This window comes from Nocardiopsis nanhaiensis (assembly GCF_054778635.1).
Map to the genome: position 1 here is coordinate 56,660 of NZ_BAAGZJ010000019.1, position 42,719 is coordinate 99,378.

General features: G+C 68.3%; 37 protein-coding genes and 1 pseudogene (1 of these 38 cut by a window edge). 21 read left to right on the plus strand and 17 right to left on the minus strand.

Going from position 1 to position 42,719, the window contains the following annotated elements:
* Both ACYVD1_RS11750 and ACYVD1_RS11755 read right to left on the minus strand, forming a co-directional pair.
* Positions 1-2,696 carry the 5' portion of a family 16 glycoside hydrolase gene (locus tag ACYVD1_RS11750; protein WP_460771317.1) on the minus strand. 298 nt of this gene lie to the left of the window's left edge, so the window shows 2,696 of its 2,994 coding nt (coding positions 1-2,696); its start codon is at positions 2,694-2,696; the stop codon falls past the left edge of the window.
* A gap of 201 nt (positions 2,697-2,897) precedes the next feature.
* A complete protein-coding gene (locus ACYVD1_RS11755) occupies positions 2,898-3,653 on the minus strand; it encodes a cupin domain-containing protein (RefSeq protein ID WP_460771319.1) in 756 nt (251 codons plus the stop codon).
* A 276-nt stretch (positions 3,654-3,929) separates the two neighbouring features.
* Here ACYVD1_RS11755 and ACYVD1_RS11760 point away from each other — a divergent pair, with 276 nt between their 5' ends.
* Complete coding sequence (locus ACYVD1_RS11760) at positions 3,930-5,042, plus strand: LacI family DNA-binding transcriptional regulator (RefSeq protein ID WP_460771321.1); 1,113 nt, start codon at positions 3,930-3,932, stop codon at positions 5,040-5,042.
* A gap of 57 nt (positions 5,043-5,099) precedes the next feature.
* On the opposite strand, the gene ACYVD1_RS11765 is transcribed toward ACYVD1_RS11760, so the two are convergent.
* Positions 5,100-6,131, minus strand: coding sequence for a LacI family DNA-binding transcriptional regulator (locus tag ACYVD1_RS11765; protein WP_460771323.1), 1,032 nt, complete (start codon positions 6,129-6,131; stop codon positions 5,100-5,102).
* A 251-nt stretch (positions 6,132-6,382) separates the two neighbouring features.
* Here ACYVD1_RS11765 and ACYVD1_RS11770 point away from each other — a divergent pair, with 251 nt between their 5' ends.
* From ACYVD1_RS11770 to ACYVD1_RS11795, 6 genes are all read left to right on the plus strand, one after another.
* Positions 6,383-7,111 carry an ABC transporter permease gene (locus ACYVD1_RS11770; RefSeq protein WP_460771325.1) on the plus strand — a complete coding sequence of 243 codons (729 nt, stop codon included), beginning with the start codon at positions 6,383-6,385 and terminating at the stop codon, positions 7,109-7,111.
* A gap of 101 nt (positions 7,112-7,212) precedes the next feature.
* Positions 7,213-8,247, plus strand: coding sequence for an ABC transporter substrate-binding protein (locus ACYVD1_RS11775; RefSeq protein ID WP_460771327.1), 1,035 nt, complete (start codon positions 7,213-7,215; stop codon positions 8,245-8,247).
* Positions 8,248-8,249: 2 nt separating this feature from the next.
* Complete coding sequence (locus tag ACYVD1_RS11780) at positions 8,250-9,086, plus strand: ABC transporter ATP-binding protein (protein WP_460771329.1); 837 nt, start codon at positions 8,250-8,252, stop codon at positions 9,084-9,086.
* A gap of 26 nt (positions 9,087-9,112) precedes the next feature.
* A complete protein-coding gene (locus ACYVD1_RS11785) occupies positions 9,113-10,273 on the plus strand; it encodes a Gfo/Idh/MocA family protein (protein ID WP_460771331.1) in 1,161 nt (386 codons plus the stop codon).
* Complete coding sequence (locus tag ACYVD1_RS11790) at positions 10,270-11,490, plus strand: dihydrodipicolinate synthase family protein (protein ID WP_460771333.1); 1,221 nt, start codon at positions 10,270-10,272, stop codon at positions 11,488-11,490. The genes ACYVD1_RS11785 and ACYVD1_RS11790 overlap by 4 nt, the downstream gene beginning before the upstream one ends.
* The gene (locus tag ACYVD1_RS11795; protein WP_460771335.1) at positions 11,487-12,344 is read left to right on the plus strand and encodes a sugar phosphate isomerase/epimerase family protein; all 858 of its coding nucleotides are present in this window, start codon (positions 11,487-11,489) and stop codon (positions 12,342-12,344) included. Before ACYVD1_RS11790 ends, ACYVD1_RS11795 begins: the two co-directional genes overlap by 4 nt.
* Positions 12,345-12,368: 24 nt before the next feature.
* Here the strand turns inward: ACYVD1_RS11795 and ACYVD1_RS11800 are convergent, their stop codons facing one another.
* Positions 12,369-12,572, minus strand: coding sequence for a hypothetical protein (locus ACYVD1_RS11800; RefSeq protein WP_460771337.1), 204 nt, complete (start codon positions 12,570-12,572; stop codon positions 12,369-12,371).
* A 23-nt stretch (positions 12,573-12,595) separates the two neighbouring features.
* On the minus strand, positions 12,596-13,432 hold the full coding sequence (locus ACYVD1_RS11805; RefSeq protein ID WP_460771340.1) for an aromatic acid exporter family protein: 837 nt from the start codon (positions 13,430-13,432) through the stop codon (positions 12,596-12,598).
* A gap of 436 nt (positions 13,433-13,868) precedes the next feature.
* On the opposite strand from ACYVD1_RS11805, the gene ACYVD1_RS11810 reads away from it, so the two are divergent.
* From ACYVD1_RS11810 to ACYVD1_RS11825, 4 genes are read left to right on the plus strand one after another with little or no spacing between them, the layout of a single operon-like run.
* A complete protein-coding gene (locus tag ACYVD1_RS11810) occupies positions 13,869-14,897 on the plus strand; it encodes an acyl-CoA dehydrogenase (RefSeq protein ID WP_460771342.1) in 1,029 nt (342 codons plus the stop codon).
* Positions 14,887-15,663 (plus strand): PIG-L deacetylase family protein, encoded by a 777-nt coding sequence (locus tag ACYVD1_RS11815; RefSeq protein WP_460771344.1) that lies wholly within the window; start codon positions 14,887-14,889, stop codon positions 15,661-15,663. The genes ACYVD1_RS11810 and ACYVD1_RS11815 overlap by 11 nt, the downstream gene beginning before the upstream one ends.
* Complete coding sequence (locus ACYVD1_RS11820) at positions 15,660-16,271, plus strand: class I SAM-dependent methyltransferase (RefSeq protein WP_460771347.1); 612 nt, start codon at positions 15,660-15,662, stop codon at positions 16,269-16,271. Before ACYVD1_RS11815 ends, ACYVD1_RS11820 begins: the two co-directional genes overlap by 4 nt.
* Positions 16,268-16,987 carry a glycosyltransferase family 2 protein gene (locus ACYVD1_RS11825; protein WP_460771349.1) on the plus strand — a complete coding sequence of 240 codons (720 nt, stop codon included), beginning with the start codon at positions 16,268-16,270 and terminating at the stop codon, positions 16,985-16,987. The genes ACYVD1_RS11820 and ACYVD1_RS11825 overlap by 4 nt, the downstream gene beginning before the upstream one ends.
* A 16-nt stretch (positions 16,988-17,003) precedes the next feature.
* Here the strand turns inward: ACYVD1_RS11825 and ACYVD1_RS11830 are convergent, their stop codons facing one another.
* Complete coding sequence (locus ACYVD1_RS11830; RefSeq protein WP_460771353.1) at positions 17,004-19,031, minus strand: CocE/NonD family hydrolase; 2,028 nt, start codon at positions 19,029-19,031, stop codon at positions 17,004-17,006.
* 18 nt (positions 19,032-19,049) lie between these two features.
* The gene (locus ACYVD1_RS11835) at positions 19,050-20,330 is read right to left on the minus strand and encodes an ATP-grasp domain-containing protein (RefSeq protein ID WP_460771356.1); all 1,281 of its coding nucleotides are present in this window, start codon (positions 20,328-20,330) and stop codon (positions 19,050-19,052) included.
* A gap of 176 nt (positions 20,331-20,506) precedes the next feature.
* Here ACYVD1_RS11835 and ACYVD1_RS11840 point away from each other — a divergent pair, with 176 nt between their 5' ends.
* Positions 20,507-21,400: an SDR family oxidoreductase gene (locus tag ACYVD1_RS11840; RefSeq protein ID WP_460771359.1), complete on the plus strand. Its 894-nt coding sequence runs from the start codon at positions 20,507-20,509 to the stop codon at positions 21,398-21,400.
* Positions 21,401-21,439: 39 nt separating this feature from the next.
* On the opposite strand, the gene ACYVD1_RS11845 is transcribed toward ACYVD1_RS11840, so the two are convergent.
* On the minus strand, positions 21,440-22,321 hold the full coding sequence (locus ACYVD1_RS11845) for an IclR family transcriptional regulator (protein ID WP_460771362.1): 882 nt from the start codon (positions 22,319-22,321) through the stop codon (positions 21,440-21,442).
* A gap of 222 nt (positions 22,322-22,543) precedes the next feature.
* Between ACYVD1_RS11845 and hsaA the strand changes: the two genes are divergently transcribed.
* The 5 genes and pseudogenes from hsaA to ACYVD1_RS11870 all read left to right on the plus strand — a co-directional run bounded on the left by hsaA (position 22,544) and on the right by ACYVD1_RS11870 (position 26,118).
* The gene (gene hsaA / locus ACYVD1_RS11850) at positions 22,544-23,710 is read left to right on the plus strand and encodes a 3-hydroxy-9,10-secoandrosta-1,3,5(10)-triene-9,17-dione monooxygenase oxygenase subunit (RefSeq protein WP_460771365.1); all 1,167 of its coding nucleotides are present in this window, start codon (positions 22,544-22,546) and stop codon (positions 23,708-23,710) included.
* 79 nt (positions 23,711-23,789) lie between these two features.
* Entirely contained in the window at positions 23,790-24,665 is an 876-nt protein-coding gene (locus ACYVD1_RS11855; RefSeq protein ID WP_460771367.1) for a VOC family protein, read from the plus strand.
* Between the two features lie 107 nt (positions 24,666-24,772).
* Positions 24,773-25,000, plus strand: a pseudogene (locus ACYVD1_RS11860) (Rieske 2Fe-2S domain-containing protein); the annotation flags it as partial.
* 6 nt (positions 25,001-25,006) lie between these two features.
* Positions 25,007-25,855 (plus strand): hypothetical protein, encoded by an 849-nt coding sequence (locus tag ACYVD1_RS11865; protein ID WP_460771407.1) that lies wholly within the window; start codon positions 25,007-25,009, stop codon positions 25,853-25,855.
* 8 nt (positions 25,856-25,863) lie between these two features.
* Positions 25,864-26,118 (plus strand): hypothetical protein, encoded by a 255-nt coding sequence (locus ACYVD1_RS11870; RefSeq protein WP_460771369.1) that lies wholly within the window; start codon positions 25,864-25,866, stop codon positions 26,116-26,118.
* Between the two features lie 56 nt (positions 26,119-26,174).
* Here the strand turns inward: ACYVD1_RS11870 and ACYVD1_RS11875 are convergent, their stop codons facing one another.
* The 4 genes from ACYVD1_RS11875 to ACYVD1_RS11890 form a co-directional block, all read right to left on the minus strand.
* Complete coding sequence (locus ACYVD1_RS11875) at positions 26,175-26,912, minus strand: SDR family NAD(P)-dependent oxidoreductase (RefSeq protein ID WP_460771372.1); 738 nt, start codon at positions 26,910-26,912, stop codon at positions 26,175-26,177.
* 51 nt (positions 26,913-26,963) lie between these two features.
* Positions 26,964-27,695, minus strand: coding sequence for an SDR family NAD(P)-dependent oxidoreductase (locus ACYVD1_RS11880; protein WP_460771374.1), 732 nt, complete (start codon positions 27,693-27,695; stop codon positions 26,964-26,966).
* 92 nt (positions 27,696-27,787) lie between these two features.
* Positions 27,788-28,591, minus strand: coding sequence for a histidine phosphatase family protein (locus ACYVD1_RS11885; RefSeq protein WP_460771376.1), 804 nt, complete (start codon positions 28,589-28,591; stop codon positions 27,788-27,790).
* Between the two features lie 49 nt (positions 28,592-28,640).
* Entirely contained in the window at positions 28,641-29,396 is a 756-nt protein-coding gene (locus ACYVD1_RS11890) for a glucose 1-dehydrogenase (RefSeq protein WP_460771380.1), read from the minus strand.
* A 211-nt stretch (positions 29,397-29,607) separates the two neighbouring features.
* On the opposite strand from ACYVD1_RS11890, the gene ACYVD1_RS11895 reads away from it, so the two are divergent.
* The 3 genes from ACYVD1_RS11895 (at position 29,608) to ACYVD1_RS11905 (ending at position 34,273) form a co-directional block, all read left to right on the plus strand.
* Positions 29,608-30,585: an alpha/beta hydrolase gene (locus ACYVD1_RS11895; RefSeq protein ID WP_460771383.1), complete on the plus strand. Its 978-nt coding sequence runs from the start codon at positions 29,608-29,610 to the stop codon at positions 30,583-30,585.
* Positions 30,582-32,183: a flavin-containing monooxygenase gene (locus ACYVD1_RS11900; protein WP_460771386.1), complete on the plus strand. Its 1,602-nt coding sequence runs from the start codon at positions 30,582-30,584 to the stop codon at positions 32,181-32,183. The genes ACYVD1_RS11895 and ACYVD1_RS11900 overlap by 4 nt, the downstream gene beginning before the upstream one ends.
* Before the next feature lie 179 nt (positions 32,184-32,362).
* The gene (locus tag ACYVD1_RS11905; RefSeq protein WP_460771388.1) at positions 32,363-34,273 is read left to right on the plus strand and encodes a calcineurin-like phosphoesterase C-terminal domain-containing protein; all 1,911 of its coding nucleotides are present in this window, start codon (positions 32,363-32,365) and stop codon (positions 34,271-34,273) included.
* Positions 34,274-34,540: 267 nt separating this feature from the next.
* On the opposite strand, the gene ACYVD1_RS11910 is transcribed toward ACYVD1_RS11905, so the two are convergent.
* From ACYVD1_RS11910 to ACYVD1_RS11930, 5 genes are all read right to left on the minus strand, one after another.
* Positions 34,541-35,677: an MFS transporter gene (locus ACYVD1_RS11910; RefSeq protein ID WP_460771390.1), complete on the minus strand. Its 1,137-nt coding sequence runs from the start codon at positions 35,675-35,677 to the stop codon at positions 34,541-34,543.
* 404 nt (positions 35,678-36,081) lie between these two features.
* Positions 36,082-37,254, minus strand: a complete 1,173-nt coding sequence (locus tag ACYVD1_RS11915; RefSeq protein WP_460771392.1) for an FAD-dependent monooxygenase — start codon at positions 37,252-37,254, stop codon at positions 36,082-36,084.
* A 93-nt stretch (positions 37,255-37,347) separates the two neighbouring features.
* A complete protein-coding gene (locus ACYVD1_RS11920) occupies positions 37,348-38,793 on the minus strand; it encodes an aldehyde dehydrogenase family protein (protein WP_460771394.1) in 1,446 nt (481 codons plus the stop codon).
* Complete coding sequence (locus tag ACYVD1_RS11925; RefSeq protein ID WP_460771397.1) at positions 38,790-40,580, minus strand: thiamine pyrophosphate-binding protein; 1,791 nt, start codon at positions 40,578-40,580, stop codon at positions 38,790-38,792. Before ACYVD1_RS11925 ends, ACYVD1_RS11920 begins: the two co-directional genes overlap by 4 nt.
* Positions 40,581-40,669: 89 nt before the next feature.
* Entirely contained in the window at positions 40,670-41,398 is a 729-nt protein-coding gene (locus ACYVD1_RS11930) for a class II aldolase/adducin family protein (protein ID WP_460771400.1), read from the minus strand.
* Between the two features lie 150 nt (positions 41,399-41,548).
* Between ACYVD1_RS11930 and ACYVD1_RS11935 the strand changes: the two genes are divergently transcribed.
* Positions 41,549-42,544, plus strand: coding sequence for a hypothetical protein (locus ACYVD1_RS11935; protein ID WP_460771403.1), 996 nt, complete (start codon positions 41,549-41,551; stop codon positions 42,542-42,544).
* Positions 42,545-42,719: the final 175 nt, after the last annotated feature.

A 42,719-nucleotide genomic window follows, 5' to 3' on the forward strand; every position in this document is an offset into this window, starting at 1 on the left:
ACCTCGAAGCCCTCGTTGCGCGCCTCGGGGTCGCCTTCGGGGTCCGGAACGCCGAGGTGCACGCCGGAGTTGTCGTCCCCCGTCTTCTTCCAGTCCAGCTTCAGGCTGTAGTTGCTGAGCTCGTCGGGATGGGTGGTCAGCCCGAGCCCGCCGACGGAGCGGATCGTGCAGTCGGCCTGGGTGATGAAGTCACCGGGACCGGCCATCTCCCAGTCGGCGAAGCTCTCCTCGGTGCCGTCGAAGAGCATCCGGTAGCCCTCATCGGGCTCGGCCGGGGTGCAGGGCTCCCGTTGGATCCGCAGGTGGTCCCAGTTCACGTGGCGGTCATCGTCCTCACCGGCGGTGACCGTGATGGTGTTCGTCCCCGCTTCGAGATCCAGCTCCTCGACATGGTCAGCCCAGGCCTGCCACACCTCGGTCGTCTCGACCGCGATCTGTCCCTGGCTCTCACCGTTGACGTCCAGCGAGATCGTCTTGGTGCCGACGAACGGGTTGTCACCGTTGGAGTAGCGGAAGGTCACAGGGTAGGTCCCGTCCTCATCGACCTCGATCTCCCAAGTCACTGAGGCGCCGATGTTGCTGAAGCCGTCGACGAAGCCCTCCCCGGTGTGGTTCGGGTGCTCGTCGGTGATACCGGCCTCTCCGCCCAGCAGGGCGTCCTCGGCCTCATAGACGCCGATCTCGTTGGGCGGCTCCTTGTAGTCCGGGATGTTGTGGACGGTGTACCAGGCTTCGGTACTCCACAGCTCGGTTCCGTCGTCGGACTCGAACGGCCGCGGCGAGCGGACGTGCACGACGCGGTCTTCGCGCAGCCCGTCGATGTCCAGGCTCACCGTGTGTCCGTCGTCGGACACCGAAGCACCGGTGACGGGCAGGCTCTCCTCGTTGCGCTTCGGACCTCCGTACTCCGAGGTCGGGTTGTATGACCACTGCTCCACGTCGTACCGCTCGTCGACGTTCTCGATCACGTCGTCGGCGACCGGCTTGGTGTAGGTGAGGTCGAACCCGGTCTCCGTGACCTCCATCGACACGATGTCCATGGCGTCCTCGGACGTGGGGGCCAGCTTCTGCAGGCCGTAGGGGAGCTTGCCCGGCTGCTCCCAGTTGCCTCCGCCGCCGATACCGCCGACGTAGAACGAGCCGTCCGGGCCGAGAGCGAGCCGGCTGACACCGGACTCCAGGCCCTGGGTCATCCGGAACACCGCGCCTTGTTTCTGGTCGTCGACCTCCTCGATGAATCCGCGCTGGATCCCGCCGTAGGTGACGTCGCCGAACACCATCTGGCCCTCGAACGGGCCCTCCTCGACCAGCACCGGGTTCGTCGGTGAGTTCGAGATCTCACCGTGCGGAAGCCAGAGCACCGGCTCGGTGACCGGCTGGTCGTCGAACGGCCCGGCGGGGGTCGTGTAGTGGTTGTAGAAGGCACCCTCCTCGATCTCGACCAGCTTCGACGCGGGGAGCCAGTCTCCCTGGTTGTCCGCTACGAAGATCTCTTCCTCGGGACCCCAGCCGATGCCGTTCGGGGTGCGCAGACCGCCCGCGACGTACTCCAGCGCGCCGGATTCCTTGTCGATCTTGACCGAGGTGCCGCGGTTCTCGACGTGCTGGGGCACCGTGGTCCTGCCACCGGGGGTGATGGCCACCGACAGGTTGAGGTAGTAGTGGTCGTCGTCCATGAGGATGCCGAACCCGAATTCGTGGTAGGTCTCGCCGTTGGGCCAGGTGGCGATGGCCTCGGTGTCCTGGTAGACGCCGTCGTCGTCAACGTCGGTCAACCGGCTGAGCTGGTGTTTCTCCGCGACGATGACTTCTCCGTCGTCGACGATCACCCCCTGCGGCTCGTTCATGTCGGTCGCGATGACCTGCGTGGTGATGTCCTCGGGGTCGGCGTCGTCCTCAACGGTGCCGTCGACGGCCTCCACAGCGCCGTCGAAGCTCTCCCGGCCCGCCCAGGTGGTGATGACCATACGGCCGTCGTCGAACCAGTCCATGCCGGTGACCGTCGGTTCGTAGTCCTCCGGCCGCAGGTCGGTCAGCGTGTAGTTCGGGTGCACGTCAGCCAGCGGAGCCCCGTCGCCGGGGCCGGCGTCGGCGTCGGCGCACGACTTGACCCCGGGCGAGGTCACGCGGGTGACGTCGGCGTCGGTGGTCAGTGCGGACTCGGGTACGAGCTCGAACCCCTCCTCTCCCGGCGGGCTCCACTCCAGGTGCAGCGCCTTGTCGTGCGCCCCCTGGAAGTAGTCGATCCACAGGGCGTGCGCGCCCTCAGTCAGCTCGACCGAACCGTCCGCCGCTGTCGGGGGCTGGCGCTGGTCGTTCTCGATGATCTCCTCGTCGTTGATGCTCAGACGCGATCCGTCATCGCTGGTGATCCGGAAATCGTAGGTGCCGTCCTCGGTCACGTGGATGTGGCCGAACACGTGTGCCATGAAGTTGTTGGCGATACCGCCGAACTCCTCCGTGGTCTCCCAGTCGATGTCCGCACGTAGTTCGTCGACGTTGGGAGTCTGGCCCTCGGTCAAGGTGCAGGTCTGTTCGGGCTCGAACCCGACGTCGAAGACCCGCAGCGTGACGCCGGGTTCCTGCGGTGGCAGGTCGTCGGGGTCGGCGGCGGCGTTGCCGACTGGGAGGACTGTCGCGGCGACCAGGGCTAACCCCAGGGTCCCCGCCTGATAACTGCGCGGCCGTGCAAGCATGAGAATTCCCTTGTGTGGCTGGGGGTGGGAAGGGAGCGGGCAGGAGTAGGGGCAGGGTCCGAGACGCTTCTCCGGCGGGGAACACGCGCCGGTAGGGACGGGAGAAGCGCGCACCGGTGGGAGGATGGGCGCCCGATCGTTGTCCGACCGTGGCAGGGGTTGGGGGTCGGGGTTCTACAGGGGGTTCAACCAGGAGTTTTCTCAGGCGATCCGGGAAGTCCCGTCCGCCTCGAACTTGTTGAGGCGTCCGCACATGCCCCACGCCGGTCGGGGCTCAACCCGGTATACCGCCGCGGAGGACAGGTGGGACGTGTCCCCTGCGGCGAGTGCGTCGAGGTGGGAGGCCGTTCGGGCGACCTCTGCCGCTGGGCCCTGCTCGAAGCGGGTGCGCCAGTCGGGCAGGCGGGCGGCGACCAGGCGCACGGCGGATGTGTGGAAGTCGGTCATCGCGGCCGGTCCGTCCGTCTCAATTCGGTGCCGCAGTTGGGTGAACCCGGAGACGGCCAGTTCGCGCCGGTTCCGGGCTGCGCCTTCCGGGTCGGCGGTGTCGAGGGTTGCGGCCGCAGCGTAGTCGTGCGGGTCGGACAGGACACCGGGCGGGAAGGTGAACACGGCGTCACCTGCTTCGGGCAGGCCCGCGTTCTGCATGAGAACGATGATGCGCAGGTCCCCGTGGTTGACGAGACGGTGCACGGTCCCGGGCGTGAACCACACGAGGTCGCCTTCAGCGAGCGGGGTCGAGGTGGAGCCGTTAGTCGTGAGGGTCTGTACGGCTCCTGATCCGCCGACCACCGAGTACGCCTCGGTGCAGGCCAGGTGCATGTGGGGGGTGCCGCCGCAGAAGCCGTCGGAGCCCTGGGCGCTGGGCCAGTCGTAGACGCGCAGGCGGGACAAGCCGACGCCGCCCGGGAGCGTTGGAACGGTACCGGGGACTGCCGGGTCAGGGGAGACGTCCATGGGCGGGTGCTTCGGCCGGTGGGGGTGTGGCGACTGTGGACGCATGGGAGATCCTTGATCGCTCGGCAGAAAGCGTTTTCTACGCGGCAAAAGTACGGTTCGCTCCGACATGTTGTCAATATCGCGTCAGCCAGGATTCAACCGTCGGTTCTCGTCCGCACGCCGCGCGAGAGTCCGCCATACTGACAGGAACCGCTTTCTAAAAGCGGGACCGAGCAGGGCACGATCGGTGCCCCGGTGTACGGGACCGGCGTAGTTGAGGAGACCTGAGCAGAGATGGCGGCGAAACTGGCTGACGTGGCGCGACACGCCGGGGTGTCACCGGCGACGGTGTCCAGGGTCCTCAACGGCAACTACCCAGTAGCCCGCGCCACCGCGGAACGGGTCCACCGGGCGGTCGCTGAACTGCACTACGTCGTCAACGGCAATGCCCGTGCCCTGGCGGCGTCCAGCTCCGATCTGATCGGCATCCTCGTACACGACATCGCCGACCCGTTCTTCAGCGTCATCGCCAGCAGCATCCAGGACACCGCGGCCGAAGGCGACCGCCTCGCCGTCGTGTGCAACACCGGCAGCTCCACGGAGCGCGAACTGCGTTACCTGAAACTCCTGCGGAAACAGCGGGCACGTTGCGTGGTACTCACCGGCGGCTCGGTGAACGACCCCGGGCACCGCGGTGCTCTCATCGACCAGATCAAGGAGTTCACCGCCTCGGGAGGGCATGTCGTCCTCTGCGGCCGTCCGCCCCTGACCGGCCCCGATGAGGAGCCGTTGCCGGGCGTGATCACGGTCGACTTCGACAACCGCGACGGCGCCCGGCGGCTCACCGCGCACTTGGCCGCACTGGGCCATCGCGACATCGGCTACCTCACCGGACCGGAGAACCGCACCACGTCACAGCTGCGCCTGGACGGTCACCGTCAGGCGCTCGCGGACGCGGGCCTGTCCGAGGAGAGCTGCCCGGTCGTCGTCGGCAACTTCGACCGTGAGTCCGGCCGCACCGGTGTGGGTGAACTCCTCCGCCTCAACCCAGCACTGACCGCGGTGATCGCGGGCAACGACATCGCGGCACTAGGCGTTCTCGCCGAGCTCCGCTCACGCGGCCGGGCAGTCCCAGGCGACGTCTCGGTGGCCGGCTTCGACGACCTGCCCTTCAGCCTCGACGCCGTTCCGACGCTCACCACCGTGCGCATACCGCTCGCCGAGGCGGGCCGCACCAGCGGAAACTACGCCCTCGACCCCCGAAGGGCGCCGACCGGAGGTGTGCTGCCGGTGCGTACCGAACTCATCGTGCGCGACTCGACGGGCCCGGCCTCCGACAGGGGGGCCACACCGGCGAAAACCGGCAGGGGACGGAAGCGGGCGCGGCCGACACGGGAGGCCGGATAGCGGCCGCTCAGGACGCTCTTCGCGACCGTGGTCGGGTGTTGACTGCTCGCCGACCGCTCAGGTGACGCGGGGCGAGGAGGCACGCAGGACCACGTAGCCCCCGACGAAGATCTCGCCGATGGTGGGGTTGTCCGGGCACAAGGCGAGGTCGGCGGCCTGGCGGCCGAGGTCGGCGAGGGGGAAGCGCACGGTCGTGAGCTGCGGTGTAACGTCGGCCGCGGTCTCGATGTCGTCGAAGCCCGTGACGGCGATGTCGCGGCCCGGCTCGATCCCGGACTCCCGCAGCGCGGTCATCGCGCCGATGGCCATCACGTCGTTCGCGGCGCACAACACGTCGGCCTCTTGGAGACGCCCGGACTCGACGAGTCTGCGAGCGCAGCGGTAGCCACCCGCGCGGTCGAAGGTGTCGCGCACGACGAGTGACACATCGGCGCCCACGACCGCGAGACCGGCCTTCAGCCCGTCAAGCCGCTCCTGGGCCGTCCTCATGTTCTCCGCGCCCGTGATCATCGCGGCTCTCCGGTAGCCCAAGCCCGCGAGCGTGGTGCCGAGGCCCGAGGCGCCCGCGACGTTGTCCACGTGCACCGATCCCAGGCTGCCCTCAGATTGGCTGATGAAGACGGCCCGGCCACCGCCCGCGGTGTACCCCCGCAGTTCGGCGAGCAGAGCCTCGGAGTGAGAGTCGTAGGCCCACCGGCTTCCGCACAGCAGGATCGCGCGCGGGCGCTGACCGCGCAGCACACGCACTGAGGAGAGTTCGAGGGCGCTGTCTCGGGAGGTCATCGCGATGGTGACGGTCACGCCGTGTGCGCGGGCGGACTCGGCGACGCCGGCGGCGATGGCGGAGAAGTACGGGTCGTCGATGTTGCTGACAAGGAGGGCGAGTACGGGGGCCGTACCGCGCGCCATCGTCTGCGCGGAGAGGTCGGGGCGGTAGTCGAGTTCCTGGGCCGCGAGCAGGACACGGTCCCGGTTGGCCTGCCCCACCCTGCGGGTACTTCCGTTGAGCACCCTCGAGGCCGTGGCCAGGGAAACCCCGGCCAGGGCCGCCACGTCTGTAAGGGTCGCGCTGTCACTCGACGGCCTCATTCGCGCACTTCGCATCTCTTGTCCTGTCCGGTATGGGGCGTTGACACCGAGGTTGTGCTGAACTTAATATCCCCGAAAAGGAAAGCGCTTTCTACCCCCAAGCACATCCCTTCCTGCCGAGCAACATGAGGCCCAACATGACTCAACAGGCAGAACACGCTCCCCCCGCACCGCCGCCGAGGGTGTCAGGCGCCACCCGCGGCTCCAGGGCCCGCCGTTCGCGCAGTTCGTTCGCGCTTGCGTATCCTCTGGTGTTCCTCTCCCTGCTCTTGGTGGCGTGGTTCCTCGTCACTACCGGAGGGCTGGTCGCGCCGTATATCCTCCCTTCTCCCGTCGATACGTGGAAAGCGTTTGCTGACAACCCCGACTACCTGTGGACACACACGCTCGTCACCACGGGGGAGACCGTCGCCGGTTTCGTGATCGCCTCTGTCGTCGGTGTCCTGGTCGCGGTGTTCATGGTTTACTCGCCCACGCTGGAGAAGACCTTCTACCCGCTCATCCTCTTCGCCCAGGTGATCCCTAAGATCGCGATCGCACCGCTGTTCGTGGTGTGGTTGGGCTTCGGCCCCAGCCCGAAGATCCTCGTGGCCGTGCTGATGGCCTTCTTCCCCGTGGTGATCGCCGGTATCAGCGGCCTGCGTTCGGTGGACCCCGAGCTCCTCGAACTGACGTCGACGATGGGCGCCTCCAAGTTCAAGACCTTCCTGAAGGTGCGCTTCCCCTCAGCGCTGCCCGAGCTGCTGTCCGGACTCAAAGTCGCGGCGACCCTGGCGGTCACCGGTGCGGTCGTGGGCGAGTTCGTGGGCTCCAACGCCGGTCTGGGCTACGTGATCCTGCAGGCCAACGGAAATATGGACACGGCCATGCTGTTCGCCGCGCTCATCATCATGTCGGCCATGGGCATCCTGCTGTTCGCGATCATCCACATCGCCGAGAAGTTCCTCATCCCCTGGCACGCCTCGCACCGCGGGCGCTGAAACGTGCCGCTGAGCCAGACGTTCGCCGACCGCCGCTTCACGCGCTCGAGCCCGAGGCTGCTCAGCGCGTCCACCCAGCACTGATTCGCAGAGGAGCCCCCATGTCCACTCCACAGTCCATTCGTCCCCTGAAGTCGTCCCTGACCGGTTTCGCGGCCGGAGCCAGCGCTCTCGCCCTGGTCGCCTGCGGTGGCGGGGGAGAGGGAGACGAAGAAGCGAGCACTGAAGTCACGCTGCAGCTCAACTGGTACCCGTACGGCGAGCACGCGCCGCTCTACTACGGCGTGGAGGAGGGGATCTTCGAAGCGCACGGAATCGACCTGGAGATCGAGGCCGGCCAGGGGTCGAGCATGACGGTGCAGTCCGTGGGCCAGGAGAGCTTCGACTTCGGCTGGGCCGACACCCCCGCGCTGCTGTCCAACATCGACGAGGGGGTCGACGTCCGCTCCGTGGGGGTCTTCCTGCAGTCCACGCCCTCTGCGGTCCAGGTGTTCACTGACACAGGCATCGCGGAGCCGGAGGACCTCAGGGGCACGACGATCGCGGTCACCGCCGGTGACGCGGTCACAACCACCTTCCCCCTGTACCTGGACGCCGTCGGACTCTCCGAGGACGACGTGGAACAGCAGAACCTCGACTCTGCGGGCAAGAACGCGGCGATGATGTCCGGCCAGGTCGACGGCCTCATCGGCTTCGCCCACGATCAGGGCCCCGCCATCTCCGAGGAGAGCGGTGAAGAGGTCAGCTACCTGCGCTACACCGACGCCGGGCTGAACTTCTTCAGCAACGGCCTCCTCGCGCACAACTCGACCATCGAGGACGACCCGGACCTGGTCGAGCGGATGGTGGCCGCCACATCCGAGGCCTACACCGCCGCTCAGGAGGAGCCCGAAGACGCGGTAGCCGCGATGGAGGGCCAGGACCCGCAGACGCCCGACGGGCACGTGCTCCTCGAACAGTGGGAGCAGACCATCCCGCTGCTCAGCACGGACAACACCGAGGGGCAGGACCCGGGCAACACCGACGAGGAGGACTGGCGGCAGACCATCGAGGTGCTGGCGGAGTCCGGTCTCATCGACGAGGCCAAGGACACCAGCGAGTACTTCGACGACTCGTTCACGACAGAAGGGGAGTGAGCATGCTGACCAGATCCAATGGACCCGAGACGAGCAGCGGTGCGGGGGCCGACCGCTCGGATGGCGACAGCCCGATGGTCGACATCAGCGGTGTCGACGTCACCTTCGAGACCAAAGCCCGCACGGTGCACGCCCTCAGCGGCATCGATCTGACCATCGAACCCGGAGAGTTCCTGACCATCGCGGGCCCGTCCGGCTGCGGCAAGTCGACCCTCCTGAGGGTGATCGCGGGGCTGACCGAGGTGAGCGCTGGCGGGGTGTCGCTGCGCGGAACACCGGTGGAGGGGCCGCGTCGCGACGTCGGCTTCGTCTTCCAACGGGCCGCGCTCCTGGACTGGCGCAACGCCCGCGACAACATCCTGTTCCAGGCCGAGATGCGCGGCTTGCCCAAGGCCTGGGCGCGCGAGCGGGTCGCCGAGCTGATCGAGATGACCGGCCTGGGCGGGTTCGAGAAGTCCATGCCCTACGAGCTCTCCGGCGGGATGCAGCAACGGGTCTCGCTGTGCAGGGCCCTGCTCCACCAGCCCGATGTTCTGCTCATGGACGAACCCTTCGGCGCGCTCGACGCCCTGACCAGGGAGAACATGAACGTCGAGCTGCGTCGGATCTGGGAGGAGACCGGCATGACGGTGGTGCTGGTGACGCACTCGGTCGCCGAGGCCGTCTACCTGGCCTCCCGCTCGGTGGTCATGGGCCCGCGCCCCGGCCGGATCATCGAGGAGTTCACCGTCGACCTTCCCGGCCAACGCGAGTATGAGCCGACCCTCGAGCTACCCGAGTTCCACCGGATCGCCGGTCGCATCCGCGAGCTCCTGGGATCGACCGCGACCGCCGAATGATCCACCACATGACGGGGACGAAAACCATGACGAGACCGACCATCGGGATCATCCTGAACGGCGTCACCGGCCGGATGGGCTACCGCCAGCACCTGGTGCGCTCCATCCTGGCCATCCGCGATGCCGGCGGGCTCGAACTGCCCGACGGCTCCCGGGCGCAGGTCCGCCCCGTGCTCGTGGGCCGCAAGAAGGAAAAGCTCCAGGAGATCGCCGAGCGGCACGGGATCGACGAGTACACAACCGACCTGGAGGCCGTACTGGCCGATGAGAGCCTGGACATCTACGCGGACTTCCTGCTGACCAGCGCCCGCGTGCCGGCTTTGCGCAAAGCCATCGCCGCGGGCAAGGCCATATACAGCGAGAAGCCGACCGCCGAGACCCACCTCGAGGCCGCAGAGCTGGCAGCGGAGGTCGAGCGGGCCGGTCTGCACAACGGTGTGGTGCACGACAAGCTCTACCTGCCCGGACTGCAAAAGCTCCAGCGGCTGCTCGACTCCGACTTCTTCGGCCGGGTGCTCTCGGTACGCGGCGAGTTCGGTTACTGGGTCTTCGAAGGGGATTGGCAGGCCTCCCAGCGGCCCAGCTGGAACTACCGAAAGGAGGACGGCGGTGGCATCGTCGTGGACATGTTCCCGCACTGGAACTACGTAATCGAGCACCTCTTCGGCCACGTGCGTTCGGTCTATGCCCACACGGCCACGCACATCCCCCAGCGGGTGGACGAGCACGGCCAAGCCTACGCCGCGACCGCCGACGACGCCGCCTACGCGGTCTTCGAGGTGGGCGAAGGGGTCGTGGTGCAGATGAACTCGAGCTGGTGCGTGCGTGTGGACCGGGACGAGCTCGTGGAGTTCCAGATCGACGGGACCCGGGGCTCGGCCGTGGTCGGGCTGTTCAACGGACGCGTGCAGACCCGGGAGGTGACCCCGCGCCCGGTGTGGAACCCCGACCTGGCCGATGCCCACGACTACCGGTCGGACTGGTCGGCTATGCCCGACAACGCGGACTTGGTCAACGGCTTCCGCGCCCAGTGGGAGGAGTTCCTGAGCGATTTCGTGGCCGGGCGCCCGCACCGTTTCGATTTCGCCTCGGCGGCCCGCGGTGTCCGGCTGGCGGAGAAAGCTCTGGAATCGGCCGCCGACGGTAGGCGGATCGAACTCGACGCTGACGCGGAGGACGGGGGATGACCGAGGTACTGCTGCCGCGCTCCTCCGGGCGGGTGGAACGCAGGCGACTCTCCGCCGCGGGTAGCCAGGTGGCCGATCGGAGCCACCATCGGGTGCGCTCGGTCTACGCCGCGGCGCACGTGGTGCCGGTGGCCTGGGGTGAAAACGTGCCCGGGGCCCCGGCCCAAGTGGACTGGGACTCCACGCTCGGGTTCCGCAAGCGGGTGTGGGGTCTGGGCCTGGGTGTGGCCGAGGCGATGGACACCGCCCAGCGCAACATGGGTCTGGACTACGCGGCCACCCGTGAGCTCATCGAGCGGTCGACCCGGGCCGCCTCCGCGTACGGTCGGGCGCACGGTGTGCCCGTGCGCGACCTGCTCGTCTCCGGGGTCAACACCGACCAGTTGCCGGACCGCGCCGTCAGCCCGAGCGAGGCCGTGCGGGCCTACCGTGAGCAGCTCGAGCACGTGGAGTCCACCGGCTCCGGAGCTGTGCTCATGGCCAGCAGGCACCTCGCGGCGGCCGCCCGGGACACAGCCGATTATGTGCGGGTCTACTCCGAGGTACTGGCGGCGGCCCAGGCTCCGGTGGTGCTGCACTGGTTGGGTCCGGCCTTCGATCCCCGCTTGGCCGGGTACTTCGGATCCGAGGACACCGCCGAGGCGATGGACACGGTGCTCAGGATCATCGAGAAGCACGGGGACAAGGTGGCGGGCATCAAGCTGTCGCTGTTGGACGCGCAGGCGGAGATCGATCTGCGCTGCCGTCTCCCCGAGGACGTGCGCATGTACACCGGGGACGACTTCAACTACGTCGACCTCATCCTCGGCGACGGGCAGCGGCACTCGGACGCGCTCCTGGGTGCGTTCGCGGCCGTCACTCCGCTGGCCTCCCGGGCGCTGAGCGCCCTCGATGCGGGGGACACAGCGGTATACCGGCGGATCCTCGGCCCGACCGAAGTACTCTCCCGGCACATCTTCGCCCAGCCCACCCAGTACTACAAGACCGGGGTTGCTTTTCTCGCCTGGCTCAACGGGCTGCAACCGGCCTGGTCGATGGTCGGCGGACTGCACTCGGCACGCAGCCTCCCCCACCTGGCCCGGACCCTCGAACTGGGCGACGAGTGCGGGGCGCTCATCGAGCCCGAACTCGCCGCGGACCGTTGGCGGGCGCTCCTCCATACCCAGGGGATCACCGCGTCGTCCCTGAGAGTCGCTGAGGAGGCGGGTGCACGGTGAGTATCGCCCGCTTCTCCCTCAACCAGGCCACCATCAAGCGGGCGGACCTGGCGACCACGCTAGACCACGCCGTCACCGCCGGGGTCCCCTCCGTGGGGCTGTGGCGCGACCGGGTCGCCGAGATCGGACTGGACGAGGCCGCCGCCCGCCTGGCCGACTCGGGCCTGCGATTCTCCAGCCTGTGCCGGGGCGGGTTCCTTACGGACCCGAGAGCGGCAGACGAGGCGTGGAAGGAGAACGTGCGGGCGATCGAGGAGACCGCGGCGCTCGCCGCCGCGGGCGCCCCCGGATCGGCGCCGGTGCTCGTGCTCGTCGTGGGCGGACTCCCCACCGGTGACCGGGACCTGGCGGGTGCGCGGGAGAGGGTTCGTGAAGCGTTGCACCGCCTGGCACCTGAGGCGACGGGCCGGGGGGTACGCCTCGCCCTCGAACCGATGCACCCGGTGTTCTGCGCCGACCGGGCGGTGGTCTCCACCCTCGATCAGGCGCTCGACCTGGTGTCGGACCTCCATCCGCAGACGGGCGGGGTCGTGGTCGACACCTACCACGTCTGGTGGGACCCCGAAGTGCTCTCGGCCGTCGCCCGCGCTGGGCAGGAGGGAAGGATCGCCTCCTACCAAGCGTGTGACTGGATCACCCCGGTGCCCGAAGGGGCGCTTTTGGGACGCGGGATTCCGGGTGCCGGCCACATCGATTTCGCCTCCTTGACGGGTGCGGTCGAACGCGCCGGGTACCGCGGTGATATCGAGATCGAGGTGTTCCACCAAGAGGTGTGGGACGCGTCCTTCGCGGGGGTGGTCCAAGACTGCGTACGTTCCTTCGAGGCCAACATCGCACCCCACCTGCGCAGCTGAGGCCGTTCGAGAACGACGGGACCGTCACGACCGACCGGTGGGTTGACGGGATCCAGTGCCGCCTGAACGGTGGGCGTAGTGCTGCAGTACGTCCCGGGTCTGCTGGGACAGGCGGGTCTCGTCCAGGGGGCCCAGTACACGGGTGATCTCCGAAATGGCGGTCAGGAAGTTTCCGTAGGAGTCCAGGAACTCCCGGTAGGTGGACGGGCTTTCGTCCTTGCTCCGCACATGGATACTGCGGGCGAGTGAGTTCAGCTGGTACGCCGCGCGTTCCAGCGAGGCGACCAGTTGCCGGTAGCCCTCGAACGAAGTGGTCCCGCGGTTCTTGCGCCGAAGCCGGGAGGGGTTGAGGTAGACGCTCTCTTAGGCCCTTTCCAGTGCCGCGTGGGCCTGGCGAACCATGGAATCCAGCCCGCTGGCACGCTGGCGCCAGCGCTGCGCGTCCTCCTCATCGAGATCATCGGATTCGCGCAGGCCGCTCGCGATATCCGTGAGCAGGTGGCAATCGGTTTCGGCGAGGGTGCGGATCGCGTACTCCGCGCTGTGGAAACGTAGCGGCGGGAAACCAGGAAGTTGACGGCTGTGCCGATGCAGCAGCCGACGACCACGAGCAGCTGGATCTGGGCCAGGTCGACCAGGCGTTCAGTGTTGTTGTCGGCCGCGACAAAGGTGGCGAAGGCAAAGAACGCCCCAGTGGCGACCTGCGGCCCTTGTGCGCCCAAGGCACGCCAACGCCCGATGCCCAGCGCGAAGAGCGTGGCGATCACGAAGGTCGGGATGTTGGGGCCGACGGTGAAACCGAGTACGGCCTGGACAGCGATCCCCAATGCGACGGCGCCGACGTAACGCAGTGACTGACGGAGTGACTGGTAGACGGTGACCCGCATGATCGGCACCGCGGAGAAGGGTGCGAAGGCGGGTGGGGAAGCGTCTGTCAGATAGCGGGCGACGACCCAGGCGAGTGCGGCAGCGAGTGTGCTCTTCCCGATGAGTAGCAGCGTGTGCCGTTCATAGGCGTCCGAGTGGCTGGCCCTGCCGAGCCACCGTCGCTGTCCTGGATTGGTCGCAGGAGTCCTCCGCCGTTTCATCCGTGTGGAGTACGGTCGCCGTGACCAGTCCCGTCACCCTCCGGTGAACGGTGGAACAGGTGGTCCCGGTGAGACCACTACCCGGCAACGGCTTCCCTGGCGGCACGGACCAGAGACGGGCCGGATCCAGGCTCTTGGCCATAGCCGCGGGCGGCTTCGAGCGGTAACCGACGCTGCCCCTGCGCGGGACCGTCCAACCACCCATGGCCTCCGCTTGAGTTTGTCGCGGCGTGGCCCCGGGCAGCGGTCAGAAGTACGTCCCGCCGAAACAGGGGAGCAGAGGTGACCTGCGAACCGTGCGGTGGGGCGGGCGCTTCCGACCAGGGCCTGCTGACCGGGCGCCGCGTCCATGGGAGTGACAGTGTCGACGCGGCATGTCCCTGGGGGAGAAGGAGTACTGGAGGGACGCCGCCGGGCGTAGGAGGGGAGCGATGCGTTGAGAGCGTCGGAGACCGTGGGCGAGGAGGCACACGAGGAGGCGTCTTCGGTGTCAGGAATCGAGGAACCGCAGACCCGGGGCGTTGCCGACAGGCTGGTGGAGGAAGTCGTCTCGGGCGGGCTCGACCTGCCGCTCCCCGGGTCCGGCGCAACGTGGTCGCGTTGGGAGCGCCTGCAGACCCTTGCTCGGGAGGACCTCTCCCTGGCGAGGCTGGCCGAAGGGCACACCGACGCCCTCGCGATCCTGGCTGAGCTCGGTGGCCCGGCCGCGGGACCCGGGGAGGTGTGGGGCGTCTGGGCCGCGCATCCCCCCGCCGCGACTCTGAAGGCGGAGCAGTCGGGCGGGCGTTGGACGGTCCACGGTGCCAAACCGTTCTGTTCCGGAGCCCGTGTGTGCACGAACGCCCTGGTCAGTGCAGATGTCGAAGAGGGAGAGCGGGCATTGTTCGCGGTTCGGACGGCCGGAACGGATCCGCAGTCGGGCACGTGGGCGTCCGCAGGGATGGCCGCAAGCGACACACTCACCGTCCGCTTCGCGGGTCAGCGTGCCGAACCGGTGGGCCGACCCGGCGACTACGTGGACAGGCCGGGGTTCCACCACGGGGGTGCGGGTGTCGCCGCCTGCTGGTACGGGGGTGCTCTCGCCGTGGCGCGTCCCCTGGCTGACCGAGCCGACGGGGACGGCGCCGACCCCCACCTGCTCGCCGCGTTCGGCGAGGTGGACCGGGACCTGTACATCTCGGAGACGGTATTGCGCCGCGCCGCTCGGGAGATCGACGAGAACCCCGGAGCCCGCACCGCAGCGCTCGCCGCCCGGGTGCGTGCGGTCGTGGCCGATACCTGCGCACGAGTGCTGCGCCGTGCTGGGGAGGCCCTTGGGGCGGGTCCGCTCGCGGGCGACCCCTCCTTCGCGCGCGCCACTGCCGACCTGGCGGTGTACGTCCGCCAGCACCACGGGAACCGGGACCTGGCCGCGCTGGGCGTTCTCGCGGCCGACCGCTGGAGGAGAGAGGCAGATGACCACTGACACGGGGGCACCGGATACGGGGGCTTCCCCGTGTCCGGTGCGGGAGGCCGGCACGCCCGAGGAGGAGTGGGCCCGGTGGCCGGGGTTCGACCGTCTGCCGGGACTGGACCTGGGCGGCGTTCGTGACGTGGTCGTCGTCGCGCCGCACCCCGATGACGAGACGCTCGGGTTCGGTGGGGGGATCGCCGTACTGGCCGCCGAAGGCGCCCGTCTGCGGATCGTCGCCGTCACCGACGGCGAGGCCTCGCATCCGCACAGCTCCGTGTTCACGCGCGAGCAGCTCACCGCTCGACGCGCCGCCGAGCGCACGGACGCGCTGGTGGAGCTGGGTGCCGGTGGCGCGGAGGTGGTGCGCCTCCGGCTGCCCGACGGGGGTGTGTGCCAGCGGGAGCGGGAGCTGTCCCAGCGGCTGGAGGAGCTGTGCGCAGGCGCGGACCTGTGCCTGGCCCCGTGGGCGGGCGATCCGCACCCCGACCACGAGGCGGTCGGCCGGGCGGCTCTCGACGCCACCCGGACCCTCGGGCTCCGGCTCCGGTCCTACCCGGTCTGGGCCTGGCACTGGTCGCGCCCCGGTGACGGAGCCCTGCCGTGGGACCGGGCAGTCCGCCTCGACCTGACCCGGGACGCCCGGCGCCGCAAGGACTCCGCCATCAACGCCTTCACGACGCAAACCAGCCCGATCGGGCCTGACGAGGCGGACCAGGCGATCCTTGAACCAGCGATGCTGGCCCACTTCGCCCGCGACCACGAGGTGGTGTTCACATGACGGTCAGCCGCACGTACTTCGAGGCTATGTACTCCGCTTCCGACGATCCGTGGGGGTTTCGGACCCGCTGGTACGAACAGCGCAAGCGGTCCCTGACCATGGCTGCACTGACACGCGAGAGGTACGGGCGCGCGTTCGAGCCGGGCTGCGCGATCGGCCTGCTGACCAGGGAGCTTTCGCTTCGCTGCGATCACGTCCTGGCATGGGAGGGTGCGGCCGCGGCCACCGCACAGGCCCGCGAGGAGCTGAACGGTATCGCCAACGTCCGGGTTCGGCGTGCGCATGTGCCCGAGGAGTGGCCGGAGGGCCGGTTCGACCTCGTCGTCCTGTCGGAGGTCCTCTACTACTTCGACGACGCGGACCTGGGATCGGTACTGGTCGGCGCCCGTGACTCGCTGGCCCCCGGTGGAACGCTGCTCGCGGTGCACTGGCGCCATCCGGTCCCCGAGCACGCCCGCTCGGGAGACGACGCGCACCTGGCGCTGGCGACCGTTACCGGGCTGGGGCTGGTGGTCGAGCACGCGGAAGAGGACTTCCGCCTCGATCTGTACCAGACCACGGAGGGCGGAGGGCCGGAGTCCGTGGCCCGGGCCGGAGGGCTGGTGTGATCCGCGGCCTCGCGGTGGTGATCCCGGCCCACCAAGAGGAAGCGCTCCTAGGCGCCTGTTTGGCGTCGGTGAACGCGGCACTGGACGCCTCACCACTTTCTGCGCGAGCACGCAATGTCATCGTCGTTGCCGACCACTGCACGGACCGGACCGCTCGCATCGCCCTGGACTCGGGCGCGCACGTGGTGACCACCCACTACGGCAACGTCGGCGCGGCCCGCCGCGAAGGCGCCCGTCGCGCGCTTCGCCTGACCAAAGGCCTCGACCTCGACGCGGTATGGCTGGCCTCGACCGACGCGGACACGCTCGTGCCCCGGTCCTGGATCACCGAGCAGTTGCGGCACGCACGCGACTGTGACGCGGTGGTCGGCACCATCGAGGTGGGGGACTGGTCCACGCGCGCTCCAGGTTCGGGGCGCTGTTTCGACCTGGTGTATCCGCGCAGCGGGTACGGAGCACATCCCCATGTCCACGGCGCCAACCTCGGTGTCCGGGCGTCCGCCTACACCGACGTCGACGGCTTCCCTCCGCTGCCTTGTTCCGAAGACCACGCCCTGGTGTCGGCGTTGGAGGCCGCGGGCCATCGGGTCCGCTGCCCCCGGGACCTGGCCGTGGTGACCTCCGCGAGGACGGACTCCCGGGCTCCCGGGGGCTTTGGCGACTACCTCACCCGCTTCCTGGAGGCCGGGGGCGGCACTTTGTCACTCGAGGTGTGATCGGTGCTGCTCCGGCTCAGACGTGGTCCCTCGGGATATCCGAGCTGTAGATCTTCGACGCCACCCGTTCGCCACCCTCGTAGGCATCGAGGGTGGCGTGCAGGTGGAAGTGGGTCGCGGTCGAGGTCAGTACCGTGCGTGTGACGGTCTCCGCGGACCAGTCGCCCCTGCGGAAGCCCAGGGTCCAGACGGTCTCCCCGCGCACGGAGTCGTAGTCGTTGCCGACCCACCCGTAGTCCTCCACCGCCCTTCTGGTCACCTCGAGACCGATGCCGTCGAAGAGAACCGTTCCCAGGTCCTTGACCACGTTCAGCGAGGAGCGGTAGCGGACGAGGTCGCGGGCGATGTCCCACCGCTGCTCGCCCGGTACGAGCTGCTGGGTCGCGATCGGTGCCGTGCCCTCGGGCCCGTCGAAGGGGGCGGGTTCCGGTCCCGAGGCCGCCCCTTGGGCGCGCACGGGCAACAGGACCCGGGTGTGCTCGCCGGGGTGGACGGTCAGCATCACGGGCTCGGGCGAGGGCCAGGCGAGCGGCCAGTAAGAGGTCGACACCGCGACCCTGAGGCGGTGCCCGGGCGGGAAGGCCTGCGCGATCCCGTTGAGGGACACGGAAACGCGGTACCTGCGCCCAGGTAGGAGCTTCTCCGGTTCCTCGTCGCTGTGCGCGTGGGTGAGGTTGAGCAGCCCGTAGGTGACGCGTGTGGCCCCGCCGTCGGGTGCGACGTCGCAGAGCCGGACCGCGACCATCGCGTCCGGCCGGTCCACGGACAGCTCGAGGTCGACGACGGGCGACCCCAGGATCTCCAGCCGTTCGGTGAGCGGCCCGCTGTCGAAGACCATCGAACCGCCGTCCTCCTCGCGCTGGTCGTAGGGCAGGTCGGGCGGGGCGTTGTACGAGCACCACTTGCCGGCGTATTGGCCCGTGGACAGGGGAGAGGACAGGGTCAGGGGCGTCTGTTCGGGCTCTGCGCCCTCCGCCAGCATCCGCCCGGCCGACAGGGGGCGGACCACCGGAACGACGCCGGGGGAGGGCCACGACTCCTCCCCGACCCAGCGCCCCGGGCGCTCGTCGTAGTCGGTGGAGGGCTCGACGCTGTCCTGCATCCACGCGCGCAGCATCGGCGCGTCCATGACGTCGTTGTCCGCCTCCTTGAGCCACCGGTCCCACCATCGCACCAGTTCCTGGAGGAAGCCGATGGCGGGGCCGGGCTGGCCGAGGTGGGGATACTTGTGCGACCAAGGCCCGAGGAGGCCCAGCCGCGGCACGTCCAGACCGGCGATCAGGCGGAACACGGAGTTGGAGTAGCCGTCGGCCCACCCGCTCACGGCCATGACCGGTACCCGCACGGCGCTCAGGTCCTCGGCGACGGAGCCGTGCTTCCAGTACTTGTCGCGGCGCTGGTGCTGCAGCCACGTGCCTAGCCACAGGCCGCTGTGCTCCAGCCGCTCGTGCCACATCTGCCGCCAGCGCTCTCCGACCAGGTCCGGGTCGGGAGGACAGGAGTTGTACGCGAACATGGTGGAGGCCCAGGACAGGTTGTCGCTCAGCAGGCACCCGCCCATGTAGTGCACGTCGTCGGAGTAGCGGTCGTCGGTGGACGATGCCGTGACGATCGCGCGCAGGCTCTCGGGCTGGCGCGCCGCGACTTGGAGGGCGTTGAACCCTCCCCAGGAAATGCCCATCATCCCCGTGTGCCCGTCGCACCAGGGCTGTGCGGCGATCCAGGCGAGCACCTCCTCGGCGTCCACGAGTTCCTGCTCGAGGTACTCGTCCTGGAGTACCCCCTCGGAGTCGCCGCTGCCGCGCAGGTCGACGCGGACACACGCGTAGCCGTGCCCGGCCATGTAGGGGTGGTGGATCGAGTCCCGTTGAGCAGTGAGGTCGCGGCGCCGGTAGGGGATGAACTCCAGGATGGCCGGCACCGGGGTTTCCTCGCTGTCCACGGGCCGCCACACGCGGGCGGCGAGTCGGGTCCCGTCGCTCATGGGGACCAGTACGTACTCGTCCTCTCGGACCTCGTTCGGCAGCGTGCTCACTGTCCGCATGCTGTCGCCCCCTTGTGCTCAGAGCTGGTCGGCGTCCTGGATGTCGAAACGGAGTGCCTGAGCGCACTCCCGGTACTTCTGCTCGGCTTCCTCGGGGCTTTGTGCGCCCACGAAGACGTCGGCGAGTTCGAAGCTGTAGCTGTCCTGACCGGGCAGCTCGGAGAGCCACTCGCCCGGCTGGGCGGTGACCTCGATGGAGACCCCGGGCATGCGCTGCTGGATCTGCGCTACCTCCTCCTCGGTGGGCACCGAGCGCACGAAACCGTCCCGGAAGCGGCGCAGGAACCACTTGGAGGCGAAGGCGTACTCTCCGCCGCCGCTGCTGTGCTCGGGCTCCTCGCCCAGCGCGATGCGCAGGACCGCGTCGTGGTTGGCCACGCCGTCCACGCTCTCGAACATCGCAGCGTGCGACTGGGAGTGCCTCGGGTTGATCTCGAGGAGTGTGATGGTGTCGGAGGAGTGGTCGTGGAAGTACTCGACGTTGAAGGCCGTGTTGTCCAGGCGCATCCGGGTGATGACCCGTTCGGTCAACCGAATCAACCGTTCCCGGACCTCCTCAGGTTGCCTGGAGGGGTACTCGTAGTACAGGAAGCTCGACGTACCCGAGTAGCACTCGGAGTCGATGACCCCGTAGATGTGCGGTGTGGACCCGTGAACGTAGCCCTCCACCGTGACCTGCCGCCCCTGGGCCTCCTCCTCGGCCAGCCCGGCCGTGCCCCCGGCCTCGGCCACTTCGGGAGGCAGTCTCACCCGGTCCATGACCCACTGGAAGGGCTCCCCGACACGGCCCGCGCCCTGGCGGATCGCCTCCAACGCCCGCCGGTACTCCTCGTCGCCGGTGACGCGGAAGGCCAGTTCGGAGGAGAACGCCTTCACCGGCTTCACCCACAGCGGATAGGACAGCCCGTCAGGGATGTGCGGGGCTTCGAGGTCCACCTCGGCGAAACGCGGGACCGCTTCGGGTACCACCGCCCGCTGCTCCAGACGGCTCCAGTACTTGTGCTCGCACCGCACGATGGCGGCCAGCGGGGCGTGGGGCAGGTTCCGCGGCTCACACAGCAGGGGGACCAGGGAACTGACCGGGAAATCCCAGTAGCCGATGATCCCGTCGACGGGACCGTCGAAGGACTCCAGTTGCCTCTCGGCCTTGGCGAGGAGAGCGGGCATGTCCAACTCGCCCTTGGCCAGCTCGGACAGGTCGAGCAGCGGGAGGAAGCTGTACCCCTCCGCTCCGGGGAGCGAACGAAGCGCTTTCAGGTTGTGCTCGTCGAGTCCGAGGACGAAGACGTTCTTGCTCATCGCGTCCCACTCCCGGGATCAGGGCCACGGTGTACACCCGGAAGGGCCGGGTGCCTCTACACGTTCCCACTGCCCGCCTGGCACAGACCTGAAAAGCGGCTCAATATCTACCAAACGATTGTTAGGCAAGTTAGAGTGCCCACCGGACGAGCACTGGCAAGTGAAGGAGAGTCAGCGTGCAGAAGGCAGCAGGGGAAACGCCCCTCGTGCACAACAGGATCGCCGTCGTCACGGGTGCGGCAACCGGGATCGGGCGGGCCCACGCCCACGCCCTTGCGGCAGCGGGCGCCCGCACCGTCGTGAACGACATCGACGGGCGCGTGCATGACGTGGTCGAGGAGATCGGCGAAGCGGGCGGGACGGCGATCGCCGCCGCCGGAGACATCGCGGACTGGGACTTCGCAGCGCACCTGGTCACCAAGGCCGTCTCCACTTTCGGTGGGCTCGACGTGCTCGTGAACAACGCGGGGATGGTTTGTGACCGGATGATCGTGTCCATGGCGGAGGAGGAGTGGGACCGGGTTCTGCGCGTGGACCTCAAAGGACACTTCGCACCGCTGCGCCACGCGGCCGCGTACTGGAGGGAACGCAGCAAGGCCGGCGAGCAGGTGCGCGCACGGGTCGTGAACACCACCTCGGGGGCGGGGCTGCAGGGAAGCGTGGGACAGGCCAACTACTCGGCGGCCAAAGCCGGGGTCGCGTCCCTGACTCAGGTCGCGGCCGCGGAGCTGGCACGGTACGGCGTGACGGTCAACGCCATCGCGCCCGCGGCCCGCACCGCCATGACCGCGACCGTGTTCGCCGACGACATGAAGGCCCCGGACACCGGGTTCGACGCGATGGATCCCGGCAACGTCACGCCCCTGGTCGTCTGGCTGGCCGGGGAGGAGTCCGCGGGTGTGACGGGGCGGGTCTTCGAGGTCTGGGGCGATGAGATCGCCGTCGCGCAACCCTGGTTGCACGGCACCCCGGCACGCAAGGGGGGCCGCTGGGACCCCGCTGAGCTGGGCCCGGTCGTCACCCGGCTCGTGGAGGTGGCCCCAGCGCCCGAAGCCGTGTACGGGGGCTGAGCGTGGGAAGCGCGGCCTATCGCCGAAGCCCCGGATGTATTACATCCAGTCGTTGAGGCGGGGCCAGGACACTGCGTCGTCCAGCACTCCCTCGGGCCAGGAAGCAGACGCGGGGGAGGAGGGCGCGGCGGTCTCTTCCTTGCCCGTACGGCGTGCCGGCAGGAACAGGTCTGCGGCGATACGGCCCGCTGTCGAGAGCAGCTGCGGAACCAGCTGCTTACGGTCCATATGGCGGGGGTTGCCGGTCAGGGACGCCGCGGCGACCGCCTTGCCCTCGGGGTCCCGCAGCGGTACGGCGATACCGAAGACCCCGCGGAAGCACTCCTCGCGGTCGAAGGAGACTCCGTGTTCCCGGATGTGGGCCAGTTCCTGGCGCAGCAACCGGGGGCTGGTGATGGTGCGGTGGGTGCGCGGTGGTGTGCCTTCGGCCAGCGCTCCCGCCAGGGCGCTCTCCCCGGCGTGGGCGAGGAGGGCTTTGCCCTCGGCCGTGCAGTAGGCGGCGCGGCGTCCGCCCAGCCGGGAGACTGCTCGCGTGCCCTCCGCGCGTCCGAGTTTGACCATGTAGACGATCTCATGGCCGTCCAGTACCGCCAGGTGCGCCACCGTGCCGGTCTGCTCCTGTAGCGCCCGGAGGTGGGGGAGCGAACAGTGTCGCAGCCGGTTCTGCTGTGCCGCCAGCCACCCCAGCTCGACCATGCTCAGCCCGAGCCGGTAACCCGCCTCCGTGCGTTCCAACGCCTGGAACTCCACCAGTTGACCCAGGATCCGGTGCATGGAGGAGCGCGGCAGACCGGTACGTCGTACGAGATCGCTGAGGGTCAGCTCGGGGGCTCCGCTGCTGAACGCGTAGAGGATGAGCCGCGTGCGCCCCAACATCGACTGTTCCAGGGCAGGTGGCATCTCTGTGGTCGGTACCGGCATGTGCGCTACCTCTCATCTGTTCCGCTGATCGGAACCCGCGGGTCCAGGAAGTGAACGGCATTACACCGCCCCGGCCTTGACATTAGCTAAGTAGGCCCTGAATCTCACGGTTTGTTCCGGTGACCGGGATCACATCTCTGTTGTCGGGAGCCCCTCCCATAACTTGCTCCTGCCCCACTTCAGAGCCCGTGCCCCCCGGGGCAGCGAGAGGGAGGAGTGCTCATGGACGACCCCGTATCCCAGGCGGTTCGCGACCTAGTGCCAGCGTTTCGGGAACGCGCCAACGGCGCTGAGGCCGCACGCCGGATCCCGGACGAGAGCATCAAGGAACTCGAAGCGACCGGCTTCTTCCGGATGCTGCAACCACGGGAGTTCGGCGGTCAGGAGTCGGACCTGCGCACCTTCTACACCGCGGTCCGCGAGATCGCCGCCGCCTGCGGATCGACGGGGTGGGTCGCCTCGGTCATGGGCATCCACCCCTGGCAGGTCGGCCTCTTCGCCCGGGAAGCCCAACAGGAGGTGTGGGGCGCTGGACAGGCCCCGCTGATCTCCTCCTCCTACGCTCCGACCGGCCAGGTCACCCCCGTCGGCGGCGGGTACCGCATCTCCGGGCGCTGGAGCTTCTCCTCCGGCTGCGACCACGCGGCGTGGGTGCTGCTCGGAGGCGTGATCCCCGGCAAAGACGGCGCACCCGTGGACATGGCCACCTTCCTGCTGCCCCGCGCCGACTACCGGATCGACGACGTCTGGGACACCGTCGGCCTACGCGGCACCGGAAGCAACGACATCGTCGTCGACGACGCCTTCGTGCCCACCCACCGGGCGCTCAGCTTCGCCGACACCTCAGCGCTGCGGTGCCCGGGCCACGCCGTCAACCCCGGGCCGTTGTACAGACTGCCCTTCGCAGCGGCGTTCAGCACCACCATCAGCTCGCCGATCGTCGGTATGGCGCAAGGTGCCCTGGACTCCTACCTCACCGCGACCAGGGACCGGATCCGGATCTCCTACGGCGGCCAGAAGGTGGCCGAGGACCCGCACGCGCACGTACGGATCGCCACCGCCGCCAGCGAGATCGACGCCGCGTGGGCACTCCTGATGCGCAACATCGGCGACCTCTCGGACTGTGCCGCCCGAGGCGCGGACATCCCGACCGACCTGCGGCTACGCACCCGACGTGACCAGGTCATGGCCACGCAGCGCTCCGTGCGCGCGGTGGACCTGCTGTTCGAGAACGCCGGCGGGCGCGCGCTCGGGGCTGGCAACACCGTGCAGCGCGGCTGGCGGGACGTCCACGCCGGACGCGTGCACGCGGTCAACGACCCCGAACGCGCACTGGGCCTGTACGGACAGGGCGCCCTCGGCCTCGACGTCACGGACGTCATGATCTGACGCCAGCTCTCGCGCACCACTCGATGGCCCGCACGAACCCGCACGCCCGAACACCCCTTGGCGCATTGGAGGCCAACAGATGATGCACTCCCTCGGATACCTGCGCTTCGAAACCGCGAAGCAGGACGAGTGGCGGACCTACGGCACCGAGGCCCTGGGCCTCGTGGAGACCACCGGCCCCGACAGCGAAGCCCTGTACTTCCGCATGGACGAGCAGGCCTTCCGGTTCACGTTCGTGCCCGGCGACACCGACCGCTTGCTCGCCGCGGGCTGGGAGGTACCCGACCGGGCGGCACTGCAGGAGGCGACCACCCGGCTGGAGAACGCGGGCCACCCCGTGAAGCAGGGCTCCGCGCGCGAAGCCGCCGAACGCCGGGTCGAGGACCTCATCCACGTGGACGACCCCAACGGCAACCACCTGGAGATCTACTACGGTCCGGCCCAGGACCACAGCCCGCTCGTCACCCCGCACGGCGAAAGGTTCGTTACCGGCGATCTCGGCCTTGGACACGTGGTGCTCTCCGCAGCCGACATCGAAGCCTCCTTCGCCTTCTACACCGAGACCCTCGGGTTCCGGCACCGTGACTCGCTGCGCTTCCCCGCGACCACGGTCGGCGGCGCGGAGGGCGACTTCAACTGGGTGCGCTTCCTCGGGGTGAACCCCCGCCACCACAGCCTGGGCCTGTGCGAGGTCGGCATGCCTGCGGCCGTCTTCCACTTCATGCTCGAGCTGGAGACCCTGGACGACGTCGGTCGCGCCCTGGACCGGTTCAACGACCAGGAGATCGCCGTCAACCAGTCGCTGGGGCGGCACACCAACGACAAGATGGTGTCCTTCTACGCGGCCACCCCCGGCGGTTTCGAGGTCGAGTACGGGACCGACGCGATCCTCGTCGACGACGACACCTGGACCGTCAAGGAGATCACCGCCGACGCCTACTGGGGGCACCGCTGATGGCTGACCGCCCGATACCGACCGCACGAGGAGAGTGACAATGCCCCACCGCACCATCGAAGCGGCGGCCCCCCCCGGAGCGTTTCGCCCGCGGCTGGCACTGCCTCGGCCTCGTGGAGACCTTCAAGGACGGCAGACCGCACCCCGTGGAGGCGTTCGGTACGAAACTGGTCGTCTTCCAGGGCCAGGACGGCAAGCTGAACGTCCTCAACGCCTACTGCCCCCACATGGGGGGCGATCTGACGATGGGGTCCGTCAAGGGCAACGCGATCGCCTGCCCCTTCCACGACTGGCGCTGGAGCGGTGACGGCAAGTGCGCCGGCATCCCCTACGCCAAGCGGGTGCCCCGCGCCGCGCGTACCCGGGCCTGGCCCACCCTGGAGGAGAACCACCAGCTGTTCGTCTACAACGACCCCCAGGGGAAGCCGCCGCCGCCCGAAGTCGCCATCCCGCGTATCGAGGGCGCCTTCAGCGAGGAATGGAGCGACTGGTCCTGGGACTCGCTCCGCGTCGAGGGCTCGAACTGCCGGGAGATCGTGGACAACGTGGTCGACATGGCGCACTTCTTCTATGTGCACTATGCGCTCCCGACCTACTTCAAGAACGTCTTCGAGGGCCACGTCGCCACCCAGTACATGGACGGCATGACCCGGGCCGACGCCCAGCTCGGGTTCGTCCCCGGCAAGTCACAGGAGATCCACCAGAACTCGGAGGCCGCCTATTACGGGCCCTCCTACATGATCGACTACCTCGACAACTCGGTGGACGGTGTCACCAGCGAGACGGTGCTGATCAACTGCCACTACCCGGTCACCGCGAACAGCTTCGTGCTGCAGTGGGGCGTCATCGTCAAGAAGTTCCCCGGAATGGGCCCGGAGGAAGCCAACGGTATGGCCGAGCAGGTCGCCGAGTCCGTGAAGCTGGGCTTCCTGCAGGACGTCGAGATCTGGCAGAACAAGGCCCCCGTCGACAACCCCCTGCTCTCCGACCAGGACGGCCCCGTCTACCAGCTGCGCCGCTGGTACGAGCAGTTCTACGTGGACGTCGAGGACGTCGCACCGGAGATGACCAACCGGTTCGAGTTCGAGATCGACACCGCGCGGGCGGTGGAGAGCTGGCGCAACGAGGTCGCCGAGAACGTCGCCAACGGCGTCGTGGTGTCCACCCTTCCCGAGTCGATGCGGAGCTGAGGCCGCCGATGCACGCACCACCCCATCCACCCGCCCAAGGCGTGGAGTGCCACCGCTGCGCGAACCGGGTGCTGGTCGCGAAGAACAGCCCGGCGCACACCAGTGTGCAGTGGGGACCCGACGCCGCGGCCACGTGCGGAGAGTTCACCTCCCGCGTGTCCGAGGGAACGCAGTGCGCGCTCATACCCCACTGCACAGCCCTCAGGGACTCCATCGACGCCGCGGTCCGGGAGGGAACCGTGGACGTGGGCTGGCCCTCCTGAGGGCGGGGCCACCGGGATCGTGCCGGGTCCCGCGAGACGCTCGCGGGACCCGGCACCTAGGCCGTCTGGCCGCCGTCGACCACGAAGTCCTGGCCGGTGCAGTAACTACTGGCGTCACCGGCCAGGAACGCGACGAAGCTCGCCACTTCGCTGGGCCTGCCCACCCGCGGGATGGGCAGCACATCGACGACCCGCTCCCCGCGCCGTGTCTCGTCAGGGATCATCGGGGTGTCGATGGCTCCCGGCGAGACGCAGTTGACGCGGATGCCGCGATCGCTGAGCTCGCGGGCGGCGGAACGGGTCACACCGCGCACGCCCCACTTGGACCCCGCGTAGGCCGTCAGGCCGGGGAAGCCGCGCACGCCGGCGGTGGAGGAGATGTTGACGATCGACCCGCCGCGCTCCGGCATCAACGGCAGGACCTTCTGCATCCCCAGCAGGACGCCGACCAGGTTCACGTCGAGGACGTCGCGGATGTACTCCTCGGTCAGGTCCTCCAACGCGTGGGGCCGGTAGACCGCGGCGTTGTTCACGAGGACGTCCACCCCGCCGAACCGGTCCCGTGCTCGGCCCATCGCCGCGTCCCACGACGCCGCGCTCCGGACATCGAGTGCCACCGCCAGCGCGGGACCGTCGACGCCCCTGGCGACGTCGGCGACCGCATCGCGATCGAGGTCGGCCAGGACGACGTCGGCGCCGAGACGGGAGAGCAGTCGGGCGTGCTCGACCCCCTGTCCTCCGGCGGCTCCGGTGATGAAGGCGGTCCTGCCGACAAGCTGGGCCAGCTGGTCCACGGTGGCTCACTCTCTTCTCTGGGTTGCAGGTCTCTGGTCCCGGCGCGGCGCTCACATCGAGGCATAGCCTCCGTCGACCACGAACTCCGAGGCGGTGCAGTAGCTGGCGGCGTCGCTGGCCAGGAAGGACACCATGGCGGCGACCTCGTCCGGGTCGCCCATGCGCTGTAGCGGCACACCGCGCACCATCGCGGCGGGGCCCTCCTTGCCCGCGATCATGGGTGTGTCGATCGGGCCAGGGTGGACGGAGTTGACGCGGATCCCCTCCGGCCCCAGCTCCTGGGCCACGGACTTGGTCATGCCGCGCACGGCCCATTTCGACGCCACGTAGCTGAGGATCTCGGGGTGGGCGACCATGCCGTCCACCGAGGAGATGTTGACGATGGAGCCGCCCCCGCCCCGCCGCATCGAGGGCAGTACCGCGCGCATGCCGAGGAACACTCCGACCTGGTTGACGTTGATCACCCGCACATAGTCGTCCAGACTCAACTCGTCGAGGCGGCACCGGTGCACGACCCCGGCGCCGTTGACGAGCGTGGTGATGTTGCCGAACTCCTGCTCGGTCTCAGTGACGGCCCGCTTCCAGGCCTCCTCGTCGGTCACGTCGAGTCCGACGAAACGCGCGCGGTCGCCCAGCTCCTTGGCGAGCTGCTCGCCCGACTCGGGGGTGACATCGGCAAGGATGACGTACGCACCTTCGCCGACCAGAAGCCGCGCACACGCGGCCCCGATCCCGCTCGCCCCTCCGGTGACGACGGCGACCTTCTCCTCGACCTGTCCCATGTGTGCCTCGTTTCCGTTCGGTGCCGCCGATGATGTATTCCAGACCTGGCTGAAATGGCGCGGATCACGTTTTTCCCGGTGCCCGGAATTCCCTACACGGGCCAGTCGGTTCCCATCCAGTCAACGATTTCCCAGCCCGCTTCGGGACTTCCTTCCAACGTGACGGTCCCGGTGGTGTGGAGCGCCAGTTCAGTCATGGACACCTCATCGGTGTCGACCGAATCGTCCACGAGCAGGGACCCCATCATGATGGTGAACCCGTGGGAAAAGACCACCGGGCGCTCGTTGCCGTCCGCGTAAATGCGCTCGAGCGCCCCCTCGAACCGCGCAGTGAACTCTTCGCCGTTCTCTCCGGTATTTCCGTCCAGAGTGGCGAGGTCACCGGTTTCCATGTCCAGGGAGTCAACAAGACCCGCTTCCAGGTCGCCTTCGAGCCAGCGGCCGCCCATATCAAGGATGAACTCGCCAGCACTTTCCTCGCTTTGGCCCTCGACCAGTGCCAGGTCCACCTCGTGGATCCCTTCGATGACGTCGACCGGGAGATCCAGCGCGTCGGCCAGGTATCCGGCGGTCTGCTCGGTACGCGTCATGACGGAGGAATAGACGGCGTCGTACTCCTTGGAACGCAGGTCGTCGGCGGCCGTTTGGGCCTGCTCATGGCCGTCCTCGGTCAGCAGCGTTCCCGGGACCGACGTGGTGACGACGCTGGAAGCGTTGCCGTGGGATTCCGCGTGACGCACGAGAGTGACCGTCAGTGGGCTCTGGTCCGGACTGGATGCGTCCGCACCGGCCTCGTCACCGCCCGCACACCCCGCCGCCACCAGCGCCAGGCTCAGGCCACCGGCGATGGTGCCGAGTGGACGGCTCCATTCCGTTCTCTTTCGAGCTGCACCCATGATTCTTCCCCTGTCTGCTTCTGATGTTCATCGCCGTGATCGAATCGCGTCAGTATCCGGGGCCACTGAGCATCCCGCCGTCGGCGACGAATTCGCTCCCCGTGCAGTAGCTGGATTGCTCCGACAACAGAAAGCTCGCCAGGTGCGACACCTCGGCGGGCTTCCCCCACCGAGATATCGGCATGGAGGCGAAGAGGCCGTCCGCGTCCACCCCGTCAACCGTGTCGACGTCCGTGGTCATGGGGGTGGCGATCGCGCCGGGGTGGATCGTGTTCACCCGGATACCGCTGCTCCCGAGCTCGCGTGCCGCCACCTTGGTCAGCCCCCGTACCGCGAACTTGCTGGCGCTGTAGGCGGACAGTCCGACGGCGCCGGCGAACCCTTCGATGGAGGAGGTGTTGACGATCGAGCCACCGCCAGCGGCCTTCATGGCATCGGCGCTGACCTTGACACCCAGCCAGGAGCCGGCCACGTTCACCTGCAGCACGTGGTGGAAATCGTCGATGGTCATGTCCGCGATCGTCTGAAACCGCAGGACTCCGGCGTTGTTGACCAGGCCGTGCAGTGCGCCGTAGCGCGAGACGGCCTGGTCGACGGCGGCCTTCCAGTCGGCCTGGCTGGTGACGTCGTGGTGCACGTAGTGGCAGACCGCGCCCAGCTCCTGCGCCAGCGCCCGTCCCTCTTCGTCGAGAACATCGCCGAATACCACCTTGGCGCCTTTGTCCACGAAATGCCGTACGTGCGATTCTCCTATGCCCCGTGCTCCGCCCGTGACAAGGACGACTTTTCCGTCAAGAATTCCCATGCCCCGGTACGCTAGCGGGAATAGTCAGTGCGGAAATCCCGGTGTTCCGCTCACCGGAACAGGGAAGTGAAATCGGTTGTCCCGCGGGTGTAACTTCCGGAGTGTCATTCCGCCCGGTGTCATTCTTCCGGTCACCGATCTTTACCGGACCGGCCGCCTACCCCCGGGCCGGAGACGACCTGCGCCGTACCCCTGAGATGCGGAGTTGACTTTGCTCGACACCGAAGTAGCCGACCTGCTGGAAACGCTCAACGCCGGTTTCCCGGACGTCAGCGCCATGACCGGACCCGAAGCCCGAGCCGCGGTGGCGGCCCGGCAGGCCCCGGACGCCCATCGACTCGACGTGCGCGCCGTGGAGGACCGGACGGTAGCCGGTACCGGCGGTCCTGTCCCGGTACGGATCTACCAACCGCACGGGAACGGGGCGGGGGCCAGGCCACTGGTCGTTTTCTTCCACGGCGGCGGGTTCGTCTTCTGCAGCGTCGACAGCCATGACGACTTCTGCCGCGAGATGGCCGAGCGGTCGGGTGCCGCCGTCGTGTCGGTCGAATACCGGCTCGCCCCGGAGCACCGGGCCCCTGCCGCGGCCCAGGACGCCTACGACGCGGTGCGGTGGGGCGCCGACAACGCCGCCGAACTGGAGGGCGACCCCGACCGGATCGTGGTCGCCGGCGACAGCGCCGGGGGCAACCTCGCAGCGGTCACCGCCGTGCTCGCCCGGGACAGCGGGATCCGCCTCGCCGGCCAGGTGCTGCTCTACCCCGTGCTCGACCCGGCCCGCGACACCGAGAGCCACCAGCGCTACGCCACCGGGTACTTCAACACCGGCGCGGCGATGGAGTGGTACTGGAGCCAGTACCTCCCCGCCGGGGACGACACGCTGCCCGTCCCCGAGCACTGGGTCGCGCCGCCCCGCGCCGCCCACCACGAAGGCCTGGCCCCAGCCGTGGTCGTCGTGCCGCAGCTGGATCCGCTCAGCGGCGAGGGGGACGCCTACGCCGCCACCCTGGCCCGTGCCGGCGTTCCCGTGGTGCACCGCCGCTACCCGGGCCTGTTCCACGGCTTTCTCACCATCGCGCCGCTGCGCGCCGCCCGAACGGCCCGGGCGGTCCTGTGGCGCGACCTGCGGCACCTACTGGACACCGACAGCACCGGCGGCCCCGCCGCCACGAGGAAGGAGAATCCGTGAGCAGCCACGCCCACGACGTCGTTGTGGTCGGAGCCGGGTTCGCCGGGCTCTACGCCCTGCACGCCGCGCGCTCCGCCGACCTGACCGCCGTCTGCCTGGAGGCCGCCGACGGCATCGGCGGCACCTGGTACCACAACCGGTATCCGGGGTGCCGCTGCGACGTCGAGAGCATCGACTACTCCTACTCCTTCGACGAGCAGCTGCAGAACGACTGGGTATGGAGCGAGCGCTACGCCACCCAACCGGAGATCCTTGCCTACCTCAACCATGTCGCAGACCGGTTCGACCTGCGCCGCGACATCCGGCTGGACTCCCGGGTCGAGAACGCCCGCTTCGACGAGGCCGCCTCACAGTGGCACCTGACCACCGCCGGCGGACACGAGTACCATGCCGGCCACGTCATCTTCGCCACCGGGGCGCTCTCCGCCCCGATCACCCCGGACATCCCGGGCGTCTCCGACTTCGCCGGCGAGGTCTACTACACCGCCCAGTGGCCCGAACCCGGCCCCGACCTGGCCGGCAAGCGCGTCGGGGTGATCGGCACCGGTTCCTCGGGTATCCAGGCGGTGCCGGTGATCGCTGAGGAGGCCGCGGAGCTCACCGTCTTCCAACGCACCGCCAACTACAGCGTGCCCGCCCACAACCGGCCGCTCACCGAGGAGGACCAGGAGCGCATCCGCCGCGAGTACCCGGACCGCCGCGCCAAGTCCCGCACCAGCGGCGGCGGATCCCCCCACGAAGCACACCCGAAGAAGGCTTCCGAGGCCACCGAGCGGGAACGGCAGGAGGCGTTCGAGTCCACCTGGAACACCGGCGGGGTCCTGTTCAGCAAGACCTTCCCTGACCAGCTCAGCGACCTCGAAGCCAACCGGTACGCGCAACGGTTCTTCGCCGCCAAGATCCGCGAGAAGGTCCGCGACCCGAGGGTACTCGACGACCTCACCCCCACGGACCACCCACTGGGTGCCAAGAGGATCTGTACCGACTCCGGGTACTACGAGACCTTCAACCGGGACCACGTGCGCCTGGTCAACCTGCGCCGTGCCCCCATGTCCCACATCACCGCCGACGCCGTCGTCACCGGCACCGAGCGCCACGAGCTCGACGTGCTCGTCTTCGCCACCGGGTTCGACGCCATGACCGGCACCCTCAACAAGATCGACCCGCGCGGCCTCGACGGAGCCACCATCAGGGAGAGCTGGGCGGACGGACCGCTGAGCTACCTGGGCATGTTCGTCCCCGGCTTCCCCAACATGTTCGTCCTCAACGGACCCGGCTCCCCGGCCGTGCTCGCCAACATGGTGCTCACGTCCGAACAGCAGGTCGACTGGGTCATCCGGTTGCTCGTCGACGCGCGTGAGCGCGGAATCACCCAGGTGGAGGCCCGGGCGGACGCTGCCGAGAAGTGGAACGGCCGCGTCGAGGAGCTGGCGGAGCGCACGCTGTTCCACCACGCCGACTCGTGGTACGTCGGCGCCAACGTCGAGGGCAAGAAGCGCACCTTCATGCTGTACGCCGCCGGTCTGGGAAACTACGCCGAAGACTGCGAGACGGTACGCGCGAACGGCTACGAGGGCCTCATCCTGAGCACCCGCTGAACCACCGTGCCGACCGGCGTGTCGACGGGAGTGCCGTTTCGGCGGTGCTTCCAGTCGTCACCGAACGCTGGTCGACTGTTGGTCGGCAACTCGGACCTCGTTCAGCCGCGTCGACGAAAGTTGCTCTCCGCCGGTCCCACCGACCGGTTGTGTCCCCTAACGCATCGGAGAGCAACCGCATGCTCACGAACAGCCCCCGAGATGCGCACCCGCGGCGCGCCCCGCTGACGCGCCGCTGGTTCCGCACCACGTTGGCGGCCTCGGTAGCCGGTGTCATCGCCGGTTCCGTGACCGTGGCGCCCGTGCCCGCGGCCGCCTCGCCCACGGAGGACTGGGACGACATCGCCTACCGCGGCGAGGTCGAGGTCGTACAGACCGAGGACGGCCCCGACGACGGTTCGGTCCTGACCGGCACGGTGTTCGTCGACGCCGAAGCCGACGGCTCCAGCGAGGGCCAGGACGGCCTGGCCGGTGTCACGGTCACCAACGGCGTCGACGTGGTCGTGACCGACGACGACGGCCGGTACGAGCTTCCCGCCTTCGACAACATGACCGTGTCCATCACGCAGCCGTCGGGCTACCAAGTGCCGATGGACGAGTTCAACGTCCCGCAGTTCCATTATCACCACCTGCCTGAAGGGTCCCCGGACCTGCGCTACGGCGGGATCGACCCCACCGGGCCGCTGCCGGACGCGGTCAACTTCCCGGTCGCCGAAAGCGAGCTGACCGGCGCCGACACGCAGAGCTGCGTCATCGCCGGCGACCTGCAGACCTACGACCTGGACGAGGTCGAGTACGCGCGTGCCGGTGCCATCAAGGACCTGTCCGAGCGCGAGGACTACGCGGGCTGCGGCTCGCTGTTCGTCGGTGACGTCGCCGGCGACGACCTCTCGCTCTACCCGGACATCAAGGAGCTGGCCGGTGAGACCAACGGGCCGGCCCGCTTCCTGCCGGGCAACCACGACATGGACTTCGACTCCCCGAGTCCCGAACACTCCTTCGACACCTTCCGCGCGGAGCTGGCTCCGGAGTACTACTCCTACGAGGTCGGAGACGTGCACTTCATCGCATTGAACTCCGTCGAGTACCCGTGCACCGCGGCCGACGACAGCCCCGAAGGGATCGACGAGCACTGCTCCGACCCCGAGGGCGACCCCTCCTACAACGGCCGCATCGGCGACGACCAGCTCACCTGGCTCGAGCGCGACCTGGAGAACGTCGCCGACGACAAGCTGGTCGTGCTCGCCGGCCACATCGGCCTGCTCAACTACGCGGACGAGGGTTCCCCGGTGCACCAGGTCGACCAGGTCGCCGAGGTGCACGAGCTGATGGAGGGCCGCGAGGCAGTAGCGGTGGCCGGACACAGCCACACCATCGAGAACCTCGAGGCAGGCGACGACGTCGAGGGCTGGCGCGACCTCTTCGGTATCGAGGGTCTGCCGTTCCCACACATCACCGCGGGCGCGATCTCGGGTGACTGGTACTCCGGTGAGGTCGGCGACGACGGGTACCCGACGTCGATCGGCCGTGACGGCGGCCGTCCCGGCCTGACGACGCTGGACGTCGAGGGCAACCAGTTCCAGGAGCGCTACACCGTCACCGGTGAGTCCGACGACGTGCAGACGCAGCTGGGTATCAACAGCCCGACCTACCGCGAGTGGTTCGACGAGCGCCAGGAGTGGAACGAGGACCCCGTCGGGGAGGCCCCCGAGCTCGACGCGCCCCTGGCGGTCGACCGTACCGACCTGTCCGAGGGCACCTGGCTGACGACCAACTTCTTCTTCGGCACCACCGGCTCGACGGTCGACGTCAGCCTCAACGGCGGCCCGGACGAGGAGGCCGCGCGCACCCAGCAGCTGGAGGGCGAGGCGGTCAACGTCGGCGCTGAGTACTCCGACCCGTACGCGGTCTCGCAGCAGCTGGTGCACGGCGGCAGCGTCGCCGACCGGACGATGCACTTGTGGCGCTACGACCTGCCCGAGGACCTCGAGGCCGGTGAGCACACCGCCGAGGTGACCGCGACCGACTCCTACGGACGCGAGTTCACCGACGTCCTCGAGTTCGAGGTCGTGGAGGAGACCGACCTGTAGCCGCAACACTCGTCGGATCTACCCGTTCACGAGGCCGTCACCTGGGCGCGAGCGCAGGTGACGGCCCTTCGTCGTGCGCGGTAGGCCCTCGGCGGGCCGTTTCGAGGAACTCCGCATCTAGTTGCTGTCGGGGAGGATGCTGCTGAAGTACTGAGCGTTTGGTGGGGAAGCATCACGGGACCTTCCTACGAGACGTCCCGGGAAGAAGCCGCTATCCCGCGTGCTCGGGCCAACTTCTGACCATGACGTCCAGGTAGACCGGAGGCGCTATCGCGGTGGCACTAAGGTGTAACGGTGTGCCACTGCCAGAATCACCAAGGCCAGCAAGGGTGCCGTGGCGAGTGAGGCGAACCCCGGAGACGGGTGCAAGCCGTACAGGGGCACCCACACCAGCGGTGCGATGGCCCCGCCGAAGAACTGGAAGGCCAACGCCAGAGAGGCCGCCCCGCCCCGGTTGTGCGGCGCGCTCGTAGCCGCCACAGTGTTGATCGTCGCCCGCATGGCCGTCACCGCCACACCCACCCCGACGATCCCGGCCACCATCGTTCCGACAGTGGGGCCGAGCGCGCTCAAGAGAACACCCACGATCAGCACCGTGTTGGCCAGGACCCCTAGCCGGATCGGGCCGAGCCGGTCCAATAGGCGCCCGGCGGAGTCGGCGATGAGCAGCCCGGCTACCCCGAAGGCGGAGGCCACCAGACCGCGTTCGCCGGGGCCCAGCCCGAACTCGTCCCCGGCTCGCAGCGCCGAGAGCACAGTCAGGCCGACGGCCGCCAGATAGCAGAGGAAGGCCAGCACACAGGCCAGAACCAGCTGGCGGTTGACCAGCGACGCCCACGAAGCGTGCCCCGAAGCGCGGCGGCCCGTACTCTCCTCATCGGGAGGCAGCAGCGCCAGCACGAGCGCGCACAACGCAGGCGCCGCGAAGGCTAAACGCCAGTCCGCCATCGCGGCCGCGCCGCTGATCAACGGGCTGAAGGCCTGACCACACGCCTGGAAGGCCGCAAACCATCCCAGGGAACGGCCGAGACGTTGCCTGGGCACGGAGTCGGTGATGGCCGCGACCAAGAGCGGGGTCGTGAAGGCGTTGGTCGCGCCCTGCAAGGCCCGCGCCGCCATGAACAGCTCCGTGCTCGGGGCCAGCGCGCACAGGGCGCACGCCAGTACGAACACGTAGAGCGAGATCCGCATGGTGTTGCGCCGTCCCCACCGCTCGGCGAGGGTGCCGGAGACCAGCATCAGTCCGGCGAAGGGCACCATGTAGGCGGTCACCGCCCCGGCGGCGATCTCGGGAGTGGTGTGCAAGCCCTCGGCCACTTCGTGGACGATGGGAGTCACCATGGTGCTGCCGTAGGGGCCTAAGGCGCCGCCGACATAGAGGGGCCAAACCCGGGTGCGGGGCACGGAGCACGTCCTCCAGTAGTCGCGCGGCCTGAGCCGGTACGCGGTCGGGGGTGGTCTCTCGGACCGTGAGCTCGAAGTTCTTCACCAGCTGTCGAGGGCCGAGGCGTCGTTGATCAGTCCCCACCTCATTTCTCAGCGTGAAGACACAGTTCACAGGTTCGTAGCTGCTCCCCGTAGCCGTCCCTGACAGCTGTCCTGCCGTCTTCACATCGGATCCCGAACCGGCCAGCATGCACCCTTCGAGTTCCCTGCCAACACACCAGATCCTGGTAACGGTGCATCGCAGGTGCAGAAGGCGGGCCGGAGCAACGGCCGGGAGAAGCCCGTTACCGCGCCCCGGCCTTTACCGTTGTCGGAGGCGAGGACCGGTCCTCTATCGACACCCCGGAAAAAGCACCGGTCCTCTACCCGGCGAACTCCTGTGCCGCGGTGGCGGCGTCGTGGTCGTAGATCCACCGGCGCAGCTCCGCCGTCCGGGCGAGGTCGGCATCGCGCACCTCGAGGTCGTCGTAACTGGAGCCGTACCTGAGCCCGTTGTTTCGGGCGCCTTGCTGCACCGCTCCCGTGCGCTCGCGGCGAATCCGCTCGTAAGCCTGGAGAGCCCGCGGGGCCTGCTCTGCGTCGGTACCATCCAGCAGCACAGCCAGTGTGGCAGCATCCTCGATGGCCTGACTCACGCCCTGGCCCAGGTGCGGGAGCATCGGATGGGCAGCATCACCCACCAGCGTCAGCCGTCCTTCCGTCCACCTCGGCAAGGGCTCGCGGTCATAAAGACCCCACCAGAAGCATTGCTCGACCTCCGCGAATAGTGCCTCGACCATGGGGTCCCAACCGGTGAAGGCCGCGCGCAGCGCGTCCGGGTCACCGGGGGCTGACCAAGACTCGCGCTTCTGGTCGTCGGTCGGTACAAATCCCACATAGTTGATCAACGTCCCGTTCCGCACCGGGTAGACGAGAACATGCTTGCCGTCTCCCATCCAGAGCATGAAGCGGTCCGTGGGCCAGTCCGGCACCCGCTCGTGTTCCACCAAACCGCGGTAGGCGATGGATCCGGAGAACACGGGCTGCGAAGGCGGGACGACAGCGCGCTGGAGGGTTGAGTGGATCCCATCAGTGCCCAGGACCACGTCGGCCTCGGCGGTCGCTCCGTCCTCGAAGAAGACCCTCCCCGTCTTCGCGTCCTGTTCGAAGCCGACGCACTTGTGATTCGTGTGCACGGTGCCCGATGGGAGGTGCTTGGCGAGCACGTCGATGAAGTCGGCCCGGTGCATACCGAGGAGGGCGTTCCAGCCGCTGGAGTCAGTGGTGACTACGGGTGCCACCGGTGTGCCGTCGTACCGGTGGTACTGAGACCCCTCACCCAGGGGCGCGCCCACGCGAGTGATGTCGTCCCACAGCCCCCACCGGTACAGGTGCCGGGCCCCGTTCGGCGCGAGCTGGATGCCGGCCCCTACCTCGCCGAGTTCGGGTGCCTGCTCGTAGACGTCGACATGAACACCGACAGAAGTCAGAGCGTTGGCGGCAGCCAAACCCCCAAGTCCTCCACCGACGATCGCGACGCGAAGATCTCTCCCCATGGCAACTCCTTTGTGCGGTAAATCTGGACAACAGAATGTGGACGAAGCGGCTCGGTACTCGAGATGAGCCGGTCCGTGTACTTGTGCTTTCGACTAGCCAAGGAAGATGGTCGTGGCTCGCGTCTGTGTGTAGCTGGCGAGCTCTTCGAAGGCATCGTCACGTCCGACGCCGGAATCCTTGACGCCTCCATAGGGGACGCCGTTGAAGTGGGGACCCACTCCGTTGATCCACACAAAGCCCGTCTCCATCTGCCGCGCCGTCGTCAGGGCGCTATCGATGTTGGGGGTGTAGATCGAGGCGGTGAGTCCGTAGTCCACGCCATTGGCGAGCTCGACTGCCTCCTCGACGCCTCGCCACCGCATCGCCGAGAGGACTGGTCCGAAGATCTCCTTCTGGGCGATCCTCATGCTCGGCGTGACGTGGTCGAAAACGGTTGGTTCCACGAAGTAGCCACCGAGGCCCGGCGGTCGGCCGCCGCCGGTCAGCAGGTGCGCGCCGTCGGCTCTGCCCGTGGCGATGTCGTCGAGGACGCTCTGCATTTGGGGATGGGAGGTCAGTGGCCCCTGGTCGGTTGTCTCGTCGACGGCCCGGCCGAGAACGAAGGCGCGTACCCGGGCTACGACGCGCTCCAGTACCGCGTCGGCGATGTCGTCATGGAGTAGCAGTCGGCTCGTTGAACCACAGGATTGGCCGGACCAGCCGAAGTTCATCCCGCGAACGGCGGCCTCGGCAACGATGTCGACATTGGCGTCCGGGAAGGCGATCAAAGCGTTCTTCCCGCCCAGCTCCAAGGTCACCGACTTCACGTTGGTCGCCGCTGCCTCCTGTTGGATCAGGCGTCCGGTAGCCGCGCTCCCGATGAAGCCGATTCGTCGAACCTTAGGGTGGCGCACCAGCGCTCTCGGCAGTGTCGGTCCCTGCCCGACCACGACGGACAGGACCCCTCGGGGCAGGATGTCGGTGGCGATCTCCGCGAAGAGCAGCGCTGAGAGCGGGGCGCTCTCGGGCGGTTTCATGACCACGCAGTTCCCGGCCATGAGCGGCGCGGCCGTCCGGGCGACGGTGAAGAGGAAAGGATGGTTGAACGCAACGATGCGCACGACTACACCGAAGGGGATGCGCTCCGTGAAGTGAAGGTTTCTGGTGGCCGGGATCGTCTCGCCGGCGAGCTGAGGTGCCACTCCGGCGAAGTAGCGCAGAGTCTTCACCGCTGTGTCGGTGTCGCGGCGCATGTCGCGGATGGAGCCACCACCGCAGATGGAGTCGAGAAGGGCGAACTCCTCGGACCGCTCCTCCAATGCGGCCGCGAGCCGGTTCAGGTACTTCGCCCGCTGGTCAAGGGTCGTCTCACGCCAGTACTGCACGGCGTCGTCGGCGGCGGCGACGGCAGCCTGAGCCACCTTCTCGCCGCCGTCAGGTGCCTGTGCGACGACCTCACCCGTGGATGGGTCGTCGATGTCGTACCGGTGGCCGGAATGAGGCGTTGGCTCTCCGCCGATCGACAGATGCCACTCTCGGCCCAAAAGCTCTTCGATCATCGTTCCACCTGCCCTGTAACACGACTCCAACCGACCTCGTCTACGGCTCCGTAGCCGCGCACCACCCGGACATCGAGCACGGCGCGCCCTCCCTGCTCGATGATGCCGATCCCTCGTTCCAGCGCCGCGGCCAGCTCTGTCCTGGTCGAGACCGGTCCGATGCCCTCGCATCCGTAAGCCCGTGCCAATCCGGCCACGTCCGGCTCGGGATCGTCGATCCGTACTCCGATGTGCGCTCGTGCCTCTGGACGGTCCCGTCTCTTCGCCACGGTGAGCTGGTGCTGCTCGTCGTTGTAGTAGCTGGAGTTGTTGGACACGATCACGAGGAGGGGGATGTTGTAGCGCGCAGCGGTCCACAGCGCGGAGGAGCCCATCAGGAAGTCGCCGTCCCCAAGGACCGTGATCGCGAGTCGTCCGCTGCCTTGCAGAGCGAGTGCCGATCCGACCGACATCCCGGGCCCTGCGCCCACTCCGCCTCCGCCCTCAGCCCCGAGGTAGTCCAGCGGGTCTTCGAGGGGCCACTCGGAGAAGTCCCAGCCGAAGGGAACTCTCAGTAGGCTGCGGGGACGACCGTTGAGGGACTTCCACAGAGCGACCTGGATGTCGGCGTTGTCGAGGCGCGTATGGGGGGATTTGGGGGGACCCGTACTGGAGCGGCGTACTAAGGGCCCATCACCGTTGCGCGGGGCCGAACGCCCGGCTCCGATCGCGCGGAGAAGCTCAGGGACCGCCGCGTCCGGAGAGCAGGGGAGGTGCACATTCACCGGTGGTGTGCTGAAGTGCAGCTTCGTGGAACCCGCAAAGAGTTGGTGGTCTGGGCTCACCTGAATCACCGCAGCGGAGGGCCGACGCTCGTCGCACGCCTGGCGCAGGGTGCCGGCCAAGTCCAGCCAGTCCAAACTGATGATGACGTCCGCGTCCCGGATCAGCTCCCGGTTCCGCTGGCTCAGGAATCGGGCGGGCACACCGGAGTGCAGGGGATGGGTGGTGGGGAACGCCGCGCCCAGCTTGTGGTTCGTGATGACGTGAGCACCGAGACTCTCGGCGAGCGCGACCCTTTCCTGCCACGCGGCCGGGCTCCGGCTCACCCGCCCCGCGAGGATGACGCACCGTCGGTCCGTTCGGAGCAGTCCGGAGGCGCGTTCGATGTCTGCTTCGTCTGGACGCAGCGCTCCCAGAGAGGCGACGTCGTCGACTGAGAATGACGGGGGCGCGACGAGTTCCTCCTGGGCCGCCACGTCCAGCGCGACGAACACAGGAGCGGTTGGTGCGGCTCGGGTGAGCTGGTTCGCTCGGGCGATCGCCTCGACCGCCGCATGAGCTGACTCTGCCCGATCGTCCCATTTGACGAAGTCCCGCAGAACCGCTCCGAGGTCGGAGACCGTGTGGAGCCAGTCGATCCAGGGGCGTCGGCGTGCGGCGTCCGAAGGGCCGTCCGCACCGATGATCAGCATCGGCACTCGGTCGGCGTAGGCGTTGAACACCGCCATTGCGCCGTGCAGTACCCCCACGTTGCTGTGCAGTGCCACGGCCATCGGGCTCTCAGCCACCTTGGCATAGCCGTGGGCCACAGCGACCGCGTGCTCTTCGTGGAGACACGTGAGCATCGTGGGCCGGATGTCCCCGAGGTGGTTCACCAGACTGTCATGCAGGCCGCGGAAGCTCGCGCCCGGGGTGAGCGCGATGTGCGACACCCCGGTAGCGCGAACAGCCTCGGCAATGATGTCGCTCGACCACGCACGCGCACCGGTGGTGCTCTCGTGGTCCTGAGGCTGTGAGCTCGTCACTGGCGACCCTTTCGCGCAAGTTATTCGCATATCGAAGTTATTGCGCCAATTCTGGGTTCAGGGACTCACCCTGTCAAGTGGGCTTCCCGTCAGTCCGTGACGAGGTCCCGGCAGCCGGCGCGTTCGAGCCAGTAATCCCAACTGCGACGCATCGCCGAGGAGTCCGGGCTGAAGCGTGCTCGGGCGCGGATCTCGCCGGCGCTGAGTCCACGGACTTCGCCCAAGGCCATGGCCGTCGTCAACACGTGGGCGTTGCGGGCCATGTAGATGCACATCCGCACGGTCATCAGCAACGAGGAGCCCCCGGCCGCGAACCCGTGGCCGCGCATGAGTGACACGGGGTTGTCGACCAGGTTTTGGGCGAGATCGCGCCCCATGTCCATGCTGGTCACCAGGAGGTCGGTATCGTCACCGAACTTCTCGCTGATGTCCCAGAGGGGTACGCGCTCCCCGATGTCGCTGGCATCGTGCACGACCGGGCGTAGCGGCACACCCGTGACCGTGAAGGGGAGGACCGACTCGGTGTGCGCATGGATCGCAGCGTGAAAATCCGGGCGTGTCTCGTACAGGGCTCCGTGGATGTGGCGCTCCAAGTACGGGGGCCGGTCATCGTCTCCCACGGGTGTGCCGTCGAGTTCGAACTCCATGATGTCGTCGACGTCGACGAACTGCGGGCTCTTCGAGCGCGCTAGGAGGTACCGGTCCGGGTGTTCGGGGTGGCGGATGCTGACGTGGCCGTAGGCGTCGATCACGCCCTCGTTGGCCAGGATCCGGTTGGCGGCAACGAGGTTGAGCACGGCAGGGGTGGCGCCAGTCATTGGCACTCTCCTCACAGGTCGGCTTCGTTCTGTTCGCCGCCCGGAATGCTTGACATCTCCGCAGGCGGCTTGCTTAAGTTCCCGTACGGTATCGCACATGTTTCGGATAGCGAAGTAGTGCGGCGAGAAGTAACGAGGGAGCAAAGCCATATGAGCCTGAACCTGAAGACGGCGCTCGCCGATTACGATCGGGTACGCCCGATCCTCGACGGCGAGGTCAACACCGAAAAGGTGACGCTCGACGCCGCGCCTCTCGCCCCCTCGGAGATCTTCTTCCGGCTCCTGTCCGAGAGCGCCTTCGACGTCGCGGAGATGTCTCTCTCCTCGTACTTCATCTCCCAAGTCAGCGGTTGGGGCTACACAGCGATCCCCGTCTTTCCGAGCCGACGGCTGTTCCACCTCAACCTGTGGACCGCCGCAGACGGCCCTGCACCCGACCGGCTCAACGGCACCCGGATCGGGCTGACCGAATACCAGGTCACCGCGGCCGTCTGGACCAGGGGAATCCTCGCGGACGACTGGGGGCTCGACCTGGCGAGCGTCGACTGGTTCGTCGAACGCACGCGCGAGCTCAGCCACGGCGGCGAGACCGGCTTCGCTCCGCCCGCCGATATCCGCGTCAGCGGCATGCAGACTGAGGACACGCTCTACTCCGCCCTGGACCGCCGTGCTCTCGACGTCGTACTGCCGAGCCCGTATCCCGGGATGAACTCGCGCCTGAACAGGACCGACGAGCAAGAGCTTGAGACTTCCGGCCGCTTCCGTCCCCTGTTCACCGACCCTCGTGCCGAGGCTTCGCGGTGCGTGGCAGCCCACGGGTTCCTCCCGATGAACCACACCGTCGTCATACGGACTTCGCTGCTCGAGGAGCATCCATGGCTCGCCCGAGAGGTCTTCACCATGTTCTGCGAGGCCAAGCGCCTGGCGCAGAGTCGGCTGTCCGTCCTCAGGCGCTCCCACCTCGTCCTGGCGGCGCATTATCTCGCGGAGGAGCGCGCCCTCTTCGGCGCTGACCCCTACCCTTACGGACTCGCGGCCAACAGGGACGCCCTTACGACACTCGCGCGCTACCTCTGCGACCAGGGGCTGATACCGAAGGCCCCCGAGGTCGACAGCCTCTTCGAGGACTCTCTCCTGGACACCTGACACAGCAAGCCCGTACAGCATCGGATCGACCCGCCACGACACCTGGCGCCTAGTGCAGCGATTCATAAGTCCTTCGACTGTGTGATGGTTACCTTCCGTGATCGTCAGGCGGCCTGGAGGTAGGTGTCCTGGCGTGCCCGCTCGTGCTGATGGCGGGCCAGGTAACGAGCGTGCT

What these genes read in the sequence shown, in the direction of transcription:
- ACYVD1_RS11755 (WP_460771319.1), bottom strand. Translation starts at nt 3,653, where the DNA reads ATGGACGTCTCCCCTGACCCGGCAGTCCCCGGTACCGTTCCAACGCTC.
- ACYVD1_RS11760 (WP_460771321.1), top strand. Translation starts at nt 3,930, where the DNA reads ATGGCGGCGAAACTGGCTGACGTGGCGCGACACGCCGGGGTGTCACCG.
- ACYVD1_RS11765 (WP_460771323.1), bottom strand. Translation starts at nt 6,131, where the DNA reads ATGAGGCCGTCGAGTGACAGCGCGACCCTTACAGACGTGGCGGCCCTG.
- ACYVD1_RS11775 (WP_460771327.1), top strand. Translation starts at nt 7,213, where the DNA reads ATGTCCACTCCACAGTCCATTCGTCCCCTGAAGTCGTCCCTGACCGGT.
- ACYVD1_RS11780 (WP_460771329.1), top strand. Translation starts at nt 8,250, where the DNA reads ATGCTGACCAGATCCAATGGACCCGAGACGAGCAGCGGTGCGGGGGCC.
- ACYVD1_RS11785 (WP_460771331.1), top strand. Translation starts at nt 9,113, where the DNA reads ATGACGAGACCGACCATCGGGATCATCCTGAACGGCGTCACCGGCCGG.
- ACYVD1_RS11790 (WP_460771333.1), top strand. Translation starts at nt 10,270, where the DNA reads ATGACCGAGGTACTGCTGCCGCGCTCCTCCGGGCGGGTGGAACGCAGG.
- ACYVD1_RS11805 (WP_460771340.1), bottom strand. Translation starts at nt 13,432, where the DNA reads ATGAAACGGCGGAGGACTCCTGCGACCAATCCAGGACAGCGACGGTGG.
- ACYVD1_RS11815 (WP_460771344.1), top strand. Translation starts at nt 14,887, where the DNA reads ATGACCACTGACACGGGGGCACCGGATACGGGGGCTTCCCCGTGTCCG.
- ACYVD1_RS11820 (WP_460771347.1), top strand. Translation starts at nt 15,660, where the DNA reads ATGACGGTCAGCCGCACGTACTTCGAGGCTATGTACTCCGCTTCCGAC.
- ACYVD1_RS11830 (WP_460771353.1), bottom strand. Translation starts at nt 19,031, where the DNA reads ATGCGGACAGTGAGCACGCTGCCGAACGAGGTCCGAGAGGACGAGTAC.
- ACYVD1_RS11835 (WP_460771356.1), bottom strand. Translation starts at nt 20,330, where the DNA reads ATGAGCAAGAACGTCTTCGTCCTCGGACTCGACGAGCACAACCTGAAA.
- ACYVD1_RS11845 (WP_460771362.1), bottom strand. Translation starts at nt 22,321, where the DNA reads ATGCCGGTACCGACCACAGAGATGCCACCTGCCCTGGAACAGTCGATG.
- hsaA (WP_460771365.1), top strand. Translation starts at nt 22,544, where the DNA reads ATGGACGACCCCGTATCCCAGGCGGTTCGCGACCTAGTGCCAGCGTTT.
- ACYVD1_RS11855 (WP_460771367.1), top strand. Translation starts at nt 23,790, where the DNA reads ATGATGCACTCCCTCGGATACCTGCGCTTCGAAACCGCGAAGCAGGAC.
- ACYVD1_RS11870 (WP_460771369.1), top strand. Translation starts at nt 25,864, where the DNA reads ATGCACGCACCACCCCATCCACCCGCCCAAGGCGTGGAGTGCCACCGC.
- ACYVD1_RS11880 (WP_460771374.1), bottom strand. Translation starts at nt 27,695, where the DNA reads ATGGGACAGGTCGAGGAGAAGGTCGCCGTCGTCACCGGAGGGGCGAGC.
- ACYVD1_RS11885 (WP_460771376.1), bottom strand. Translation starts at nt 28,591, where the DNA reads ATGGGTGCAGCTCGAAAGAGAACGGAATGGAGCCGTCCACTCGGCACC.
- ACYVD1_RS11890 (WP_460771380.1), bottom strand. Translation starts at nt 29,396, where the DNA reads ATGGGAATTCTTGACGGAAAAGTCGTCCTTGTCACGGGCGGAGCACGG.
- ACYVD1_RS11905 (WP_460771388.1), top strand. Translation starts at nt 32,363, where the DNA reads ATGCTCACGAACAGCCCCCGAGATGCGCACCCGCGGCGCGCCCCGCTG.
- ACYVD1_RS11915 (WP_460771392.1), bottom strand. Translation starts at nt 37,254, where the DNA reads ATGGGGAGAGATCTTCGCGTCGCGATCGTCGGTGGAGGACTTGGGGGT.
- ACYVD1_RS11920 (WP_460771394.1), bottom strand. Translation starts at nt 38,793, where the DNA reads ATGATCGAAGAGCTTTTGGGCCGAGAGTGGCATCTGTCGATCGGCGGA.
- ACYVD1_RS11930 (WP_460771400.1), bottom strand. Translation starts at nt 41,398, where the DNA reads ATGACTGGCGCCACCCCTGCCGTGCTCAACCTCGTTGCCGCCAACCGG.
- ACYVD1_RS11935 (WP_460771403.1), top strand. Translation starts at nt 41,549, where the DNA reads ATGAGCCTGAACCTGAAGACGGCGCTCGCCGATTACGATCGGGTACGC.